This window comes from Pseudoalteromonas sp. 78C3, assembly GCF_002836695.1.
GTDB lineage: Bacteria > Pseudomonadota > Gammaproteobacteria > Enterobacterales > Alteromonadaceae > Pseudoalteromonas > Pseudoalteromonas arctica.
On record NZ_PJAV01000144.1, the window covers coordinates 1 to 57,671 of the forward strand.

At 39.0% G+C, this 57,671-nt stretch carries 54 protein-coding genes and 1 pseudogene (1 of these 55 running past the window's edge); 30 read left to right on the forward strand and 25 right to left on the reverse strand.

What is annotated here, in order from left to right:
* The first annotated feature begins 81 nt into the window (after positions 1 to 81).
* Genes CXF76_RS10140 through CXF76_RS10165 form a run of 6 tightly spaced genes read left to right on the forward strand, consistent with a single transcriptional unit; the run spans position 82 to position 6,868 of the window.
* On the forward strand, positions 82 to 1,485 hold the full coding sequence (locus CXF76_RS10140; RefSeq protein WP_101163589.1) for an undecaprenyl-phosphate glucose phosphotransferase: 1,404 nt from the start codon (positions 82 to 84) through the stop codon (positions 1,483 to 1,485).
* Positions 1,469 to 2,683, forward strand: a complete 1,215-nt coding sequence (locus tag CXF76_RS10145) for an outer membrane beta-barrel protein (protein WP_101163590.1) — start codon at positions 1,469 to 1,471, stop codon at positions 2,681 to 2,683. Before CXF76_RS10140 ends, CXF76_RS10145 begins: the two co-directional genes overlap by 17 nt.
* Positions 2,683 to 3,201 (forward strand): polysaccharide biosynthesis/export family protein, encoded by a 519-nt coding sequence (locus CXF76_RS10150; RefSeq protein ID WP_010554202.1) that lies wholly within the window; start codon positions 2,683 to 2,685, stop codon positions 3,199 to 3,201. Before CXF76_RS10145 ends, CXF76_RS10150 begins: the two co-directional genes overlap by 1 nt.
* Before the next feature lie 22 nt (positions 3,202 to 3,223).
* A complete protein-coding gene (locus CXF76_RS10155) occupies positions 3,224 to 5,431 on the forward strand; it encodes a GumC family protein (RefSeq protein ID WP_010554203.1) in 2,208 nt (735 codons plus the stop codon).
* A 14-nt stretch (positions 5,432 to 5,445) separates the two neighbouring features.
* Positions 5,446 to 6,174 (forward strand): tyrosine-protein phosphatase, encoded by a 729-nt coding sequence (locus CXF76_RS10160; protein WP_101163591.1) that lies wholly within the window; start codon positions 5,446 to 5,448, stop codon positions 6,172 to 6,174.
* Positions 6,167 to 6,868: a VpsP family polysaccharide biosynthesis protein gene (locus tag CXF76_RS10165; protein ID WP_024590399.1), complete on the forward strand. Its 702-nt coding sequence runs from the start codon at positions 6,167 to 6,169 to the stop codon at positions 6,866 to 6,868. The genes CXF76_RS10160 and CXF76_RS10165 overlap by 8 nt, the downstream gene beginning before the upstream one ends.
* A 209-nt stretch (positions 6,869 to 7,077) precedes the next feature.
* On the opposite strand, the gene rsmF is transcribed toward CXF76_RS10165, so the two are convergent.
* Positions 7,078 to 8,529, reverse strand: coding sequence for a 16S rRNA (cytosine(1407)-C(5))-methyltransferase RsmF (rsmF, locus tag CXF76_RS10170; protein WP_101163592.1), 1,452 nt, complete (start codon positions 8,527 to 8,529; stop codon positions 7,078 to 7,080).
* 265 nt (positions 8,530 to 8,794) lie between these two features.
* Here rsmF and CXF76_RS10175 point away from each other — a divergent pair, with 265 nt between their 5' ends.
* The 8 genes from CXF76_RS10175 to CXF76_RS10210 all read left to right on the forward strand — a co-directional run bounded on the left by CXF76_RS10175 (position 8,795) and on the right by CXF76_RS10210 (position 22,153).
* A complete protein-coding gene (locus CXF76_RS10175) occupies positions 8,795 to 9,487 on the forward strand; it encodes a GntR family transcriptional regulator (RefSeq protein ID WP_002962362.1) in 693 nt (230 codons plus the stop codon).
* A gap of 139 nt (positions 9,488 to 9,626) precedes the next feature.
* Positions 9,627 to 10,505 (forward strand): methylisocitrate lyase, encoded by an 879-nt coding sequence (gene prpB / locus CXF76_RS10180; RefSeq protein ID WP_101163593.1) that lies wholly within the window; start codon positions 9,627 to 9,629, stop codon positions 10,503 to 10,505.
* 46 nt (positions 10,506 to 10,551) lie between these two features.
* Positions 10,552 to 11,676, forward strand: coding sequence for a bifunctional 2-methylcitrate synthase/citrate synthase (prpC, locus tag CXF76_RS10185; RefSeq protein WP_101163594.1), 1,125 nt, complete (start codon positions 10,552 to 10,554; stop codon positions 11,674 to 11,676).
* Between the two features lie 130 nt (positions 11,677 to 11,806).
* Positions 11,807 to 14,416 (forward strand): Fe/S-dependent 2-methylisocitrate dehydratase AcnD, encoded by a 2,610-nt coding sequence (acnD, locus tag CXF76_RS10190; RefSeq protein ID WP_101163595.1) that lies wholly within the window; start codon positions 11,807 to 11,809, stop codon positions 14,414 to 14,416.
* An 11-nt stretch (positions 14,417 to 14,427) separates the two neighbouring features.
* Positions 14,428 to 15,594 carry a 2-methylaconitate cis-trans isomerase PrpF gene (gene prpF, locus CXF76_RS10195; RefSeq protein ID WP_101163596.1) on the forward strand — a complete coding sequence of 389 codons (1,167 nt, stop codon included), beginning with the start codon at positions 14,428 to 14,430 and terminating at the stop codon, positions 15,592 to 15,594.
* A 482-nt stretch (positions 15,595 to 16,076) separates the two neighbouring features.
* Entirely contained in the window at positions 16,077 to 19,109 is a 3,033-nt protein-coding gene (locus CXF76_RS10200; protein ID WP_101163597.1) for a hypothetical protein, read from the forward strand.
* Between the two features lie 62 nt (positions 19,110 to 19,171).
* Complete coding sequence (locus CXF76_RS10205) at positions 19,172 to 20,263, forward strand: hypothetical protein (protein ID WP_101163598.1); 1,092 nt, start codon at positions 19,172 to 19,174, stop codon at positions 20,261 to 20,263.
* Positions 20,264 to 20,272: 9 nt separating this feature from the next.
* Entirely contained in the window at positions 20,273 to 22,153 is a 1,881-nt protein-coding gene (locus CXF76_RS10210) for a hypothetical protein (RefSeq protein ID WP_101163599.1), read from the forward strand.
* 77 nt (positions 22,154 to 22,230) lie between these two features.
* Here the strand turns inward: CXF76_RS10210 and CXF76_RS10215 are convergent, their stop codons facing one another.
* Both CXF76_RS10215 and CXF76_RS10220 read right to left on the reverse strand, forming a co-directional pair.
* On the reverse strand, positions 22,231 to 22,872 hold the full coding sequence (locus tag CXF76_RS10215) for a CPBP family intramembrane glutamic endopeptidase (RefSeq protein WP_101163600.1): 642 nt from the start codon (positions 22,870 to 22,872) through the stop codon (positions 22,231 to 22,233).
* Between the two features lie 65 nt (positions 22,873 to 22,937).
* Positions 22,938 to 23,513 (reverse strand): inner membrane-spanning protein YciB, encoded by a 576-nt coding sequence (locus CXF76_RS10220; RefSeq protein WP_007582487.1) that lies wholly within the window; start codon positions 23,511 to 23,513, stop codon positions 22,938 to 22,940.
* Between the two features lie 191 nt (positions 23,514 to 23,704).
* Between CXF76_RS10220 and CXF76_RS10225 the strand changes: the two genes are divergently transcribed.
* Positions 23,705 to 23,974: an HU family DNA-binding protein gene (locus CXF76_RS10225; protein ID WP_101163601.1), complete on the forward strand. Its 270-nt coding sequence runs from the start codon at positions 23,705 to 23,707 to the stop codon at positions 23,972 to 23,974.
* Positions 23,975 to 24,438: 464 nt separating this feature from the next.
* Positions 24,439 to 25,017 (forward strand): type 1 glutamine amidotransferase domain-containing protein, encoded by a 579-nt coding sequence (locus tag CXF76_RS10230; RefSeq protein ID WP_101163602.1) that lies wholly within the window; start codon positions 24,439 to 24,441, stop codon positions 25,015 to 25,017.
* Positions 25,018 to 25,125: 108 nt separating this feature from the next.
* On the opposite strand, the gene trpA is transcribed toward CXF76_RS10230, so the two are convergent.
* The 6 genes from trpA to CXF76_RS10260 are packed head-to-tail and all read right to left on the reverse strand — an operon-like array spanning position 25,126 to position 31,714.
* On the reverse strand, positions 25,126 to 25,947 hold the full coding sequence (gene trpA, locus CXF76_RS10235; protein WP_024590411.1) for a tryptophan synthase subunit alpha: 822 nt from the start codon (positions 25,945 to 25,947) through the stop codon (positions 25,126 to 25,128).
* Positions 25,944 to 27,128: a tryptophan synthase subunit beta gene (gene trpB, locus CXF76_RS10240; protein ID WP_024590412.1), complete on the reverse strand. Its 1,185-nt coding sequence runs from the start codon at positions 27,126 to 27,128 to the stop codon at positions 25,944 to 25,946. The genes trpA and trpB overlap by 4 nt, the downstream gene beginning before the upstream one ends.
* Before the next feature lie 7 nt (positions 27,129 to 27,135).
* Complete coding sequence (trpCF, locus tag CXF76_RS10245; protein WP_101163603.1) at positions 27,136 to 28,500, reverse strand: bifunctional indole-3-glycerol-phosphate synthase TrpC/phosphoribosylanthranilate isomerase TrpF; 1,365 nt, start codon at positions 28,498 to 28,500, stop codon at positions 27,136 to 27,138.
* Positions 28,493 to 29,530, reverse strand: coding sequence for an anthranilate phosphoribosyltransferase (gene trpD, locus CXF76_RS10250; RefSeq protein ID WP_101163604.1), 1,038 nt, complete (start codon positions 29,528 to 29,530; stop codon positions 28,493 to 28,495). The genes trpCF and trpD overlap by 8 nt, the downstream gene beginning before the upstream one ends.
* Positions 29,531 to 29,541: 11 nt before the next feature.
* On the reverse strand, positions 29,542 to 30,144 hold the full coding sequence (locus tag CXF76_RS10255) for an aminodeoxychorismate/anthranilate synthase component II (protein ID WP_007582498.1): 603 nt from the start codon (positions 30,142 to 30,144) through the stop codon (positions 29,542 to 29,544).
* A 1-nt stretch (position 30,145) separates the two neighbouring features.
* Positions 30,146 to 31,714, reverse strand: coding sequence for an anthranilate synthase component 1 (locus CXF76_RS10260; protein WP_101163605.1), 1,569 nt, complete (start codon positions 31,712 to 31,714; stop codon positions 30,146 to 30,148).
* Between the two features lie 463 nt (positions 31,715 to 32,177).
* Here CXF76_RS10260 and rnm point away from each other — a divergent pair, with 463 nt between their 5' ends.
* From rnm to CXF76_RS10285, 5 genes are all read left to right on the forward strand, one after another.
* Positions 32,178 to 33,032: an RNase RNM gene (gene rnm / locus CXF76_RS10265; RefSeq protein WP_101163606.1), complete on the forward strand. Its 855-nt coding sequence runs from the start codon at positions 32,178 to 32,180 to the stop codon at positions 33,030 to 33,032.
* Positions 33,029 to 33,649, forward strand: coding sequence for an L-threonylcarbamoyladenylate synthase (locus CXF76_RS10270; RefSeq protein WP_024590418.1), 621 nt, complete (start codon positions 33,029 to 33,031; stop codon positions 33,647 to 33,649). Before rnm ends, CXF76_RS10270 begins: the two co-directional genes overlap by 4 nt.
* Before the next feature lie 6 nt (positions 33,650 to 33,655).
* Complete coding sequence (locus CXF76_RS10275; RefSeq protein ID WP_101163607.1) at positions 33,656 to 34,492, forward strand: segregation and condensation protein A; 837 nt, start codon at positions 33,656 to 33,658, stop codon at positions 34,490 to 34,492.
* 145 nt (positions 34,493 to 34,637) lie between these two features.
* Positions 34,638 to 35,189: a cytochrome b gene (locus CXF76_RS10280; RefSeq protein WP_101163608.1), complete on the forward strand. Its 552-nt coding sequence runs from the start codon at positions 34,638 to 34,640 to the stop codon at positions 35,187 to 35,189.
* Between the two features lies 1 nt (position 35,190).
* A complete protein-coding gene (locus CXF76_RS10285; protein ID WP_007582505.1) occupies positions 35,191 to 35,772 on the forward strand; it encodes a YceI family protein in 582 nt (193 codons plus the stop codon).
* An 84-nt stretch (positions 35,773 to 35,856) separates the two neighbouring features.
* Here CXF76_RS10285 and CXF76_RS10290 read toward each other — a convergent pair whose 3' ends face one another.
* Positions 35,857 to 36,699 (reverse strand): transporter substrate-binding domain-containing protein, encoded by an 843-nt coding sequence (locus CXF76_RS10290; protein ID WP_101163609.1) that lies wholly within the window; start codon positions 36,697 to 36,699, stop codon positions 35,857 to 35,859.
* A gap of 139 nt (positions 36,700 to 36,838) precedes the next feature.
* Positions 36,839 to 37,006, reverse strand: a complete 168-nt coding sequence (locus CXF76_RS20715) for a hypothetical protein (protein ID WP_002961566.1) — start codon at positions 37,004 to 37,006, stop codon at positions 36,839 to 36,841.
* A 370-nt stretch (positions 37,007 to 37,376) separates the two neighbouring features.
* On the opposite strand from CXF76_RS20715, the gene CXF76_RS10295 reads away from it, so the two are divergent.
* On the forward strand, positions 37,377 to 37,928 hold the full coding sequence (locus CXF76_RS10295) for a hypothetical protein (protein WP_101163610.1): 552 nt from the start codon (positions 37,377 to 37,379) through the stop codon (positions 37,926 to 37,928).
* On the opposite strand, the gene CXF76_RS10300 is transcribed toward CXF76_RS10295, so the two are convergent.
* Positions 37,925 to 38,728, reverse strand: a complete 804-nt coding sequence (locus CXF76_RS10300) for a M61 family metallopeptidase (RefSeq protein WP_101163625.1) — start codon at positions 38,726 to 38,728, stop codon at positions 37,925 to 37,927. The two genes, CXF76_RS10295 and CXF76_RS10300, sit on opposite strands and share 4 nt — an antisense overlap.
* Positions 38,729 to 38,915: 187 nt before the next feature.
* Here CXF76_RS10300 and icd point away from each other — a divergent pair, with 187 nt between their 5' ends.
* Positions 38,916 to 40,184 (forward strand): NADP-dependent isocitrate dehydrogenase, encoded by a 1,269-nt coding sequence (gene icd, locus CXF76_RS10305; RefSeq protein WP_101163611.1) that lies wholly within the window; start codon positions 38,916 to 38,918, stop codon positions 40,182 to 40,184.
* A gap of 12 nt (positions 40,185 to 40,196) precedes the next feature.
* Here icd and CXF76_RS10310 read toward each other — a convergent pair whose 3' ends face one another.
* From CXF76_RS10310 to CXF76_RS10335, 6 genes are all read right to left on the reverse strand, one after another.
* Positions 40,197 to 40,628 (reverse strand): hypothetical protein, encoded by a 432-nt coding sequence (locus CXF76_RS10310; RefSeq protein ID WP_007582519.1) that lies wholly within the window; start codon positions 40,626 to 40,628, stop codon positions 40,197 to 40,199.
* 424 nt (positions 40,629 to 41,052) lie between these two features.
* On the reverse strand, positions 41,053 to 41,259 hold the full coding sequence (locus tag CXF76_RS10315) for a hypothetical protein (protein WP_008169332.1): 207 nt from the start codon (positions 41,257 to 41,259) through the stop codon (positions 41,053 to 41,055).
* Positions 41,260 to 41,288: 29 nt separating this feature from the next.
* Positions 41,289 to 41,738 carry a GNAT family N-acetyltransferase gene (locus tag CXF76_RS10320; RefSeq protein ID WP_101163612.1) on the reverse strand — a complete coding sequence of 150 codons (450 nt, stop codon included), beginning with the start codon at positions 41,736 to 41,738 and terminating at the stop codon, positions 41,289 to 41,291.
* On the reverse strand, positions 41,722 to 42,171 hold the full coding sequence (locus CXF76_RS10325) for a hypothetical protein (RefSeq protein WP_101163613.1): 450 nt from the start codon (positions 42,169 to 42,171) through the stop codon (positions 41,722 to 41,724). The genes CXF76_RS10320 and CXF76_RS10325 overlap by 17 nt, the downstream gene beginning before the upstream one ends.
* An 87-nt stretch (positions 42,172 to 42,258) precedes the next feature.
* Entirely contained in the window at positions 42,259 to 42,591 is a 333-nt protein-coding gene (locus CXF76_RS10330) for a hypothetical protein (protein ID WP_139016249.1), read from the reverse strand.
* A 316-nt stretch (positions 42,592 to 42,907) separates the two neighbouring features.
* Positions 42,908 to 43,855 (reverse strand): LysR family transcriptional regulator, encoded by a 948-nt coding sequence (locus CXF76_RS10335; protein ID WP_010554227.1) that lies wholly within the window; start codon positions 43,853 to 43,855, stop codon positions 42,908 to 42,910.
* 381 nt (positions 43,856 to 44,236) lie between these two features.
* On the opposite strand from CXF76_RS10335, the gene aceK reads away from it, so the two are divergent.
* The 3 genes from aceK (at position 44,237) to CXF76_RS10350 (ending at position 47,350) form a co-directional block, all read left to right on the forward strand.
* Complete coding sequence (gene aceK / locus CXF76_RS10340; RefSeq protein ID WP_101163614.1) at positions 44,237 to 46,009, forward strand: bifunctional isocitrate dehydrogenase kinase/phosphatase; 1,773 nt, start codon at positions 44,237 to 44,239, stop codon at positions 46,007 to 46,009.
* A 64-nt stretch (positions 46,010 to 46,073) separates the two neighbouring features.
* Positions 46,074 to 47,036: a zinc-binding dehydrogenase gene (locus CXF76_RS10345; protein WP_101163615.1), complete on the forward strand. Its 963-nt coding sequence runs from the start codon at positions 46,074 to 46,076 to the stop codon at positions 47,034 to 47,036.
* A 62-nt stretch (positions 47,037 to 47,098) separates the two neighbouring features.
* Positions 47,099 to 47,350 carry a DUF2999 family protein gene (locus CXF76_RS10350; protein ID WP_007582532.1) on the forward strand — a complete coding sequence of 84 codons (252 nt, stop codon included), beginning with the start codon at positions 47,099 to 47,101 and terminating at the stop codon, positions 47,348 to 47,350.
* A gap of 81 nt (positions 47,351 to 47,431) precedes the next feature.
* Here CXF76_RS10350 and CXF76_RS10355 read toward each other — a convergent pair whose 3' ends face one another.
* Positions 47,432 to 47,932: a fasciclin domain-containing protein gene (locus CXF76_RS10355; RefSeq protein ID WP_007582534.1), complete on the reverse strand. Its 501-nt coding sequence runs from the start codon at positions 47,930 to 47,932 to the stop codon at positions 47,432 to 47,434.
* Positions 47,933 to 48,115: 183 nt separating this feature from the next.
* Here CXF76_RS10355 and lepB point away from each other — a divergent pair, with 183 nt between their 5' ends.
* Positions 48,116 to 48,766 carry a signal peptidase I gene (lepB, locus tag CXF76_RS10360; RefSeq protein ID WP_007582535.1) on the forward strand — a complete coding sequence of 217 codons (651 nt, stop codon included), beginning with the start codon at positions 48,116 to 48,118 and terminating at the stop codon, positions 48,764 to 48,766.
* 81 nt (positions 48,767 to 48,847) lie between these two features.
* Here lepB and CXF76_RS10365 read toward each other — a convergent pair whose 3' ends face one another.
* Positions 48,848 to 49,495 carry a bifunctional 4-hydroxy-2-oxoglutarate aldolase/2-dehydro-3-deoxy-phosphogluconate aldolase gene (locus CXF76_RS10365; protein WP_101163616.1) on the reverse strand — a complete coding sequence of 216 codons (648 nt, stop codon included), beginning with the start codon at positions 49,493 to 49,495 and terminating at the stop codon, positions 48,848 to 48,850.
* Positions 49,496 to 49,616: 121 nt separating this feature from the next.
* Positions 49,617 to 51,638 (reverse strand): methionine--tRNA ligase, encoded by a 2,022-nt coding sequence (metG, locus tag CXF76_RS10370; protein ID WP_007582537.1) that lies wholly within the window; start codon positions 51,636 to 51,638, stop codon positions 49,617 to 49,619.
* A 187-nt stretch (positions 51,639 to 51,825) separates the two neighbouring features.
* Between metG and apbC the strand changes: the two genes are divergently transcribed.
* Together apbC and dcd are read left to right on the forward strand one after the other, a co-directional pair.
* A complete protein-coding gene (apbC, locus tag CXF76_RS10375) occupies positions 51,826 to 52,902 on the forward strand; it encodes an iron-sulfur cluster carrier protein ApbC (protein WP_101163617.1) in 1,077 nt (358 codons plus the stop codon).
* Positions 52,903 to 52,908: 6 nt separating this feature from the next.
* Positions 52,909 to 53,493 (forward strand): dCTP deaminase, encoded by a 585-nt coding sequence (gene dcd / locus CXF76_RS10380; protein ID WP_007582539.1) that lies wholly within the window; start codon positions 52,909 to 52,911, stop codon positions 53,491 to 53,493.
* A 16-nt stretch (positions 53,494 to 53,509) separates the two neighbouring features.
* Here dcd and CXF76_RS10385 read toward each other — a convergent pair.
* The 3 genes and pseudogenes from CXF76_RS10385 to CXF76_RS10395 all read right to left on the reverse strand — a co-directional run.
* A pseudogene (locus tag CXF76_RS10385) lies at positions 53,510 to 53,938 on the reverse strand (LPD1 domain-containing protein); the annotation flags it as partial.
* A 650-nt stretch (positions 53,939 to 54,588) separates the two neighbouring features.
* Complete coding sequence (locus tag CXF76_RS10390) at positions 54,589 to 56,055, reverse strand: DEAD/DEAH box helicase (RefSeq protein ID WP_101163618.1); 1,467 nt, start codon at positions 56,053 to 56,055, stop codon at positions 54,589 to 54,591.
* Positions 56,056 to 56,058: 3 nt separating this feature from the next.
* Positions 56,059 to 56,589 carry a hypothetical protein gene (locus tag CXF76_RS10395; RefSeq protein WP_101163619.1) on the reverse strand — a complete coding sequence of 177 codons (531 nt, stop codon included), beginning with the start codon at positions 56,587 to 56,589 and terminating at the stop codon, positions 56,059 to 56,061.
* 165 nt (positions 56,590 to 56,754) lie between these two features.
* On the opposite strand from CXF76_RS10395, the gene CXF76_RS10400 reads away from it, so the two are divergent.
* On the forward strand, positions 56,755 to 56,946 hold the full coding sequence (locus tag CXF76_RS10400; RefSeq protein WP_157823347.1) for a helix-turn-helix domain-containing protein: 192 nt from the start codon (positions 56,755 to 56,757) through the stop codon (positions 56,944 to 56,946).
* 319 nt (positions 56,947 to 57,265) lie between these two features.
* Here the strand turns inward: CXF76_RS10400 and CXF76_RS10405 are convergent, their stop codons facing one another.
* Positions 57,266 to 57,671: the 3' end of a Y-family DNA polymerase gene (locus CXF76_RS10405; protein WP_101163621.1), read on the reverse strand. The gene runs 854 nt beyond the window's last position; 406 of the gene's 1,260 nt are visible here — the last part of the coding sequence; the start codon falls outside the window, past its right edge; the stop codon is at positions 57,266 to 57,268.

Sequence of the window (57,671 nt, forward strand, 5' to 3'; positions counted from 1 at the left end):
CTTTAGTATGATACTGTAACATTTGCCGCACAGTTTTGTGGAGCTTATTTCACTTTTAAGATATCTATAGGGATACATAGTATGACATCTTCAAGGACGTTTAAGCCTAATGGCTCGTCTGATGCGAATTTTTATCGATTATTCGATATTTTTGCATTGTTTTTAGCCTTTCAGTGCTCGGCTTTGTTCTATAGCTTTGAGCTCACTCCTATTTATATGGTTTCGGTTTTAACCGTTGCTTTAAGCTTTTTATACTGTGCTGAAATATTCTCCGCTTATCGCTCTTGGCGTGCTGGTAAATTTAGAACTATGGTGCTTTGTGCTTGGGGCTCCTTATTTGCTGCATTTTCTGTTTTATTAGTTATATCGTTTGCATTTAAGTTTACTGAGTCGCTTTCGCGTATTGGTCTGGGTTTGTGGTTTTTGTTAAGCGTAACTTTTTTATATGCTTGGCGCCTTGCTGCATACTTATTTAAAAGAAGTAGACGTAAACTAGGGTTAAATTTACGCAATGTTGCCATTGTTGGGGCTACCGAGTCAGCAGTACATTTATATAACGAGATTACTAAAAATGACGAACTTGGCTTTAAGTTTTTAGGTTTTTATGATGACAGGCAACCAGAGCGACTTTTTGAAAACTCAACAAAACACGATGTTGCAGGACGAATTCAAAATGCAGTAGATGCAGCCCGTGATGGTGAAATTAGCGTTTTATATATTGCTTTACCTATGAAAGCTGATAAGCGTATAGCTGATATTTTGCGTCAACTGGGTGATACAACGGTTGATGTGCATATAATTCCTGACTTTTTAATATCTAACTTAATACATGCTCGTATTGAGCATGTGGGGGATGTTGACACATTAAGTGTGTTTGAATCACCGTTTATAGGTGCTCGTGAATTTATAAAGCGTACTGAAGATATAGTTGTTGCCTCTATTATTTTAATGCTGATTTCTCCTGTACTTGTTGCAATTGCGTTTGCTGTTAAATTTACCTCAAAAGGCCCTGTGATTTTTAAGCAAGACCGGTACGGGCTTGATGGACGTAAAATTAAAGTATGGAAGTTTCGTTCAATGAGTGTTACCGAAAACAGTGCAGTGGTAACGCAAGCCACAAAAAATGATGTGCGTATTACACCTTTAGGTGGCTTTTTACGCCGCACAAGCCTTGACGAATTACCGCAATTTATAAATGTTTTAAAAGGCGATATGTCGATAGTTGGGCCAAGGCCTCATGCGGTTGCCCATAATGAGGAATACCGTAAAAAAGTAGAGTTTTATATGTTTAGGCATAAAGCAAAGCCAGGTATAACAGGCTGGGCTCAAATTAACGGATGGCGCGGCGAAACTGATACGCTGAACAAAATGGAAAAACGTGTTGAATTTGACTTACATTATATTAAGCACTGGTCGTTATGGTTTGATATAAAAATTATTTTTATGACAATTTTTAAAGGATTTAAGAATGCGAATGCATACTAAAACACTTGCACCTATATTTGCTTTGTTAAGTGTAGGGGTCGCAGCACCTGCGGCTGCTAATTTAAAACCAGGTAGTTATATAACTAAAGATGGCGCCGAAATTACGCCAACGTTACAAACGGGTATAAGCAGTAATAATAACTTTTTTAGTACGCCAGAAAATGAAGAGTCACGTACAATTTGGACCATTACCCCTAATATAAAGGCAGCTATTGAAGACGGCCCCGATAGTTACAACCTTGATTTAGGCACAAGTAGCTCTTTGCATAATAAGGAGAGCGTTGATAATTTTACCCAAGTAAATATTGGTGTTGGTGTACATAAAGAGTTTACCAGCCAGCATCGCCTAGATGTTAATGGTAAAGCCGACTGGCTTTATGAGCCGCGTGGCAGTGGTTTAACTGAGGGCCTTGGGGATGCAGTAAATGAGCTTGTAAAATACCAGCAGCAAAATATTACAGCACGCTATGAATATGGTGCGCAAAGCTCAAAAGCACAAGTTGCTTTAAACGCGGGTTTTTATAGTAAAAAATATCAAAATTTTAGAGCCGTGTCACAGTTTCGTGATTATGATAAATCGTTAGTTGGTATTACCGGTTATTACAATACTCAAGCTGCTACACGTACATTTTTAGAAGTTAAGCAAGAAAATTACCGTTACGATTTTTTAGCAAGTAGCGGCATATCACGTGACTCAGACGACGTAAAGGTGCTGCTTGGTATGGAGTGGGAAGCAACCGCGCTTACCTCAGGCTCATTTAAATTGGGTTATCAAAATAAAGATTTTAGTGCCAATGAACGTGAGAGTTTTAGCGGTTTAAGTTGGGAAGCTGGGGTTAACTGGCAGCCACTTAGTTATTCTACAGTGCAATTAACAACAAGTCGCTCAGCTAAAGATCCGCTAGTACAAGGCGATTATATTAAAGAAAGTTTTTACGGTATTAATTGGACACATAGCTGGAGCGATTATTTAAGTTCGCTTGTAGGAGTTACTTATATTGACGAGCAATACACAGGTGATATTGGCCGAAAAGATAAAACTAAAAGTGCACGCTTAGGTTTAAATTATATTGCGAGTAGATTTGGTATGGTTTCTACTTATGTCGATTTTATTGATAAAAATTCTACACAAAATGCAATTGAGTTCGATCGAGTAGTTGTAGGTGTTAATTTTACGTTTGCTTTAAAGGCTAACTAATGAAGTTTATTTTTAGTTTAACACTACTAATATTTAGTAGTGTTAGCTTTGCGCAAACAGCGCAAAGTTATGTAATTGGTGCTGGTGATAAGGTAGAAATAAAAGTATTTGGCCAACCCGATTTAGAGGTTACTGCACTTTTAGGTAATAGTGGGGAAGTTAATTATCCTTTTTTAGGTAAAGTTAAATTAGCTGGTCTTAACACTTCTGAAGTTGAACAAGTTATAACACAAGGTTTAAAACCTGATTATTTAGTAAATCCAAATATATATGTGCAGGTAATTGAATACCGACCTTTTTATATTCATGGTGAAGTTAAAGAGCCAGGCGCTTATCCTTATCAACCCGCAATGACAGTTAATCAAGCGATTGCGCTTGCCGGTGGTTTAACTGAGCGCGCCTCTATTGATAAAATATACATATTTAAAGAGCAAACTAAACAGCAGCAACAAAAAGGTAGTTTAAATAGCCAAATTGCAGCGGGCGATACCATAAAAATTGAACAACGGTTGTTTTAAGCAGTTTACAGGGCAGTATTTAATGAACCAAACAAATGAAAACCTAAGTAATAATGAAGAAATTATTGATTTAGGATCTTACCTTAATGTAATTAAACTCGCTAAATGGCGTATTTTAGGGTTTGCTATTGTAGTTACTTTGTTAACTATTATGGTGGCTTTGACCTTAGTGCCAAAATACATTGCAACTGCTACTTTACTTATAGAAGCTGAGCAAACTAAGGCAGTAAGCTTTGAAGAGATATACGGTCTTGATTCGACAAAAAAAGAATATTATCTGACGCAGTTTGAGGTGATTAAATCGGACAGTATTGCCCGCGAAGTAATCACTAAGCTTAATTTAAAAGCGCATACAGACTTTATAGCTAAGCCGTCTGCGTTGGGTGAACTTAAAACAGCGATAAAAGAGCAACTCCCTTTTTTAAATAAAAAGGAAGAAACGGTATATGATGCACAAGAACAAGCAGAACGAGAAATGCTTGGTTTATTAGCTGTATTTAAGTCACGTCTTTCAGTCTCGCCTATTATTAAAACTCAACTCGTTAGAGTTAGCTTTGAATCGAGCGATTCTAAACTAGCAGCGCTTGTAGCGAATACCGTTGGTGAAGTTTATATAGATAGCCAAATGCGTGCAAAAATGGGGATTACTCAACAAGCCTCTAACTGGTTAAATACGCGTTTATCGCAATTACGAATTCAACTCGATGACTCAGAAGTGCGCTTACAAAACTACAGAGAGAAGCAAAAACTAGTTGATATTGAAGGTATAGCTGGGCTCGCCACACAAGAGCTTGAGCAAATATCACAACAGTTAATTGTAGCGCGCAATGAAAAAAATAATCTTGAGAGTATAAATCGCGTAATAACTGAGTACGGCAATAATAACTTGGAGTTATTAGGGAGTATGCCTGAAATTACATCCCACAAAGTAATACAGGACGTAAAGCGCGAAGTTATATTAGTAGAGCGTAAACTCAGTGATTTAGGCGAAGTGTACGGCCCTAAACATCCGCGTATGATCTCAGCTAAAGCAGAGTTAGCAACGGTAAAAAATAATTTAAACAAACAAATTAAAGGCCTTATTACGGGTATTGAAAAAGAGCTAAACCGGATAACACGTACCGTTAGCGCGCTTGAACGTGACTTAGTTAAAATTCGTGCCGAATATCAAGATATTACCCGCAAAGAAACTCAATACAACCAATTAAAACGTGAAGTAGAAACAAATCGCAGTATATTTAACACGTTTTTATCTCGCTCAAAAGAAACAGAAGTAACGAGTGATTTTAGCTCTGCTGCTGCACGTTTTACTGATAGAGCTTATGCCCCAAATGATCCAGCAAAACCAAATAAAAAATTAATTGTTATTTTAGCTTTTGTGGCAAGTTTTGGTTTTGCAGTAGTCATGAGCTTTATATTTGACGCGCTTAACGATACCGTTAAAACTAAAAGTGATGTCGAAAGTAAGTTAGCACAGCGTATGCTTGGGCTTTTACCGCATGTACAAACACCCAAAAATAGCGTGTTTCCGATACATGCTTATCTGGATGATAACTATAGGCGTTTTGCAGAGTCGGTACGAACGTTCAGAACTAGTTTGCTATTAACTCAGTTAGAGCGCGATCATAAAGTAATAGCCGTAACATCAAGTGCTCCGGGTGAGGGTAAAACAACGACCTCAGCTAATTTAGCTATGTCGCTTGCTCAAATGGGTAAAGTATTGCTAATTGACGCCGATTTGCGCAAACCAAGTATAGCTAAGCGCTTCGATATACCGGTATTTCATCCGGGGTTAAGTAATTTAATCGTAGGTACTGAGCAGTTAAGTGAGTGTGTTCATGTAGATGGGCAGTCGGGTGTTGCTATTATGCCAAGCGGGCAGATCCCAGGTAATCCATTAGAGCTTTTATCTAACACGCGCTTTAGTGAAGTACTCGATATATTAAAAACTAAGTATGACCATATAATTATAGATACACCACCAACACAGGCTGTGAGTGACGCTTTAGTTATTGCACAGAGTGTAGACTCGGTAATTTATGTTGTTAAGTCGGATATTACACGAATTAAACCGATTAAAGCGGGTATTGAACGTCTGTTTGAATCTAAAGCTCATGTTGCAGGTATTGTGCTTAACCAAGTAGATATGAGTAAAAGTAAAGACGAGCATAGCCATGGTTATTACGACTATTATGATTACTCGCAAAAACCTGAACAACCTAATGCATAGTTAAATGCAAATCTATGATTGATATTCATTCTCATATTTTGCCAGGAATAGATGATGGCGCTAAAGATTTAAGTGATTCTTTAGCGCTATTGAATATTGCACAAAATGATGGAATAACCCATATGGTTGCCACGCCACATATACATATTGGGCGATTTAATAACTCGGCCTCGCAATTGTATAGCAAACTTGCTAATTTAAAAGCACAGGCATTAGTAAATAATATTGGTATTAAACTAGCTGTGGCCGCTGAAGTTAGGCTTGATGTAGAGCTAATGAGTTTAGTGCTTAGTAATAAACTCCCGTTTATTGGTACACTTAATTCAGTAAATTATTTATTATTAGAACTCCCGCACTCGCATGTACCGCAAGGTTACGATAAGTTTATAAATTGGCTAGCTAAACAAAATATAAAGGTGATTATTCCTCACCCTGAGCGTAATCGCGATATTCAAGCAAATCCTTTTTATATTGAGCGTTTAAAGCAATTAGGATGTGAGTTTCAATTAACGGCTTCAAGCATTGAAGGTGCATGGGGCGAAACTGCAAAAAATATTAGTATAGATATGCTAGAAAAGGGTTTAGTAACTTATGTTGCATCTGATGCTCATTCAGTTAAGCGTAGGCCTCCTATTTTAAGTAAAGCTAAAAAAATAGTCGAGGAGTTGATAGGTCAAAATGATGCACATCATTTGTTTTTTACTAATCCTAAGCGTTTAACTGAGTCGTTGTTTAATGAGTAATTTAAATACAAACCGCCTCACACAAATTGCTATACTTGCAGTTATTACATTAGCTATAGGTTATCAAAGCTTACAAAGTATGCGTGCAAATACATGGTATTTTAATGCCCTCAATATTTTAAAGCAGCCTGAAAGGACAATTACTCCTGAAGAGCTAGAGCTTGTAGATAGGGCAATTACATTTGCAACAAGCCAGGACCCTTCACAGCCACATTACTGGCAACTTAGTGCATATATAAAAATGCTAAACCTAGCTGTGAATAGCGAGCAAAATAACAATAAGCTTTTGGTTTATCAACAAGCAGAGAAAGATCTATTAAAGTCATTAGGGTTAAGGCAAACATGGTCAGAAACGTGGATTGCACTAGCACAAGTAGTTAGTTATCAAGAAGGGCCTACAGAACGAGTATATGAGTATATTCAGCAGGCTAAAAAATTTGGGCCGTACAAGTTTGATGTGCAGCTTGGTATTATTCAAATAGCTCTAATGAACTGGCAGAAACTATCTCCAAAGTATAAAGCATTGTATGTTGCTGAACTAAATTTAGCCGTTAAATATGGTTATAAATTTTATCAAGTTTTTGATGTGGCTAAGCAAGTTGATGCTTTGCCAATTCTTTGTTTATCTTTACAATTTGGTAAGGCGTTTGAAAAAGTAAGAAGTAGTACTGTTTACAGAAGAAACTGCAAATAAAAACGCCCAAAGGCTTGTAAAAACCTCTGGGCTATAAAGTGACTCTAAATTGAGCCTAGCGTTAACTAAAAACTTTCTGGTTCGTTAGGGAGAAGAAGAAAGTACTTAAAACTATAGTAAAGCTACTCAATAAAGCATAACTAATTTTGCCACCTAGTTACATTTGATAACAAAGGATTAGATTAATTATGCGTAATTTGTACTTTAGTTTAACCCCAGCTTATTAACTGCGTATTTTGCACTAGATCGCGTGGTAGTGAGTTTTTGATCTTATTTTTTTGCCATTTACCCAGCCCGATAGGGCAACCACACAGCGTTAAAACTACTTCACCTATTGTTTGAGTTGCTTCAGCTAAGCGTATATCTTTACCTTGAAAATAATCATTGGCTTGCTCGTTATTTAGCGCGTAAATATTCGTTTTGCACTTGTTACCAAACACTGTAGCAAATTCGTGCGTTAGTCTTACGCCGTTTTTATGGATGATGCCAATTTGAATACCTAAACGTGCGTACTTAATTTTATTTTGCACGGCTTCAAACCCTTGTGGAAATAACCACAGTTCTTTATCACGCTGCATTAAATTACCTGGCAAGGTGGTTATCCCAAAATGTTTTTTAAGCGATTGCATAAACGCGGCACTTTGCTTTTTATCAAACTCGTTGAACGGAAACGCGCCTTTTTTAACAGTTTGATTTGAGTTATCGCAACTTGCGTACTTTTTAAATTTAGCAATAAAAAAGCCTTCGCTATCGAATGTTTGCGGCCATACATGTAAATAGCCTTCACTTGTTGTTGCTTTACTTGCACCTTCAAATAAATCACTGAGTGACTCAGGCGCTATATAGTCGCTAAATTCACTGAGTAAATAATCGCACACATGTTGGTTTTCGAGTGGGGTAAGTGTGCAGGTTGAATACACTAATGTGCCACCTGGTTTTAATGCATAAAAAGCGCTTTTAATTAAGTCTTTTTGTACTTGGGCTATTTTGATATTTGATTCTATTGACCAATTTTTTAGTGCGTCGGCGTCTTTACGTACTGTGCCTTCGCCAGAGCATGGCGCGTCTAGGAGTATGCTATCAAAGCATTCAAACATGTAGTTGCCAAATATAACGCCATCAAAGTGCGAAAGTGCACAGTTACCAACCCCCATGCGTTTTAATGTAGCGCTGAGTACCTTTAAACGAGATGACGAAAGCTCGTTTGCAACAAGCACGCCTTGGTTATCCATAAGAGCTGCTAGCTGCGATGTTTTAGAACCTGGCGCTGATGCCATATCAAGCACGGTGTTATTTTGCGAGTTAGCGAGTTTAATACTTTGCTTTAATGCGATAGGCGGCAGCATTGAACTTGCTTCTTGTACGTACATCGCACCGCTTAGGTGTAAGTCGGTATTACCAAGGGCTAGGTTTTGCTCTTCATCTTCGGGACGTTCTAACCAAAAACCTTCACTGCACCAAGGTATGGGGGTTAGCAGCCAATTTTTTTCAGTTGCACGTTCTACAAATTTTTCAATGCTAATTTTTAATGTATTAACGCGGATAGATTTTCTGAGGGGCCTACGACACGCATTTAAAAAGTCATCTAAGTTTAGATGCGCTGGTAAATAGGTTTTTACGTCATCAATAAAGTGCTCAGGAATAAAGGTGTTGGCGTTCACGCGTTAGCTCATACTATAAAAATAAAGCGCGATAATAGCATTTATGCGAGGTGTTTTCAGCGCTAAAAAGCGTAACATCTGATTTATTACGCTGTCGACACTTCACTGTTTTAGTCCATTTTAAACCCATTTTTATGCGACTTTAGGTTAATAGTGTCGACAATAAGCGTGTTTTTTAGTCATTGTGATGTGTTTAAGGGTTGACATGATTTTTTAATAAGCCCATAGTAACCACATTAATTGTCGACAATCTAAAAAATAACTTATGACACACACATTTTTAAACGAAGCGCCTATAACTACCGCATCAGATCAAGTATTTGTAGATATGCGCCGTGAGATTGTTGAAGGCAGTATAGTTCAAGGCAGTAAAATATCAGAGCCTGAGCTTGCCAAACGTTATGGTGTAAGCCGTGCAACGCTTAGAGAGGCGTTAAATCGCCTAGAAAGTTGCTACCTTGTTGAGCGCAAAGCTAACGTAGGTTGCCGAGTAGTTGCCCTTACTGCTGAGCGTTTGATTGAAGTTTATCAAGTTCGTAGTTCGCTTGAAGGCTTGGCATGTAGACTTGCTGCCGACAATATGGAACCCGAAGAAGTAAAAGGCTTAAAGCAATTACTTAATCAGCACCTACAAACACAACGTGTTAAAGAGGGCGAATCTTATTATCAAGAAGCCGGCGATTTAGATTTTCATTACCGTATTATTCAAGGCAGTAAAAACGCGCATTTAATTCATTTACTGTGTAATGAGCTCTATCAATTAATACGGATGTACCGTGTGCAAATGGGCATGGTAGGGCCGCGTGTATCAAAAGCGTTTGATGAGCATTTAGCGATTATTAACGCCATTGAAAACCACGATGGCGAGCTGGCCGAAATGCTTATGAAGCGCCATATAAGCGCATCGCAAGCAAATATCCAAACCAAATTTGATTTATTAGCTAAGCAAAAAGCATAAGCTGTTAAAAGTTAAAAGTTAAAAGTTAAAAGTTAAAAGTTAAAAGTTAAAAGCTAGCAAAAGCAGTTAAACAGTCATAATTACAGATTAAAACTATAAGTTACTCCACGTAGCAACCGTTCAAAGTGAGGATAAAGTAATGTCAGCAGGATTAAAATTTAAACACGCTATTGCCAATAACCGCCCGCTACAAGTGGTAGGTACTATTAACGCATACACCGCGATGATGGCTGAAAAAATGGGCCACCAAGCTATTTACCTATCAGGTGCCGGTGTTGCAAACGCCTCGTTTGGTATGCCTGACTTAGGTATGACAAGCCTTGATAACGTGCTTGAAGATATTCGTCGTATTACGGGTGCGAGCGATTTACCACTACTTGTTGATGCCGATACCGGTTGGGGTGGGGCATTTAATATTGCACGCACAGTAAAAGAAATGACTAAAGCGGGTGCAGCTGGTTTTCATATAGAAGATCAAGTAGCCCAAAAGCGCTGTGGCCATCGTCCTAATAAAGAAATTGTAAGCCAAGGTGAAATGGTTGACCGCATTAAATCGGCGGTTGATGCAAAAACCGACAGCGATTTTTATATTATGGCCCGTACCGATGCATTTCAAAAAGAAGGTTTAAATGCTGCTATTGACCGTGCAGCTGCCTGTGTTGAAGCCGGTGCTGACGCTATTTTTGCAGAAGCCGTACACGACCTTGCTGATTACCAAGCATTTGCAAAAGCGATTAACGTTCCAATTTTGGCAAACATTACTGAGTTTGGCCAAACACCTATTTACACTAAAGAGCAGTTAAGCGATGTAGGCGTTGAAATGGTGCTTTACCCACTAAGTGCATTTAGAGCCATGAACAAAGCAGCATTAAACGTGTATTCAGCAATTTTAAATGAAGGCTCACAACAAAGCCAAATTGAAAATATGCAAACGCGTTCTGAGCTTTACGACTTTTTAGATTACCACACGTACGAGAACACACTCGACACCCTTTTTTCATCAAAATCTGACAAATAAAAACTATTAAAATAAATCACACACAAATTTAAGATAGGAGAAGATCATGGTAGATAAAGCATTAGGCGGCGCAGGTTTACGCGGACAAGTGGCTGGTCAAACAGCATTGTGTACTGTTGGACAAAGTGGTTCTGGTTTAACGTATTGTGGTTACGATATTAGCGAACTTGCCGAAAAAGCGCAGTTTGAAGAAGTGTCTTTTTTACTTTCACGCGGTGAGTTACCAATAACTAGCGAATTGGCTGAATATAAAGCTAAACTTAAAAGCTTACGCGGCTTACCAGATGCACTTAAAACTGTGCTTGAAAATATTCCTAAAGATGCGCATCCAATGGATGTAATGCGCACGGGCTGTTCAATGTTGGGTAACCTTGAGATGGAGTTTGATTTTAACCAAGCCAATGATGCAATCGACCGTATGGTTGCTGTGTTCCCAAGTATTATTTGTTACTGGTACCGCTTTACACATGATGGCGTACGCATTGAAACACAAACAGATGACGACTCTGTTGGCGCACATTTTTTAACACTGTTACATGACAAAGCACCTAGCGAGTTATTTGCACAAGTGATGAATGTATCACTAATTTTATACGCAGAGCATGAGTTTAATGCTTCTACATTTGCGGGTCGTGTGTGTGCATCAACGCTTTCTGATATTCACTCTTGTGTAACAGGTGCGATTGGCACGCTGCGTGGTCCATTACATGGTGGTGCTAACGAAGCCGCTATGGATATGATTCAAGGTTTTACAAGTGCTGAGCATGCTGAGCAAGAAGTAATGGGTATGCTTGAACGTAAAGATAAAATTATGGGCTTTGGCCATGCTATTTATCGCGAATCTGATCCACGCAATGTAATTATTAAAAAATGGTCTGAAAAACTAGCGGCAGAGGTAGGCGATACCGTGCTTTACCCTGTGTCTGTTCGTTGTGAAGAGATTATGTGGCGCGAGAAAAAGCTGTTTTGTAATGCCGATTTTTTCCATGCATCTGCTTATCATTTTATGGATATTCCGACTAAATTATTTACGCCAATATTTGTAATGAGCCGTGTTACTGGTTGGACTGCGCATGTAAAAGAGCAACGCGCTAACAACCGTATTATCCGCCCAAGTGCCGATTACACAGGCCCTGATGCACGTAGTTACACACCAATAGAGTCACGTTAAAAAATGAGTGAGCACGCATGTGCTCACTTTTTTTATTGCACATAGCCACTAGCGAGCAGTTTTTCTCAAACTTTTCATTAAACACGCTAGCTGTGAGCAAACACCGTCACCAAATTAGCGAACCCTTACCATGACCATAATTAATAATACCCAATACCGAAAACCTCTACCGGGCTCAAATGTCGACTATTACGATACCCAAGAAGCCGTAGATGCAATTAAGCCAGGTGCATACGCCACGCTACCTTATTCATCACGTGTATTTGCCGAAAACCTAGTACGCCGATGCGACCCTGCCATGTTAACCGATGCACTTAATCAGCTAATTGAGCGCAAGCAAGATTTAGATTTCCCGTGGTATCCGGCGCGCGTAGTATGCCACGATATTTTAGGCCAAACAGCGCTTGTTGATTTAGCCGGTTTGCGTGATGCAATTGCAGCCAAAGGCGGTGACCCGGCAAAAGTGAATCCTGTGGTACCCACGCAGTTAATAGTGGATCATTCGTTAGCGGTAGAGCATGCCGGTTTTGATCCTGACGCATTTGAAAAAAACCGCGCGATTGAAGACAGACGAAATGATGACCGTTTTCACTTTATAAACTGGACAAAAACTGCGTTTAAAAATATTGACGTTATTCCACCGGGTAATGGCATTATGCATCAAATTAACCTTGAAAAAATGTCGCCGGTTATTCAAAACCGAGATGGCATTGCATTCCCAGATACCTTAGTTGGTACCGACAGCCACACGCCACATGTTGATGCGCTGGGCGTTATTGCTGTGGGCGTAGGTGGGCTTGAAGCTGAAAGCGTGATGCTTGGTCGTGCTTCTTATATTCGCTTGCCCGATATTGTCGGTGTTGAGCTAACAGGCAAGCGCCAACCCGGTATTACCGCAACCGATATTGTGTTGGCTATTACTGAATTTTTACGTGAGCAACGTGTTGTATCTACTTATTTAGAGTTTTACGGTGAAGGTGCCGATGCGCTTACACTTGGCGACAGAGCAACCATTTCAAACATGACACCTGAATTTGGCGCAACTGCAGCCATGTTTTATATCGATGATAAAACAATAGATTACTTGCGTTTAACAGGTCGCGAAGAAGAACAAATTGCCCTTGTAGAAAACTACGCAAAAACAGCAGGCCTTTGGAGCGATAGCTTAAAAACCGCAAAATATGAGCGTGTGCTTAAGTTTGATTTATCAAGCGTGGGGCGCAATATTGCGGGTCCATCTAATCCACACCGCCGCGTATCGACAAGCGATTTAGCTAAAGAAGGTATTTCGGGTGTTGTTGAAAATGAAGAAGGCTTAATGCCAGACGGCGCATGTATTATTGCCGCGATTACTAGCTGTACTAATACTAGTAATCCACGCAATGTAATTGCCGCAGCACTACTTGCCCGTAACGCAAATGCAAAAGGCTTAACGCGTAAACCTTGGGTTAAAACTTCATTAGCACCGGGCTCAAAAGCAGTGCAATCATACCTTGAAGATGCAAACTTACTAACAGAGCTTGAGCAACTTGGCTTTGGCATTGTTGGTTTTGCGTGTACTACCTGTAATGGGATGAGCGGGGCGCTTGACCCTGTTATTCAAAAAGAAGTAATTGATCGCGATTTATACACTACAGCGGTGCTTTCGGGCAATCGTAACTTTGATGGGCGCATTCATCCTTATGCTAAGCAAGCATTTTTAGCGTCACCTCCTTTAGTTGTTGCGTACGCCATTGCAGGTACTATTCGCTTTGATATTGAAAAAGGGATACTAGGGCAAGATCAACAAGGCAACGATATTACGCTTAAAGATTTATGGCCATCGGATGAAGAGATTGATGCAGTTATTAAGCAAAGCGTTAAGCCAGAGCAATTTAGAAAAGTATACGAGCCGATGTTTAATTTAACCGTAGATTACGGTGAAGATAACGACCCACTTTACGAATGGCGCCCAGAAAGTACGTACATTCGTCGCCCTCCTTATTGGGAAGGTGCACTTGCGGGTGAGCGCACAATGACTGGTATGCGTGCGCTTGCAGTTCTTGGCGATAACATTACAACGGATCATTTATCGCCATCAAACGCCATTATGGCAAGTAGTGCTGCTGGTGAATACCTGACCAAAATGAACGTCCCAGAGGAAGACTATAACTCGTACGCAACGCACCGGGGCGATCATTTAACAGCGCAGCGCGCAACATTTGCAAACCCAAAGCTGCTAAACGAAATGGTGCTAGACGAAAACGGCGACGTTAAACAAGGTTCTTATGCACGCTTAGAGCCACAAGGGACTAACACACGTATGTGGGAAGCAATCGAAGCCTACATGGAGCGTAAACAACCGCTTATTATCGTAGCCGGTGCCGATTACGGTCAAGGTTCGTCGCGCGATTGGGCTGCAAAAGGCGTAAGACTTGCAGGCGTTGAAGTAATAGCAGCTGAAGGTTTTGAGCGTATTCACCGTACTAACTTAATTGGTATGGGTGTTTTACCGCTTGAGTTTAAAGCGGGCACAACGCGTAAAACTCTAGAGCTGGATGGCAGCGAAACGTACGATGTAGCAGGCGATTTAAAACCAGGTGCGACCGTTAATTTAAGTATTACTCGTAAAGGCGGTGAAGTACTCACTGTGCCTATGAAGTGCCGTATCGATACCCAAGAAGAGCTTTCTATTTACGCGGCTGGTGGTGTGTTACAACGCTTTGCACAAGACTTTTTAGAAGCAGCACAATCTGCATAAGGGCAAGCATTATGTTTAAACCGCAAATTAAAGTGCCTGCAACCTATATGCGTGGCGGCACCAGTAAAGGTGTATTTTTTAATTTAACTGACTTGCCAAAGCCTGCTCAAGTAGCAGGCGAGGCGCGGGATAATTTATTACTGCGTGTTATTGGCAGCCCCGATCCGTATGCTAAGCAAACGGATGGTATGGGTGGTGCTACATCAAGTACTAGTAAAACTGTAATTTTAAGTAAAAGTGGGCAAGCTGACCACGATGTAGATTACTTGTTTGGTCAAGTGGCAATAGATAAACCTTTTGTAGATTGGAGCGGTAACTGCGGCAACTTAACCTCAGCAGTGGGTGCTTTTGCCATTAGTAATGGTTTGGTCGATAAAAACCGAGTGCCCGATAACGGTGTTGCTATTGTGCGTGTGTGGCAGGCTAATATTAAAAAAAGCATATTAGTGCATGTCCCCATGACAAATGGCGAAGTACAAGAAACCGGCGACTTTGAGCTCGATGGCGTTACTTTTGCTGCAGCTGAAGTAAAACTTGAATTTATTGACCCCGCTGATGGCGATGGCGCGTTATTTCCAACAGGTAATGTAGCTGATGATTTAGAAGTACCGGGTGTTGGTACTTTAAAAGCAACAATGATAAATGCAGGTATTCCTACCATATTTATTAACGCCACTGATATTGGTTATACCGGCACAGAGCTGCAAGACGATATAAATAACGATGTTGCAGCGCTTAAAAAGCTTGAAACCATTCGTGCTTATGGCGCTGTTAAAATGGGCTTAATCACTAACATTAGTGAAGCGCAAGCTCGCCAACATACGCCTAAAGTTGCGTTTGTTGCATCGCCTTTAGATTATAAAGCGTCTAGCGGAAAGCTTATTGAAGCTGCAAATATCAACTTGTTAGTACGCGCTATGTCGATGGGTAAACTGCACCATGCCATGATGGGCACAGCCGCTGTTGCTATTGGCACGGCTGCAGCAATCGAAGGCACACTCGTAAATATAGCCGCTGGTGGAGGCGCATTGAGTGAAGTTAACTTTGGTCATCCGTCGGGCACGCTAAAAGTAGGTGCTGAGGCTAAAAATAATGCTGGCAACTGGCTAGTTACCAAAGCAAGTATGAGCCGAAGTGCACGTGTATTAATGGAAGGGGTTGTAAGAGTCCCTCAGTAATTACTAAACATTTACTTTAGGTAAGTAAACAAGTTTTATAAACGTTTGCTTAGCTAAAGTAAAACCTACTAACATTCATTATAAACAATCCTTTTTCATTAATTTTTCGAATTATCCTCTTTTTTAGCTCTCATCCATCGCATTTACTTGAAGAATATAATTAACAAACTAGATTGTATGTAATATTCATTTAATAAAGTGAATATATTGTATCAATATGTGCTGGTTCTTTATGAGTGTCTATAGGTTATTGAATAATAGAGATGCTGATAAAGAAGTAGCTCATAGAATAAAGATAAATACTTCTATAAAACGTATAAATATGTAGCATAACTATATAGCTTAATGGTATTTTTAATGTTCTGGTAACAAAGGTTATGATTGTGTACTTTTTTAATGCTTTTTAAACATAAAAGCTTACACAAGCCACTATCAACTAAACTAATTTCTGATACTCATTCCAGGCTATCAAGGAGAAATAAATGATAAAGCGTACGATCAAATTTACACCTATTGCAGCTTCAGTTGCACTTACATTAGGCTTAACAGCATGTGGTTCGGACAATGACAGAAACATTCCTGTTACACCTGTAGAATCTTTTACTGCAACAGGTGATGCACAGTTCAACATTGAAGTAACTGGTAAAGCAGTTAAAGGTTCAATGAAAAGTGCAGTAGTAACTGTAATGACTTTAGATGCATCTGGTCAAAGCGTTCCTGTTGCGTTTCGCTCAGCTGCTTCAGCAGAAGCAGAGTCTTTTTCTGAAGAAGCACTATCACAAAATGCTGCTGATGCTGCAGTAGAAGCAAGTAAAATTGCTGCTAACCCTGAAGTATTAACTGATGAAAGCGGCCGTTACAGCATCTACTTAGATGATGACTTTACTGGACCAGTTTACATTACTGTTAAAACGTCTGCAGAAGGCGATGATAGCTTTTTACGTTGTGATGCTTACGTAGGTTGTGGCGATTACGATGTAGCGCCAGAAGAAGATGACGTAAATGATGGCGATACTGCGATTGAGTTTGGCGAATGGTACAAAACTGACCTAGAGCTTTCAGTTGTTAAATTTGTTCCAGCTGTTGAAGCAGATACATCTGGAGTAAGTGGTTCTGCAGGCGATGCTAATGTAGAAGCTTCTTATAAAGCTAATGTTACTTTCTTAACATCGTTAGTGGCGGCTCTTGTTCTTGACTCAGGTTCAAGTGTAGATGAAGACGCAATTGCTAAAGCAAGCTTAGATACTGTTGTACAAGTAATGGGTCAAGACGCTGCACTTTTACTTTCAGCTATTATTGGTGATTTATCTAACGGCGGCGCTGTAGATTTAAGTGATGTTGATGGCGAAGAAGAACTTACTGACGGTATTTTAGCAATTGCACAGCTTTCATCTTCAATTCAAGGTTTACCTTCAATTGGTGATGTAATGAGCAGCATTAAAGCTGGTATTAAATCAGGCCAGTTTAAAGGTAATGCTGATGCTAGCATTGCAGCAATAGCGACAATGTTACAAACAGCTATTACAAATACTGCAAATGTTTTTGTTGCCATTGCTACTGGTACTGAAGATGACATTAAAACTGCATTAGAAGCCGCTTTCGCAGCAAAAATTCCAGCTCCTACTGCTGGTGAGATAGTTGCATTTGCTGCTAACTCAGCTGATGTTGCTAAAAAAGCAAAAGCTGCTAAAGATAAAGCTGTTAAAAATGGTGCAGCAACTGATGCGAGCCTTGCAGCCGCTGCAGTAAAAGTTAAAAAAGCACTAGAAGTAATTGGTTGTACTGGTGCAGAATGTACAGTTGGAGATGATTTTTATACAGCTCTAGCAGCTGCTTTAACAGTAGAAGTTACTGCTTCTCAAACTGCACTTACTGCATTAGAAATGAGCATTGAAACAGCTCAAAGCTCACTTGCAGATGTTCAAGCAATGGGTGGCGATGCTCTTACAGCTGATAACGCAGCTGCATTTGTAAGCGCTGTTACATTACTGAAAAATGAAGCTACTACGGCTGATTTAACAGCTAAAGCAGACTCTATTTTTGTTAAATCACAAGGCTATGTAACTGCTGCAAAAGCGTTAGTTACTCAAAGCTCTGATTACCAACAAGTTCTTGATTCTGCAACATCGTTGCAAACAGATGCATCTGTTGCTGTAACTGACACAGTTGCATACGACGCGGCACTAGCTGCACTAGTAGCTGAAGCTGAAGCAGCGATTACAGAGTTTGATGTGGCTCTTGCTGCTGCAAAACTAGTTGCTGAAGACACTGCAGACGTTGCCGATGAGAAAAAATCACTAGCAGACACAGCTGAAGCGGCTTCTACTAGCGCACTTGCTAACGCAGAAAATGCAATGGTAGATACAGCTGCAAACGCTGCTGAAGCAAAAGAGCTTGCGATGACTGCAGTTACTGCTGCGTCTGATTTTGCTGCTGCTGTAGATGCACTTGAAATTGCTATTGCACAAGCACTTGTTGCTGCGAATGAATACTTAGCTCTTGAAGGCGAAGGCGCACAAGCAATGATTGATGCGCTTACAGCTATGCAAACAGCTGCTGTAGCTCAAGGTGAACTAGCTAGCGAGCAATTTGTAACAGCTTATAATCTTCAGCTTGCTGCTGAAACTGCAGTTGCAAAACTTGAAGTACTAACTTCTGTTAAAGCTACATCAGAGTCATTATCGACTATGACTGTGCTTACAGGCACTGGTGCTGATGCAGTTGCTGATGCAGCAGATATTCTTGCAGACGTAATTGATGAATTAGCTGAAATGGGTAATAACTCAGGTACAGGCACATCAACTCGCAATGCTGATTGGGACTATGCTTACAGCTTAGATGATCTTACGCTAATGCTTAGCAATGCTACTACAGGTGAGATGATTAATGCAGCGGCTTCTTATGAAGGCGACAAGCTTGTTGTTGCTTGGGGCGCTACATTAAAAGGTGAGAATGACGTATCTGTTGAGCTTGTTACTGCTGCTACACAAACACAAGCACTTACAGATTGTGTTGATTTTGCAGCCGGTACAATTGATGCTACTCAAATCGATTCATGTTTAGTATTTACTTTTGATGGCGCAGTAACTGCTGACAATGTAGATGATGCAGAAATCATAATGACTGAAACGGCTAACCATGTTGAAATCATGGATGGTGATTCTGGCTTCACTGGTATGTTAAGTATTACAGCTGATGATGCAACAGATTCAGGCTCTATTACATTAGAGGGTGTTTCTGGTGATGTAGACTTTAAAGTAATGACTACATACCTTGACAGCGACATGGAAGAAGCAAGTGCTTTAGATATTACAGTAAATAATGCAATGGGTTACACGTTGTCTATTACTGGTAATGAAAGTGCAGGTTACACTGGTGACGTTATGGCTATGTACAATGAGATGATGATGTCTTTTGGTACTGCAGCTAAAACAACAAACGGTCTTTCAATTACTTACATTGATGGTGACGTAGTTGATTACACTGATGTTGATTTAATTGATTCATCTAAGTAATATTTAAACTATAAAAGGGGAAAGCAGCGCTTTTCCCTTTTTTTATAGAAAGCGATTAAATTATGAAAAAAAAAATTCTCTTGTTAGGATTTTCAACAGCTTTTATTTCTCCTCTTGCTTCCGCAGATAACCAATTTCAAATTTTTACCAACTTTGACGCAGAAATTTATACAGAAGCACAACCAGTACAAGCTTTTGTAGATGATTTTGATGCTCCATTAAAATCGGGTGACAGTGCATTTACCTATAATATATTTGAAGTAGGTGTTGGCTACGGTAATTTTAAGGTAGGTTTACAAAGTCGTTACGACTATGTTCTTAACTTTGATCCTGATACAGCTAAATACACTCATACTGAAAAAAATGATTTAGAGTTTGAAGATAGATTTTATACATATTACCTTGATGCTAAACAAGCAACGTCTAATGGTGTATTCGTATCTTATGATTTTAAATTTTTAGATAAAAATGCATTAACAATAACACCTAAACTTTCTGTTTTTGCCAGCTCACACTATCAAGATGCCACTGTAAATGGTGAAATTTATAGTGATGAAGTTGAAGGCGCTGTAACTGTCGATTACAACTTTTCAAAAGACATATTATTTAAAAAGTTTTCACCTTCACAAAAACCTGAAGGACTTGGATATAGCCTAGATATTTTTGCTGATTGGCAAGTAAATGATGAGCTTCAAGTTGGTTTTAGCGTAAAAGATTTGCTCTATAAAACAGAGTACGAAGACAGCGGCTCTGTAAAGGGTCAAACTACTGAAATTCCATTTAGCGAAGATGACAACGGCGATATTATTACTCAGCCAACAGTTTCATTAAAAACATCTGCATTTGGAAATACGGTATCTCATGATTTCGAAATGGAAATGCGACTACAAGCATTTGCCGATTACAGAATAAACGACCGATTTTCGACTCAGTTAACTTTAAAACGTTACGACAAAGACACGTTCAGCCAATTAAAAGGCCGTATACACTTTTGGGATCATTGGAAAGTACAGGCAGGCTACGAGACAAAAAGTGAAGCATTTTTAGTTGGTATAGAAAACGAGTATTTTGGTCTTAATTTACAAACTGATAGCCTAGATTTAGATAAAGCCTATTATGCTAATGTGAATTGGTACGTGAACATTAAGTTTTAAGGAATGAAGATGTTAAAACAAATTATACCCTTAGGGGTAGCTATTGCATTAGTAGGTTGTGGTTCTTCATCAGACAGTGACAGTTCAGAATCTGTTGCAGTGAGTGAGATTGCTACATCTTCTTCTGTGAGTTTTTATGTATCTAATTGGCAATCACCACAGGGCACGCTTAATGTTTTAGATAGCGATGGTGTGGTGCAAGAATCAATTGAAGTCGAAAACATCAATACTGCGAGTGTAAGTGTAACTCCACTTACTTTTAATAGTTTTGAGTTTATACCGAGTGATACTGCTCTACCTTGTCCGCGCTTTACAGGTTGTGGCAGAACAGTTCGTGGTGATGTTAATGACTTAAACGCAAACCGTTTAATAGACTACCAAGAATTGACAGCCGTTACTCTTAATTACAAAGCAGATGCATTTAGTGCACCGGGTGTAAATACGGTTTATTTATCGCCATTGAGTAAAGCAATTACAGATGAAGGCTTTAGTGCTACGCAAGCTAGTTTATCAGCCACGCCTTTTTATCATTTAACGCACAGCAATTTAAATGCAAGTGTTGAAGCAGAAATGGTTACTAATGCATTTACTTACGCGGCAATTTTAGCTGGTGTTGCTGATAGTTCGTTTAGTGTTGAAAGTGCTTTTAATGCATTTACTAACTTAGAGACTGACCAACAGGCATGGCAAGATTATAGCGATTTAGCAGCGCAGTATGTTACAGATAACTTATTTAGCGACCAAGGTAATGCTTTACTGCAAAATGTAGCTGGTCAAGTTAAGCAAACAATTGCAAGTGTAACTACATTTACAAATTGGCAGGCTCGCTCAACAGAAGTTCAAAGCTTAGATTCAAGAGAGTTACTTGTTGATACACGAAATATTATAGGTGCTGCAAGACTTCAAGAAAAAAGCTATTCAGATGAATTAGACGTAAAATTTGCTGAGCTTGAAAGTGCGTTTGATGAAGACACACAAAGAACCCTTGATGCACTTACTAATGCTTTAAACGAAGTTATTACAAATTATTCACCACTAGCTGATGGCTCTACACCATCAGGACAATATAAACTTCGTGACTTAGATATTGATTACAGCCAATCACCTTATACTTGGGCTATAACTGGCACATATGATGATTTACCTATAACAATTGATTTATCAATTCCAACATTTAGAGTAAGTGGTGTATTAGGTAATAAAATTGAAGGTGTAATGAGCGCAACGATCACAAATGGTGCTACGGTTTTAAGTGTAGATGTAAGTGAGTTGCTAATTCAGTTTGATGGCATAGATGCTCAAAGTGAATTAAATCCAGAAGCCGACACAGGTATTACACAGGTAACTACCAATGTAATTATCAATAAAGCCGCTGGTAAACTTGAAGGTGACTTATCACTAAACTTAAATCGCTTTGTTAATTCATTAGGTGAAGAGTCTACGACGTTATCTACTTTTGATTTTAATGGTGATTACGTAAGTGACATTCAAGACACTGCATTTCATATCACTGCAGTAGAGGCTTCGCCTTTTATTGGTGAAGATAATGACGATTTAGCATTTACTTTTGAATTAGATTTTCCGTTGAGTGGTGCAAGCGATTTTAAGTTTGCTTACGTGGGCGATGTTGAAAACTTATCAGAACTTACCTCTACAGATATATTTGTTAGCATAAAAAACCGTGCGTTAGATTTACGTATTCGTGATGTTAGTGGCAACATTAATCTAATAGCGAAAGGCGAAAATGGACGTTGGTTAGATGTAAAGCAAAAGGGCCGTAATTACAGTGGCGGTTTATATTTTGGTGATACTAAACTAGCTGATGTTACTGCAGTACGTGGTATTCCTGGTGTTTTATTTCCAAATGGTGAGTTTGAATCGTTATTTTAACCATTAGTTAAGTGGTTTTAGAAATATTCAAAATCCGATATTAGTTTTCTAGTATCGGATTTTTAATGCTTGTTATATTAGTTAAATGCGCCTGAATCAAGGTAGCTGCCGATCCCGAGTGTAAACATCCATATCCCCCATAAACTATGCTCAATAACACACACGACGGTTGAGCGGCTTTGTGCGTAGGTATAGGAAAACAGTAAGCCACCTAAAAATGCTAAGGCTACTGCAATCCAATTTGCATATACAATATGCGCCAACGCAAATACACTCGCACTAACTACAATACGCACTGCTTTTTTGGGCATGATGCGTTTATAACGATGAAAAAAATACGTTCTGAATATTAATTCTTGAGGAATAACCGACAGTATTGGGTAGAGTAGCAACAGTAAAAGCCAATCATTAAACGAGTTACGGGGAAGGGTAAACCAGTTGCCCTGATGAATAATCCCGTAAAACATACCTGAGAACAGTGCACCTAAAAAAAAGAAGCTAAACACACGTTTTTTAACAGCAGAAAATTGCCCAAGGCTTGTAAGCCTAAAACGTTTAAAATGCGGATCGCCCAGTAGCAACATACAACACACGCTCATTAAAATAATAAGCGCAGGAATAAGCCAGTTAGCTAAATACTCGCGTAATACCAAACCCAACAAGGGTAGTAACACAAAAATGAGGGTAAATTCAAACCAGCGATATTGATTGGCGTTCAAGGTCGTCTCAACTTATTTTTTTAATAAACTATCAAGCTAAGACGACATTTTTATGACGAGGGGGCTTACTTTGCTGGTTCTTCTTCACTAGGGAGGTATTTGTACAAGGCAATAATAGTGGCAAAAATACTTACAAAGGTAATACCCATTAAACCAAACACTTTAAAATTAACCCAAAAGTCGAGCGAAAAATTATATGCAATATAAATGTTTAGTGCTGCGATGCCAGCAGTTATAGCAACCCACATTAGGTTAAGCTTATCCCATAATGGTTCTGGGACAACAATGGCTTGTTTTGTATCATTAGCATTTTCGAGGATTGAGCTAAGCGCTTTTTTAACGAGATTTTTCTTAAGTACATAACGGCTAACAAGTAACGTTAAGCTTAAACCTGCGTATATGAGTGTTGCTTTCCATTTTATGTATTGCTCATCATGAAGTACCAGCGTTAACGTACCAAACACAGCAGCAATGCCAAAAAATATCCACTGACGAGTAGGCACAGTTCCATGTTTAAAGTAGCTATAAGCAACTTGAATGAGCGTAGTGGCCATTAATAAACCGGTAGCCCAGTAAATATCGACTAGCTTGAAAACTGCAAAAAACAGTATGAGTGGAATGTATTCAATTAATGCGTGCATATACTACCTAAATTATACAAAAAAGAGTCAAAGGCTTTTTACCACATAAAGCTTAGCAACTACAAGGTTGACTTGTTGCCCTGTAACCCTTAGCCTGCGTGGCTTTATTGCCAATTTGGTTTGGTATTTTTTATATCATCATATTCCCACGCTTAACCAACACTGATTTGGCGTGTATTTAGGAGCCTAAAATGAATAAAGCAGAACTCGTTGCTGCCATTGCACACAAAAGTGAATTAACAAAAAAAGATTCTCAAGCGGCGCTTTCAAGCTTGCAAAAAGTAATTACTAAATCGCTTTCTGAGGGCGATCAGGTTCAAATTAATGGCTTTGGTACGTTTGCACTAAGTTATTACCCAGCGCGCGCTGGGCGTAACCCGCAAACAGGCGCAGCAATTGAAATAGAAGGCGCTAATAAAGCGGTTTTTAAACCGGCTAAGGCGTTAAAAGATCTGTTTTAAATTTATTTAAGGTTTTAAACCCCGTATTGATAGATAAGTTACATGAGCGCGAAGTAAATTCGCACCTACGGGTATATGTTGTAGGTGAGGTTTTATACCTCGCGTTTGGTGGCTTTAAATTATATGAGCTGGAAATAAATTCGCACCTATGTAGATTATTCATAATCTCTAAATGATTTACATGGCATTATAAATCCCACTTACATTAAATCCTTTATTTTCAATTGCTTGTTATCGGCATGCATTATGCTGTTTAACTGTGTGTTTCGAACATATTTTTAAACAATACCAGTCTGCTGATATATGGGGTCTATTGAACGTTAAGAAAATCACGCTAGAACTAGGCAAAAATTTTTCGTATTTAGTTGTTCTAAATGAAAGATTTTTAACAACGTTATAGTGCGATTTAATTCGTTAAATTGCTCAAAGATTTATGCAGGTTGGTATAACATAAGGAGATCTCAATGAGTACATTACAAACAAGCACGCGTTTACAAGGCAAAAAAATTGCAATTTTAGCCACTGATGGGTTTGAGCAAAGTGAGCTTTTATCTCCACGCAGCGCATTACTTGATGCCGGTGCAAACATCGAAATAGTATCAATTAAAGAAGGCCAAATTACGGGCTGGGATGAAGACAAGTGGGGCGATAAAGTAACAGTAGATAAACTAGTTACAAACGCGGATCCTTCTGATTACGACGCGCTTATGCTCCCTGGTGGTTTATTTAACCCAGACAGTTTACGCCAAGATAAAGATGCTAAAGCCTTTATTGATGGCTTTTTTGGGGCAGAAAAAAATAAACCCGTTGCTGCAATTTGTCATGCTCCGTGGCTGTTAGCTGAAATTAATAAACTGCGCGACCGTACCATTACCTCTTTTCCAAGTATTAAAAGCGATTTAATTAATGCAGGTGCTAATTGGGTTGACCAAGAAGTATGTGTAGATAAAGGCTTAGTAACGAGCCGAAGCCCCGCTGATTTAGAAGCATTCAATGCTAAATTTATTGAAGAGATTTTAGAGGGTAAACACCAAGCTCACTAATTTTCTTTTTAAAACGTTTGGATATTGCTATAGCGTTTGATTTTAAAAAACAAAAAAGGGCATTTTAAATGCCCTTTTTTAATGCGTATAAAACACGCCTTAGTTAGCTTAAAGCGATGTAGCTGCTTTCATATCAGCTACAAATGCTTTTAGTTGCGCGGTCATTGTTGGTAAATCATTAAGGTTAGCTTCAATAATTTTAACCACTGCAGAGCCTGAAATAGCACCGGCTGCTCCTGCATTAAGAGCCGCTTTTACATCATCTGGCGTTGAAATACCAAACCCTAAAAGAGCAGGGGCTGCATGGTATTCTTTTAATTTGGTGACAATGTTACCCGCTGGCATTTGTGCCTTAGTATCGGTACCGGTAACACCTGCGCGCGATAGTAAATACGTGTAACCACGACCGTAAGAGGCACACTGGCGAAGTGTGTCGTCATCTGCATTTGGTGTTGCAATAAAAATTGGGTCTACACCGTTATCCATTGCTGACTTTCTAAACATTTTAGATTCATGCAGAGGCACATCAGCCACTAAAATTGAGTCTACGCCTACTGCTTTTGCATCTTTATAAAATGCTTCTATACCGCGTTTAAACACAAGGTTTGAATACAATAATAAGCCAATTGGAATATCAGCATTATACTCACGTATTTCTTTAATAATATCAAAGCAATCTTGTGTGTTAATGTGCACATCGAGGGCGCGAATATTAGCTTTTTGAATTACTGGACCATCTGCAATTGGGTCAGAAAACGGAATACCAAGCTCAAGCGCATCAGCGCCGCCGTCAATTAGACTTTTAATAATCGCAATACTTTGCTCTTTACCTGGGTCGCCAATCGTTACAAATGGTACGAACGCACCTTGTTTTTGCTCGTTAAGCGCTGCAAACATTTTTCCGTAACGATCCGTTTTTACTTGGCTCATAGCTGACCTCTTTCAGTTAGTACATTGTGAACGTGTGCTAAATCTTTATCGCCACGACCACTTAAATTAATAACTATAACACTTTCCTCGGTTAGCTCCTCTGCGTACTTAAGCGCATAAGCTAACGCATGGCTTGATTCAAGCGCCGGAATAATCCCTTCATTTTTAGCAAGCGACTGAAACGCATCAAGCGCTTCTGTGTCGGTAATACCAACGTATTGAGCGCGACCAGTTTCGTGTAAAAATGCATGTTGAGGACCAACAGCTGGGTAATCAAGACCCGCTGATACAGAGTAAGACTCTTCAATTTGGCCATCATCATTTTGCATAATGTACGTATAAGTACCGTGCAATATGCCTTTTGTGCCTTTACAAATTGTTGCACCGTGCTCATTTGTATCAAGCCCTTTACCAGCAGGCTCAACACCAATTAATTTAACGCCTGGCTCGTCAATAAAGTCAGTAAACATACCAATTGCGTTTGAACCACCACCAACACAGGCAATAACAGCGTCAGGTAAACGACCTTCTGCTTTAAGTACTTGTTGCTTAGCTTCTTCACCAATAATTTTTTGATACTCGCGTACAATTGTTGGGAATGGGTGAGGACCCGCAGCTGTACCTAGTAGGTAATGTGCGTCTTGGTAATTTGCTGACCAGTCACGCAGCGCTTCATTTACTGCATCTTTTAATGTGCCAGAACCCGCTGTTACCGGAATAACCTCTGCGCCCATTAACTTCATTCTAAATACGTTAGGTTGCTGACGATCAACGTCTTTTGCACCCATATAAATACGACATTTTAAACCCAGTAAGGCACACGCTAGCGCTGTTGCAACGCCGTGTTGACCGGCACCTGTTTCAGCAATAACTTGTTTTTTACCCATACGCTTAGTAAGTAACGCCTGACCAAGTACTTGGTTCGTTTTATGTGCGCCGCCGTGTAGTAAGTCTTCACGCTTTAGGTACAGTTTTACTTTTGGATTTTTAACTAAATTGCGCGTTAAAGTAAGTGGGGTAGGACGACCCGCATACTCGTTTAATAATTTACTTAGCTCTGCCTGAAACTCAGGATCTTTTTGTGCTTTGTTAAATTCGTTTTCTAACTGCTTAAGCGCAGGGACAAGTAACTCGGGTACAAACATACCGCCAAACTCGCCAAAATAAGCTGGATTTTGCATTTTAACCTCAATAATTTCTGATGCTTGTAAAAGCATTATGTAATTTGTTAGGGCACTTTTTACCCGCAGATTCTTCAACGCCTGAGTTTAAATCAAGGCCTAAGGCACCTTTAAAAAGCGCATCTTTAATATTATCTGGATTTAAGCCTCCAGCGAGCATAAATGGTGTAGTTGCGCCGCTAAGCACCGACCAATCAAATGCTTTACCAGTACCGCCAGCTTGAGTGTCGCTGTGTGTATCGTAAAGGTGTCGATCAACCCCATTTACTGGAGTTGGTAATGTATTTTTAACTGCCTGGGCTTTCCAAATTTCGCAATTAGTTGGTAACTGTGTACGCAAGTCAGCAATGTAACCGTCACTTTCTTGGCCATGTAATTGAACTGCCGCTAATTTTAGCACACTTGCGTATTGAGCAACTTGCTCAATGGGAGCATCTACAAATACACCAACAAAGTTAAGTGGTGCGCTTTGGCTCAGCTCTCTTGCACAATCTAAATCGACATAGCGAGGCGATTTAGGATGAAAAATTAAACCACCATAAACAGCACCGTTTTGATATGCCGCTTGTGCATCTTGGCTACGTGTTAAACCACATACTTTATTGTCGCCTAAAATAACACGGCGACATGCTTGCTCTAAATCACGCTCGCCCATAAGTGAGCTGCCAATTAAAAAGCCATCGCATAATGGAGCTAAACGTTTTACGTCTTGATGGGTGTAAATACCCGATTCCGAAATAACCACTTTATCAGCCGGAATAAGCTTTCGTAGTTTTTCAGTAGTGGCTAAATCGGTGCTTAAATCGCGTAAATCGCGGTTATTAATACCAATAATTTGTGCATCAAGTGCAAGTGCGCGGTGTACTTCTTCTTCATTACTTACTTCGGTTAACACCGACATATTAAGTGAATCGGCAACAGCATGCAGTGCTTTATAGCTTTCGTCATCGAGTACCGAAAGCATCAGTAATATAGCGTCACCACCATAAATACGTGCCATATACACTTGGTACTCGTCTATAAAAAAGTCTTTACAGATAAGCGGTTGTTCTACTTGGCTGCGCACAAATTCGAGGTAGTCAAAGCTGCCTTGAAAATATTTAGCATCAGTTAACACACTCATGCAGGTAGCATATTTTTTATAAACTGAAGTAATTTCAGTTAAATCAAAAGGCTCTCTAATTAACCCTTTTGAAGGCGATGCTTTTTTACACTCTAAAATAAACTGTGTGCCAGGTGCTGCAAGTGCTTTATAAAAGCTACGGCTTGTAGGCACCGCAAGGTGTTTAAAGCTTTCAAGCGGGCGCGCAGCTTTTCTTTCAATTAGTTCTAATTTTTTATCAGCAACAATTTTGTCTAATACATTAGCCATTACTTACCTCAATAATTGCACTTAGTGTGTTCATGGCTTGCCCTGAACTTAATAATGTTTGTACTTGTTTTGCCCCTTCTTTTAACGTTTCTGCTTTACCTGTTAGGTATAAAAGAGCAGCTACGTTAACCACAATAGCAGCATTATGTGCATCTGTGCCTTTGCCTTGCAAGATGGCGAGGCTAGCATTTGCGTTGTATTGTGGGCCTTCACCAGCGAGTTGTTCAAGTGAATAGTTTGCAAGGTCGAAGTCGCTTGGGTTTAGTGTGTACTGCGTAATCTCGCCATTATTTAGCTCAACTACCGTTGTTGGGCCGTGTAGGGCTATTTCGTCAGTGCCCGAGCCGTGAACAATCATAGCGCGCTTTGTGCCAAGGGTTTTAAGTGTTTGTGCCATTGGCATACACAACGCTTCGTTATACACACCTAACAATTGCACTTCAGGTGCTGCTGGGTTAGCAAGCGGACCTAAAATATTAAAAATAGTGCGTGTTTTAAGCGATGTTCGTACGCCCATCGCATGGCGTACGCCACTGTGATAGTGCGGTGCAAACAAAAAGGTAAAATTGGTTTGCTCAAGACATCTTGCAGCTTGCTCTGGGCTCATATCTATATTAATGCCCAGGGCTTTGAGTAAATCGGCTGAGCCTGAATTACTCGATACACTGCGATTACCATGTTTTACCATGTTAATACCGGCAGCAGCGGCAACAATTGCAGCCGTTGTACTTATATTAATTGTGTTTGAACCATCGCCACCAGTGCCACAGCTATCGGCAAGTTGCGTACTGCTGGTAGTAAAAGCAACGGCGTTTTCGCGCATAGAGGCTGCAGCGCCTGCAATTTCGTCGCTTACTTCGCCTTTAATTTTAAGGCTTATAAGTAGGGCGGTTAGCTCAATTTCACTCATATTACCTTGCATTATTTCATCAAAAAGTGCTTTGGCGTCTGCGTAGCTTAATGATTGCCCAGTAATTAGTTGCTCAATAGCGTGTTGAACATTTATGGGTTGTTCTGGTTGTGTACTCATAATGTCCTCTTTTATTTAGCGCGTGTTAAGTAAGCGACACTTTGCTGAAGTAGCATTGCGCCGTTTGGCGTTAGTATTGATTCTGGATGAAACTGGTAACCTAACGCATTGTCATCATGATGATAAATAGCCATAGGGATATCTTCGTACTGGGCAATAACCTCAATATTATCAGGTACTTTTGTTGCCATTAATGAATGGTAACGTGCCACAGGCATTGTATTTCCCATACCATCAAATACAGGGTGCTCGCCTAAATTAATAATTGAAGACTTACCATGTACGGTTTCACCCGCGTGACCGATTACTCCGCCGTAGCTTTGTGTTAACGCTTGTTGGCCTAAACAAATGCCTAGCATTGGGAAGTGGCCTTTAGAGAGCTCAATAAGCTCCATTAAACAGCCCGCATCGCTTGGTGTGCCAGGACCTGGCGAAAGTACTAATAGCACTTGGCCTTGCTCTTGGCGCATTTTGTTAAAAATAACCTCAGCGCTAATGTTGTTTCTGTAAACAACCAGTTCGCAGCCAAGCATCGTAAGCTCATCAACAAGGTTATATGTAAATGAGTCAAAGTTATCTAAAAAATAGATTTTAATAGGATTCGCTTTACTCATTTTATACCGCCTTATACGTAGATTTTATGGCGGTGATAACCGCTTGTGCTTTAGCGCGAGTTTCGTTTGCTTCTGAAATAGGATCTGAGTCAAACACCACACCGGCACCTGCTTGCACATACGCTTTGTTATTTTTAACAAAAGCTGAGCGAATAACAATACAGCTATCCATTGCGCCATCACCGGTTAAGTAACCTACTGCGCCGCCATAGCTGCCACGGCGCTTACCTTCAGTTTGACGAACAAGCTCAGCAGCACGAACCTTTGGTGCACCAACAAGCGTGCCCATGTTCATACACGCTTGGTAAGCATGCAGTGCATCAAGCTCGGGTTTTAGTGTGCCAACAACGCGTGACACTAAATGCATTACTTGTGAATAGCGGTCTACTTTTAATAGCTCTTTGGCAAAACGAGTACCTGCAACACTAATGCGGGCTACGTCGTTACGGGCTAAATCGACAAGCATTAAATGCTCGGCGCGCTCTTTTTGATCGTTTCTAAGTTCAAGCTCAATGCGGCTGTCTAGGTCTGGATTTATTTGCCCATTAGCAAATTTGCCACGTGGGCGAGTGCCAGCAATTGGGTATACTTCAACTTGCTGAGATTGCACTGTGTATTTAAGTGCTGATTCAGGCGATGCGCCAAATAAAGCAAAGTCTTCATCGCGCATATAAAACATATACGGACTTGGATTTTGCTTTTTAAGCTGGCTATAAGCGTGCAGAGGATCAGGACAAGGTAGTGAAAATGTACGCGACGGCACTACCTGAAAAATATCACCATCTACAATATTCTTTTTAAGCTTAACCACTTGCTCGCAGTAAGTGTCATCGTCTATATCAACGCTTACCTCACATTGTCCACTTTGCATATCCGCACTAAATTCTGAGGCGTTATCGCACAGTGTATTTAATCGCTCTAGCTCTTTACCTACTTCAAAGCAGTTAGCGTGTACGTCTGGGCCGTTAAATACATTACCAATGAGTTCGGTTGTTTGTTTTTGATGATCAATAACAACTAAGGTTTCGGCTAAATAAAATACGTAATCTGGGCAGGTGTTTTCGCCATCAGGTACATCACTTAACTGCTCAAAGTTTGCTACCATATCGTAGGCAAATACACCGCCTAAAAATAACGAAAATGGATTGTTAGTTGTACTTTTAATACTGTTAATACAAGTTCTCAGAGCGCTAAATGCATTATCTGCAACTAGTTTACTCGCTTCGTCAGTATCGCCGCTAGTGTCTAAATAACACAGGGTAAGCGTTGCGCCGTCTAAAGTGGCATCACAGCTTTTAACATTTGCCTGCAAGTAGCTTAGAAGCTGTTGCCCATTATTAGATTGAGCAGTAATAGTGACTGTTTTACCTTGGCATACAATGCGCAATGCACAGTCGACTAAAATTAAACTTTTTACACTGTCTTTAGAATCAATCTCAGCCGATTCAAGCAGTAGTGAGTTAGGCTTATCAAGTGCCGCGTATAATGCAAGTGGACTACTAATATAGTCGCGTACTTGCGTAATGCTTGTTACTTCGCCTGGTGTGGTAGTTATATGACTAAAAATCAAACCTCATTCCTCAAAAAATTAAACCCCGCAATGCTTTAGCAATGCGGGGTTTGAATAACGATATCTAAATTACAAACAGATCATTACCGTCCCGCTATATCAGGCGCCACCACCAACGATGTGTAAGAGTAAGACCGTTATTCATGTTTTTCTGCCTCAAAATTTATTAAATATTTTTAACGTATACGTTTCGTAAAATTTAGTTATAAAAAAACCCGCATAGTTGCGGGTTTTGAATTTTTGTTAGACACGACAATTCACCACCCGATAATTACGAGTGCCACCACCAAATAGTGTTTAAGTTTGAATTGATCATTATTGTTAATTCTTAATGTGTCTGAAAGTGGCTACAGTAAAACGTATCTTATGCTTTTGTGTCAAGTGTTTATTTAAAACAATTTAGTCAAAAAAGTTGTTATACTTACATAAACACCAGTAACCCTTAATTTTAAGCAGTTTTCTTTTGATAAAATATGATTTACATAGCCATACCACACATTCAGACGGGCGTTTAACGGTTGAAGAATTATTGCATCGCGCTGTTGATAAAAATATTGATGTGTTTGCTATTACCGATCATGACACTGTGGCGGCTATTAAGCCTGCGCAGCAATTTATTAAAACCGAAAACTTACCGCTTTCATTAATAACGGGTACCGAAGTGTCTACCAAATGGGAAAGCTTCGAAATTCATATTGTAGGTTTAAATATTGATATTAATAATATTGACCTTACCTCTTTATTATCAGCTCAGCAGCAAAAGCGAGAAGAGCGTGCACTAGAGATTGGTGTTCGCCTTGCAAAAAATGGCTTTGATGGCATTTACGAGCAAGCTAAAGAGCTGGCAAAAGACGCGCAAATAACGCGTGCACATTTTGCACGCGCCCTTATTGAGCGCGGTGTTGCTAAAAATTTCCCGGGTGTTTTTAAAAAGTACTTAGGGCGTGGCAAAACAGGCTACGTACCAAGTTGCTGGTGCACCATGCAAGCCGCTATTGAGGCCATACATGCCGCTGGTGGTGTTGCTGTACTTGCGCATCCAAGTAGCTATCAAATGTCAAACAAGTGGCTACGCAAATTATTAGTAGAATTTAAAAGTGTAGGAGGGGACGCAATGGAAGTTGCACAACCTCAACAGGCGCCAAGCGAACGTCAATTTTTAGGTGAACTCAGCCGTGAGTACGAACTACTTTGCTCGCAAGGGTCTGATTTTCATTTTCCGACAAGCTATTTAGAGCTTGGCAAAAATTTATACCTACCAAAAGACTGCCAAGGTGTTTGGCAAGCTTGGGAAGGAGAAGAAGGGGCATTAACATGAGTCAATTATTTCATATTCATCCTGATAACCCGCAACCGAGACTAATTAGTCAAGCCGTTGATATTATTAAACAAGGCGGCGTTGTTGTTTACCCAACAGATTCGGGTTACGCCATCGGTTGTAACATTGGTAATAAGCAAGCCAAAGAGCGCATAGAGCGTATTCGTGGTATTGAAAAAAACGATAATTTTACGCTAGTTTGTCGTGATTTATCGGAGCTATCTACTTACGCACGTGTAGATAATCAGCTATTTAGGTTAATAAAAAATAATACGCCAGGGCCATATACCTTTATTTTTAAAGGCACAAAAGAAGTCCCTAAACGTTTATTAAACGACAAGAAAAAAACCATTGGCATGCGTGTAATTGAGCACCCAATAGCCTGTGCGTTACTTGCCGAGCTTGGTGAGCCGTTAATGTCGTGTTCTTTAATTTTACCAGGTGAGCAGTTTACAGAATCAGATCCTGATGAAATATTAGAGCGATTAGATAAACACGTTGATTTAATTATTCACGGTGGCCACTTAGCCGAGCAAGCAACCACGGTAATCGATTTGTCGGAAGATGAAGTCAAGATTTTGCGTGTTGGCTGTGGTGATACAAGCCCGTTTGAGTAATAGCGAGTGAGCGAAAGCACTGCGAATACAAAAAATAGTGAAAAGCCAGTGCAGCAAAAGCTGCCACTGGCTTTTTTGCATGGTAAAGCGGTTGTAGACAAACCAGAAGATTTATACATTCCACCTGACGCGCTCGAAATAATATTAGAAACCTTTGAAGGCCCGCTCGATTTACTGCTCTATTTAATTAAAAAGCATAAGCTTGATGTACTCGAGCTTTCTATTTTTAGTATTACAGAGCAGTACGTAAGTTATGTAGAAATGATGACCGAGTTTCAACTCGAACTTGCTGGCGAATATTTAGTAATGGCTGCGTTACTTGCGCAAATTAAGTCGCGCTTATTATTACCTGTACACGAAGAGCTTGAAGAGGAAGAAGATCCTCGCGCTGAGCTTATTAAACGCCTGCAAGAGTATGAGCTGTTTAAACAAGCCGCCGAAAACCTCGACGATATTCCCCGTGTTGGTCGTGATATTTTTATAGCGCATGCCGCTATGCCAATAAGTGAAGATACAAGTCAAAATCTCCCCGATATTGAACTTAAAGACTTAATGCTGGCGTTGAGTGATGTAATGGCGCGAGCAAAAACGTTTGAGCATCATCAAATTACTGCCGAAGTACTCTCAACCCGAGAGAGAATGAGCCAAATATTACAGCAACTATCGCAAGCAAACTCGGCATTGGTATTTAATGCGCTTTTTACCCCAAATGAAGGGCGAAGTGGTGTAGTGGTTAGTTTTATAGCTATGCTTGAGCTCATTAAAGAAGGGCTTGTTACCTGTTTGCAAGTGAGCCCTGAGAGCTTAATTTATGTCAGCTTAAGCGAACAATCCACCCTATAAACTTATCTGTTTAATCCTCAACTTCTAAAACTAACTTTAATTATCAAAGTTCTGTGCGTATACGCACGTAAAGTGTTTGTAAATGTTATTTTCATTTATGGCTGTGCACTATATTGTAACGTCATAGCATTATAGGAAGTTACACATGTTTAAAAATACACCTTCATCTTACGGACTTGTCGCTATTATTTTACATTGGCTCATGGCGGTGACTATTTTTGGCCTGTTTGGTTTAGGTTTATATATGGTTGAGCTTACTTATTACGATAGCTGGTATAAAGGTTCACTCGATTTACATAAGAGTATTGGTATTACGCTTGTGGCCGTATTTTTATTTAGAATTTTATGGCGTGCTTTATCTACACAACCTAAACCATTAGGTGAGAGTAAAGGCATGAACCAATTAGCGCATACGGCGCATATTGCTATGTATATTATTTTGGCTGTTATTGTTGTTGCTGGGTATTTAATATCAACCGCAGACGGGCGTCCAATAGAAGTATTTACTTTATTTAATGTATCAGCGCTTGATTTTGCCTTTGATGACCAAGCCGATATTGCAGGAAAAGTACATTATTACGGCGCGTGCACATTAATCGGGTTTGCAGTATTGCATGCACTAGGGGCGTTAAAACATCACTTTATCGATAAAGATAAAACCTTAATTAGAATGATCAAACCATTAAAGGATGATTAAAATGAAAAAATTATTAGTAAGCACAGCCGTTTCGGCTGCAATGATGTTATCGGCAACAGCCGCCAATGCAGCTGATTATGTAATTGATACAAAAGGCGGGCATGCATCTGTTAACTTTAAAATTAAACACTTAGGTTACAGCTGGTTATATGGTCGTTTTAATACTTTTGACGGCACATTTAGTTACGATGCTAAAAACCCTGATGCGTCAAAAATTATGGTAAACATTGATACCACAAGTCTTGACTCTAACCATGCAGAGCGCGATAAGCATTTACATGGTAAAGATTTTTTAAATGTAGATAAATACCCAAAAGCGACATTTAAAAGCACGAGTATTAAATTTGATGAAGACGGCGAAGAGGCTGATGTAACCGGTGAGTTTACGCTGCACGGCGTAACAAACACTATTACCTTTGAAATAGATAAAGTGGGCGAAGGTAAAGATCCGTGGGGCGGCTACCGCGTAGGTTTTGAGGGCGAAACCAGCCTTAAACTTACCGATTACGGTATTGATTACAACTTAGGACCTGCATCTACTCATGTTGATATTATTTTATCAATAGAAGGCGTTCGTCAGTAATACCATTATTAAATATAAAAACGCCACTTACTGTGGCGTTTTTTTTGCTTAACAGAAACTCAAATTAAGCGACTTCGAATTTGCTTATTTTGCGCTATTAATACGTGACTGTAATAGCGGCCTTAAATGCTCGGGCAACCAGCGCATGAGTAAATCATTATAAGCCTGCGTTTTTTTAATAACTTTAAGCTGCTCATTAAGAATAGCAATGTCTTCTGCGCCTTGCTTGTTTTTAGTACAGCCAATAAAACCATAACTTAACGCAGGTGATTCGGTTAATGGACGCTGCGTTAAGTTCTCTTCAAAGTGCATTGATTTAGCTAAATAGTAATGCTCGCTTGGGTAACCCAGCAAAATATCAATTCGTTTTAGGTTAAGCATATATGTGAGGCTCGCTAGGCTATCGCGAGTGGGTCTAATTACTAAATCTATATTAGGCGTACTGTTTATCAATGTATCTATCTCTTGGCCATAAGAGCGGCTCATAGAGATCCCAAGAGTTAGTTTTTTATCTTGTATTAAATCTAATAGTGATACTTCTTTTGATTCCGCTATATTTAGCGCTTTGGCGAGTCTTTTGTGCATTGCTATTGAAGGCGAGAGGCCCGTTGTTGAGCTCTCCTCTGTAAAATAAATATGCTCTTTTCTGTAATCATTTTTATAAAGCGATAACGCACAAACATTATTTGAAGTATTAGATAGCTCTTGGATTACTTTACCTGAAGGGATAAGCATGCGGTTAAAGGTAATATTAGGAAGTTGTTTTTCAAGTAATGAAATTATGCTTTCGTCACGGCCTTGGTGTTGATATTGACCATTTAAAATATAATAGGGTGCAAAGTCGTGCGCTAGCCAGTTTATGGTTCTAGCATTGCCTATTGAGGTCAGACAGAAAAAAAGTAAGAAAGTTAAAAATATACGGAGCATTACAACAGCTGCCAGTAATTATTATTGTAAAACTATTGTAACCAATAAAGAGCTAAAAAGTAAAATGCCAGCAACGAGGCTGGCATAATATCTTATCAATAATTGCAATAATAAAAGGGCAATTAAAGTTATGTGTTGCTTAGTTAGCTTTTAGCCACTTAACAAACTGGCGTGCATCACTCGCTTTTTGAAACAATGCATTTTTTAAACCTTGTGTATCACTAAAGATTACACGATGTTTGTTTACTGAAATTGATTGCACTGGATGTGCGATTTGGATCATAGACCCATTATATTTATAAGACATAATAAAACTCACTTTATTCTTGTTATTTATTCTGCGCTATATTTTTATAGCAAATTGCAGTTAATAAATTAACGATGTTGTGTTTAGCTTCATTACAGTGTTGACGATCTTTATGACACTTTTGCGATGATAGTAAAAAATCATCTCGGTATTATTCAAGGGGTTCTCGCCGTACAATAACTTAGCTTTCAAATATACGTTTTGCGGGGCTTACTGGATCAGGGTAAATGGTTAACCGCGGCGGTTTCTTTAAACCAGAGAGGGAAGGTAACTTATATATAAATTGTGTGCAAGCTATTTTTGTAAAAATATTTATAATAAATCTTATCAACTGCTTACAAAGCCCATTTTTAGTTACCAAAGGATAAGTATGAATTACCTAATAGTGAGTGATATTTATGGTTTAACCCCTGCTTTAAGGAAGTTATCACAGGCAATTAGTTCAAATTTAGTGATTATTGACCCTTACAATAACAAGTTTCAAGCTATTGAAAGTGAACAAGATAGTTACAATAATTTCATACAGCACTGTGGCCATGATAAATACACCGACAAACTTCAAAAATGCTTTGAGAGTTTAAAATTGCCAACGACGTGTATTGCTTTTAGTGCAGGGGCAAGTGCAGCATGGCGGGCACAGTTATTAACAGGCAATACACACCTTAAAAAGTTAATTGGCTTTTACCCGTCGCAAATTAGACATAATTTAAATTTAAGCGCAAAAGTACCCTGTGAGTTCATATTTCCAGCAAGTGAGAGTCACTTTAATGTTGATGAAGTTATTAAAGCTTTAAGCACCAAAGTGGATGTTAAGTGCTATAAAACCAATTTTTTGCATGGTTTTATGAACGAGTACTCAACCAATTTTGATGCGCAAGGGCTGGTTGAATATAGTAACTATATAAAGCAGAGCAGCCGTTAAAGCGTGTTTAGCTGCTCTTTACTAATATCAGGAAAATCGGTGCGGGTATTATATTTTGCATACAGCGTTGTAAAAACGCTACTACCGGATAGCTTATCTAACTCTTTTATAAAGGTTTTCGCACTAGAACGAGCGGGTCTACAGCATACTTGATATTGTTTTATTATACCCGCGACAGATAAACCTTGTTTTTGTAGCTCCAAATCGGCCTGTGCAAAAAAAGCTGCGCCCGTCCAATAAACACGTTGCTGGGCTCGTTGTTTCCACATATCGGCAGAGAGCTTATTAAGTGGCTGTGTTTTAGTTTTAGTTTGCAGGCGGGCACGATCAAATCCTGCATTTAAACGTTGTACAAATTGCGGCTGGGTAATTATACCGCTGTTACGCATTATTACGTTTTGCATATAACTGGCAAAACCCTCGCTAAGCCAAAAACCGGAGTAGGGAAGTAGTGGCAAATATAAATGCGAAAGTTCATGGTATAGCGTCCAATCTTTAGTGAATGCATTTAAACTGGCATAGCGATCTATATGTAGTTCAAGCCCATCGGGGTTATTGCGCTTAACTGTAGCCCAAGGTACAGGCTCAAAAGCAAAGTATTGCGGTTTTAAATAAATAGGCAATGTGGTTTGTTTTAAAGGTCCCAGTGTATTTTGTGTTTTTTCAACACTTTGATTAACCCATGTAGACACCGTATTTTGAGCATTACTTGAGAGCGAGCTAAGGTTATGTATGACTACTTCAACGGCTAATACGTTAAAAGAGCTGATTGATAGTAGCAGTACAAAAAAGAATTTCATTAAAATGCTCCACTGTAATTTAATAACTGGTACGCCAGGCTTAATATACAAGACCAACTAAATGGATAAATAATCACGCCTAATTCTTTATTTTTTAAAATGATAGTAACTATAAAAGTACAAATACAGACACTCCTAGCTAAGCATGGTTTAATCAATTAATCGTTATTTTAAGTTAGGTTTAGCCATGACGTATCAGCATATTCAAGTTCCTGAGCACGGCCAAAATATCACTATTGATGCACAAGGACACTGGCAAATACCGTTAGAACCTATCATTGCTTTTATTGATGGCGATGGCGTGGGTCTAGATGTTATGCCGGTAATGCGCCATGTTGTTGATAGTGCAATTGAGCATTGTTATAAAAGCGCACGGAAAATTCATTGGATGCAGGTTTATAATGGCGAGCAGGCCGCAAAGCTGTATGACGGTGATTGGTTTCCACAAGAAACAATTAACGCGGTACGTGCCTGTAAAATTGCCATAAAAGGGCCGTTAACCACACCACTAGGTGGTGGTTTTCGATCTCTTAATGTCGCACTCAGGCAAGAAATGGATTTGTTTGTAAATATGCGCACTATAAAAGGTTTTAGTGCACTCCCTTCTCCTTTAAAAAACCCTTTTTTAACAAGCATAACAGTGCTTCGTGATAGTAGCGAAGACGTGTACTCAGGTATTGAGTGGCAAGCAGGCAGTGTAGAGAGCGAAAAAATGCTCGATTTTTTATGTGAGGAAATGGGCGTAACCCGCCTAAGGTTTTCACAAGAGTGCGGAATTGGTATTAAAAATATATCTAAAGAAGGCTCTGAGCGACTAATGCGCTTTGCAATTAACTATGCACTTAAAAACGATAGTGAATCATTAACGCTAGTACACAAAGGTAATGTACTTAAATTTACCGATGGTGCATTTAAGCGTTGGGGGTTTGCACTTGCACAAAACGAGTTTAATGCCACCGCACATGAAAATGGGCGTTGGTTGCAAATAGAGCGAGCACACCAAGCGCCCTTAATTATTAAAGAAGTCATAGCCGATAACATGCTGCAACAATGTTTAATGCATCCAGAGCAATTTGATGTAGTGGTCACGACTAACCAAAATGGTGACTTTTTAGCTGATATGCTCAGTGCACAAGTTGGTGGTGTTGGTATAATGCCTGCTGCAAATTTAAATAACGATGTCGCATTTTTTGAGCCTACACACGGCACGTTTGAACGTATAGCAGGGCAAAATAAAGCAAACCCCAGCAGTAGTATTTTAAGTGCGGTATTAATGCTTAAATTTATGGGGTGGGACGAAGCCGCATCACTCATAGAAAATGCGTTAGAGCAAACATTTAAAAGCGGTGAAGTAACCTTTGATTTAGCGCAAGAGCAGAGCGATAACTCAAGTATTCATAACTCGACAACCTTAACTTGTACTGGCTTTGCAAAGAAGGTTATCGAGCACTTTTAAATACATCCATTATTAAGCTGCTGAGGCAGTTTTTACTCTGTGCATACAAGGGCGGTTGGTTAACTGCGCTGCACGATGGTAAATCTCATGTGCTTGGGGTTCATCGCACTGTGTACCACTAAGCGTATCCATTAACGCAACAACAATAATTGCAGGAACCTGGCAGCAATACTCGTCTAAAACGGCTTCCGTAGTTTGTGCATCAACATGGCAAAGTGGATGATTTTTAAGTTGGTATGCATTTAATAATGTATCAACTTCTAATACATCATCTGGTTGATGCTTTGTTTTACGGCATTTACAACCAAACTCGTCAACTAAAGTAGCTAACGCTTGGTAAGTTTCAGTAGTGTTAGCCTTAGTGCATAACTGCTCTTCAATGAACTGATGCAAGTTAGCATCGATGAATAATCCGTCTTGGCGTGTGAAAGAAGTTGTTGTCATAATAATTACTCTTAGTTTGTTGGCTTAACTTCACTCTAGCGCTAAGTGTATTATTAATAAAATTGTTGTTTTCAATAACTGATATTGATTTTATCAATAGTAAGATTTAATGGTTAATAGAACGCAGAAAACAATCTTAAATAATACTAATTAATTTGGTGCAATGCGGTGAAAGTGTGCACAAAACTGGAACAAGGGGAGGAGTTGAGGAATAAAGAAGGAATCTTAGTTAATTGTTTTTATTGAATTTTAATTATTTTATGAAGTTGGTACTAAGCTTGCTAATAATACGCTGTAGGTAGATTCCTATATCGACGATTTCCAAAAGCGCCACGGTATTTTCCCAAAGTTGAATACCGTGGCGCTTTTTTATTTTTCGCGTGTATTTTATTTATCCGTCACAATAGCAATAACAATAGTAATGTTAAATTTTAATAAAGTAGGGAATAGCCACTAAAATAGCGCCTACAATCAGTAGCATGCTAACACTGGTCATAAAGTACGGAAAAACCAATAATGACAAACCAATACAAAGTGGCACTACGGCTTTTTTTCTTCGCCCGTAAGTAAGGTAGCCAATACCTATGCCGCCAAACAAAACACTCCACGCAATTATTGATGCACTATCCATTTATAAATTACCTATTTTGAAATACTGATTTAAATTACGACCGACATAGCCAGTTTTTCAATACCATGTGAAGGAGTCCATCTTTTGAATTCCACGAAACCATGCTTTTTATATAAATTTATTGCAGGAGTATTAGCAACTGCAGTCTCAACTCTTGCATGAGATAAATCACCGATTGCTAGAACATAATTTATTAGCTTACTTGCGATACCTTTTTTAAAATAGCTAGGATCAACGGTTAAACTACAAATATCTAAACACTCGTTGTTTGTATCTACTTCAATAACAGCTACTAAACATTCATTTTCGCTGTAGCCATAAAAGGTTGTTTCTGATTTTTTAATATCTTTAGTATTACGTGTTAAAGGAGGGAAGTTATGCGCGCCGATCAGTTTAGCCTCAATAGCATAGGATTTTTGAAAGACAGCAAAAATTTTATTTGCAGTATCGTTATTCTTATTATTAAGTTTGTTTATCATTGTCTTCTTTTTTAGAAAATAAAGCATGAATACCATATGCCGTAATAAAACCTCCGGCACTAATTGTGAAAAAAAGAAATAAATAAAACTTTTTCGGGTTATTTTCTAAAGATGCCACTGCCGGCTCATTGTATCTCTTATAAATGACACCACTTTCGTAATTAAAATAGCTGCGCAAAAGAATAAACAAACCTAAAACAATACACAGGAGCGCTTTACTTGTTTTCTTAGTGTTCTTTTTAGCTATTACTATTTGTTGCGCAGCTTTTGGCTCAGTTCGACTTGGTTTAGCTAATTCATCTTTAAGGCGTTTGTAGTTCTCTGGATATTTATGTGAGTCAATACTTTCAATTGCTTCGTTTAATTCACTAAGTGAATAAGCAGAGTAATCAATATTTATAATAATCTTCCTTAAAAGGCTCTTAAATAACACTTACACAGCAAGGTTTTTAAATTGTTGTTATTTAATGGTATTTTTATAATCCGATTAAGTTTATTTTAATGTAGCAAAGACTTGAGGTTAGTCACTTTTACTTTCATATTTAAACTCGAATGAAACTATTGCAGCCAATATACCCCCAGTCGCTAATATAGCAGCGCTAAATAACATCTCCCATAATAATTTTTTCAATAGTAGAGTCTGATGAATATTTGTAAATATTACGCTCCAAGTTTGTTCAAAGTTGTATAAATTAACAACTTCATGAACATCATATAAAAAAGTACCTAACCCATTCAAAAAGTATGCAAGAGCTATATAAACAAAAAGTCGTGCAGTAAATAAGAGGGTTTTTAAATTATCAGTTTCAACTTTAGAGAAAGGAAGAAAGCTAATTTTGGTGACCTTGCTCATTATAAGTGAACACTTCAAATATAGGTATTGGTACATAAAATTCCATTTTTTAATATGTCTTAGGTTATTGATAACGAGTATCTAAAGTTATTGACTTTATATTACTAATTAAGAATAACGCAGTACCTATTTTGATTCAATTCTTCAGCGAACATTGTATTTGAGTTCTAGCTTTTTCATTAGGTAGTTTTTAACTCAATGTATTTAAAATGCTAACCAAGCTATTAGCTCAAATTACCTCATGAATCAGTGCATATCAAAGAGTTAAGAGTTAGGTTCTTGAATCCTTATCAAAGATTTTAAGGTTTGATCTTATTTACCTATCTGCAATCGTTTTAGCAAACGCTAATAACTCACGTCTTAACCATTGGTGTGCAGGGGCATGGTGTAGTAGCGGGCTCCATATCATTTTTACCTCAATAGGCACTATTTGAAATGGTACAGGGCTGATTACTAAATCAGTATGAGAGGTTAACAATTTAGCCTGCCTGCGCGGTAGGGTGGCAATAAGTTGCTCTGATTGGCAAAGCAGGCTTGCGACCATGTAGTGGCGAGTAAAAACACGTATTTTACGGGTTTGTTCTAGTTGCCAAAGGGCTTCGTCTACCCAGCCTAATTTTTGCTTACCTGATTTATTAGTAACAGCGGCCTCTGGTCCCCAGCCTGCACGGTTTACCCAAATATGTTCTTTTTGTAAGTAGTCGTCTAACCCTGAATGTTGTAAAAATGTATTTTTAGGATGCGTTAAACAACAGTAGTTATCTCGCCATACACTGGCTTGATGAAACGAGCGTGGTAGGCCATTAAAGCGGTTTATTGCTAAATCAATAGTGCCTTTTTCCATGTCTTGCAGGTTTACGTCGCTTGGGCTTAATACATCAAAATTAATACCTGGATTTTTACTAAGCTGCGCAGTTATAAAAGGGGCTATTAAGGTCGACTCTATGTAGTCGTTTGCCATTATTCTAAACGTAACTTCAGCAGTTGCTGGGTTAAACTGCTCACTAGGCTGCGTAATAGCTTCAGCCATTTTTAATAGGGCCTCAACTTCAGGCTTTAATGCAAGTGCCTTTGCCGTTGGCGTCATAGAGCCTGCGGCACGCACAAGTAGCGGGTCGTCAAATAAATCGCGCAAACGTTTTAATGCGTTACTCATAGCCGGTTGAGTAAGCGCGAGTTTATTTGCAGCTTTTGAAACACTTTTTTCATCGATGAGTACATTTAAGTAAACTAACAAGTTGAGGTCGACGTTTCTTATATTCATATGGGCGTGTTGGCCTTTCAGGGTTGAAATTTGTTCAATCTAGGGGCGATTTAATCGCGGCGCGAGGTTTGCCACCTAGTGGGCTAAGTAAAAATCGAGCAACAAAGAGTTAATTGTCCCTAGAAAGAACCCTATGGGCAGTGTGTATTTGGCCTTTATGCAGCGGTAAAGTACATTTATGGGGAGTCACCACACTACATGTACTTTGCCTTGCTTAAAAACCAAATACACGGCTGCAAAATTAACCTCGAAAGGTCAATACGCCCAATAAATTCTATTTATATGCTTTATTAATTATCTAAATTAAAGCCTGCTTGCTAAGGTGTAAACCATTAATAAAAAATAACCGCCATAACTGGCATCAATATAAGTGCTGTATTTATGCAAAATAGGCTAACAAATCAATCTAATAATGCGCTACAACACGTTGTAGCCAGTAAGCTTGCACGATCTGTTTTTGCTGGATTTGAGGCGATGTTTTCGCAATTTTTAAATATTACACTGGGTGCACAAAGCCGTTTTGAACAACGACAGTATCACAGTGTACAAAGTGCTATGCGTGAACGTTTACAAGTGTATGAGCGCGAAGTAAAAAACGTGAGTGAAGCCGTCAGAGTTATTGCTTACGCTGAACTTACTTGCCCGCAAACGTGGCAGTTAGCTAAAAATATTTACGGCGATATGGTAGAAAATCACGAAAATAAACCCATTGCGCATACATTTTTTAACTCAACGTTTGGGGCAATTTGGGACGATAAAAAAATTCGTACTGTGCATTTGTTTGTATTAAAAGCAAAGTATCGTAGTGAGCCACGCTCTTATGAAAGCTTAGTGAGCAGGGTATCGCTACATAATGGGTTTAATAACGCCGTTAAAACGCTTATTACTAATCAAGTATTTAGAGTGCCGTTTAGTCATTTAGAACGCGATGTAGCCACATTACAAAGTACGTTAATGCAAGGCGCTAAGCAGCAATGCAAACAGGTGTACGAACTTATAAATTTAAACGATGGGTATATTGAATACGCCAACTCATTATTTTTTAGAAACAAAGCCTGTTATTTAATTGGGCGCTGTATTGCTAAAAATGGCGACAATATGCCTTTTGCCATTGCTATTCTAAATACCGATGAGGGACTAAAGCTTGATGCTGTAATGATGGGCGCCGATCAATTAAGTTTATTATTTGGTTTTGCACGCACCTATTTTATGGTTGATACCGATAAGCCCGCTCGTTATGTAGATTACTTAAGTGTGTTAATGCCACATAAACAGCGCTTTGAGTTATTTAACGCCATTGGTTTTATAAAGCACGCCAAAACTGAGTTTTATCGGCACAAGGTTGATACGACTAAAAATAGTCCAGCCAACTTTAAGTATGTTACAGCACCAGGGACGCCAGGTATGGTAATGCTAGTATTTACTATTGAAGGGCTAGATTACGTTTATAAAGTAATTAAAGACAAATTTAGTGCGCCAAAAACAGCCACCAAAGCACAAGTGAAAGAAAAGTATAACTTTGTAAAACAAGCCGATAGGGTTGGTCGTTTGGTAGACACACACGAATTTAGATATTTAGCGTTTGATTTAAGCCGTTTTAGCGACGAGCTGCTTGAGCAGATGAAAAGCCAAATTGGTAGCAGCATGGTTATATCTGGCAAGGCACTTATTTTAAAGCACGTTTATGTTGAGCGTAAAATGACCCCGCTTAATTTATATATTACCCAATGCGATAACAAAACCTTAGAGAGAGTGATGCATGACTACGGTAAAGCAATTAAAGAATTAGCGGGTGCTAATATATTTCCGGGCGACATGCTAATGAAAAACTTTGGAGTAACGCGATGGGGGCGAGTGGTGTTTTACGACTTTGACGAAATTTGCCCACTAACTGATTGCAACTTTAGAGAGGTGCCACAAACCCAAAATGCACTTGAAGAGCTAAGTAGTAACTCGTATTTTGATATAGCTGAAAACGATATATTTCCGAGCCAATTTAAGGTGTTTTTTAGCGCCAACGAGATTGCGTTTAATTATTTTAATAATGAGCACAGTAACTTGTTTTTAGCGACGTTTTGGCAAGGTTGTCAGCAACAAGTACACAATGGTTTTCTACCCGATGTTTATCCTTACAAACAAAGTTGGCGCTTTTGAGGTTGTTTGAATCTGTGTTCATCCCCATCTATATGTTATTACAGTTTTTAAACTTGGAGCAACAATGAAATATATTTCTCATGAAGATGGTAATCTTGCATTTAGTGAAACCGAAAAACCGGTTTTAAAGAGCCATGAAGTACTCGTTAAAGTTGCAGCAATAGGTGTAAACCGTGCAGACAGTATGCAGCGCCAAGGTAAATACCCGGCCCCCGCGGGAGATAGCCCTATTTTAGGTTTAGAATGTGCCGGTGTTATTAGCGATATTGGCGGTAAAGTTGATAGAGTTTGGCTTAATAAACGTGTTTTTGCTTTGTGTTCTGGTGGCGCTTACAGTGAATATGTAGCCGTTGATGCAAAGCAGCTTATGGAATTACCCGATGATGTAACAATGGCTGAAGGCGCTGCAATAAGCGAAGTGTACCTAACAGCATTTGGCGCATTATTTGAGCTTGGTAAATTGCAAAAAGGGCAAACAGCGCTTATTCATGCAGGTGCTAGTGGTGTGGGCGGTGCAGCAATTCAAATGGCTAAAAGTGCAGGTGCTACCGTGGTTATTACTGCCGGTACGGATGAAAAATGCCAACACGCAAAAGAACTCGGTGCCGATCATGTCATTAACTACAAAACCACTGACTTTGTAGAATATATGAAAGCAAATGAGTTAACAGCTAATGCAATTGTAGATCCTGTTTCGGGTAGTTACTTAAATAAAAATGCCGCTATTGCAGCGATGGATTGCCAAATTGTAATGCTTGCATTTTTAGATGGACGTTTTGCAGAAGTTGATTTTGCAGCGCTTTTACGCAAACGTATTTCGTTTCATGCCTCAACGCTTAGAAATCGTAGTATTGAGTTTAAACGCCAAGTACGCGACGACTTTGTAGCACGCTTTTACAATGATATTGCCACTAAAAAGTACGACTTTAACTTGTATAAAACATTGCCTTGGAGCGACGCAAACGAAGCTCATGCTATTTTAGAGCGTAATGAAAATGCTGGTAAAGTTGTTTTACTTGTAGAGTAACTCTTTAATTTTAGGGTTTAGCCCATATACTAAGCCCTACAAAAAACACTTAAGGTTTAATAATGAATCCAATACTAGCAATACTTAAAGAGCACAATGTAAGCGACGAAAAAGTAAAAGCATTGTTTGAAGCGTTTACTCAAAACCCAATGATGGCAATGGCGCTTGTTCAAGAGCTTGGTATTCCGCCAGAAAAGCTACAGCAACTAATGGCAGTCGTAATGACTCAACCGCACCTTATTAAAGAAGCGACTGACGAACTTGGTTTAGATTTTGAAAAAGTAAAAGAAGCGAAAGAAAAACTAAATCAATAATTTGTTATGTCATGAAACAAAAATAAATAAAAAAGCATAAGTATTTACTTATGCTTTTTTAGTTGGCTTATTCTTTTATGACTACTCTTTTGGAAGTAGTACTGTGTCGATAACATGAATTACGCCGTTGCTTGCTTTTACATCAGCTTTTACAACTTTAGCGTCATTTATCATTACGCCCATGCTGTCGGCTTTAACCATAACTGATTGGCCTTGTAGTGTTTTCGCACTGTCTACCTTCATTACATCGGCTGCCATCACTTTTCCAGACACTACGTGATAAGTTAATACCGCCGTTAGCTTATCTTTGTTTTCAGGCTTGAGTAACATTTCTACAGTGCCTTCAGGTAATTTAGAAAATGCAGCATCTGTTGGTGCAAAAATAGTAAAGGGTCCTTTACCTTGCAGTGTTTCAACTAAACCTGCGGCTTTAACAGCAGCAACAAGAGTAGTGAACGAACCATTTTCAACGGCTACTTCAACAACGTCTTTTTTCATACCATGATGATCAGCATAAGCCATTGTAGTAAATCCAAGGCTTGCAGTTGTAAACAATAATGCAGTAGTAATTTTCTTAAACATTTTATTTTCCTTTAAGTTAATACCCGTTGGTTTCGTTAAATGTTACGACGCTCTAAATTTAATCGATCAATTAAAATTAGTAGTCAACATGTTTTGTTACATCATTGATTGAACTGCAGCTAATTAGCAAAGTCATATAAACAGTTACTTAATTAAAGACTTGTTCAATTGAAGGGAATAGGCATGAAATTAGTTTATAAGTTTTGGAAAAATAACCGCTCTCTTATCGTATTTATTGCACTGATGAGCGTATTTAGAAGCGCTGTTGCCGATTGGTACGAAGTACCAACAGGCTCAATGAAACCGACCATTCAAGAAGGTGACAGAATACTTACCGATAAAATGGCCTACGATATTCGCGTCCCATTTACGCACATAAAATTACTTAAATTAGCGGATCCACAAGCTGGTGATATTATTGTTTTTGACTCACAAGCTGCCGATAACCGTTTAATTAAGCGTGTAATTGGTGTGCCAGGAGACACCGTTGCGCTTGAAAATAATGAGCTCATTATTAATGGTAAAAAACTTAATTATGCAGATCAGCGAAGCAACATAGACTCGCTTGATAAAATTGAAGATTTAAACGGATTAGAGCATTCGATAAGAGTGGCAAATATTCCTTCACGTTTATCGGGGTTTGATGCAATTACAATTCCTGATGATTATTACTTAGCAATGGGCGATAACCGCGACAATAGCGCTGACTCGCGTGTCATAGGTTTAATTCCGCGTAACGAGTTATTAGGAAAAGCAGAGCGCGTTATAGTGTCACTTGATTACGATAATTATTACCTACCAAGAAAAGATCGCGTATTGAAAAAGCTGAATTAATTAGTAGTAATTAATTTTGTATAGCGCCCAATCAAATTTTATGAGCGCACATTTGGCTATTTTATAAATAAAATAAACTGCCTATTTAGGCAGTTTACTTATATATTTTTTTACAAGCTTGGTAAGGTGGCTACGCTCTTGTTCGGTATTTAATACCTTACAAAAATCGCCACTTACTGCCGCGCCACAAGCACCTGCTTCAAACCATTGTGATAAATTATCTAAATTCACACCACCAACAGGTATTAATTGTGCTTCTGAAAATGGACCTGTTAATGCTTTAAAGTAACCAACGCCCATACTGCCTGCAGGAAATACCTTAATAATGTCTGCCTTATATTCAATTGCATTTGCTACATCGGTAGGTGTTAGCGCGCCCATTAATACTGGCAACCCGTGCTGGTGGGCAAGTTCGACAACCGATTTGTTGGTATTTGGCGTTACAATAAACTGCGCGCCTGCATCAATTGCTTGCTGAGCAAGGGTGGTGTTAATTATTGTGCCTGCACCAATAAGTGCGTTTTTATGAGCTGCGCGTGCTTTTGCTATTTCTTGCTCAAAGCCCGGTGTATTTGAGGTGATCTCGAGTGCGTTTATGCCCGCATTAACTAAACAATCAATTAATGGTGCTACGTCGCTTTGTTGTTTTAAGCGTAAGATTGCGAGTAACTTATATTGCTTGATTAGCGCACTGGTATTTAGTCTTTGGGTATCAAGGTTGCTGGTCATGGTTGTTGATCTAAAAAATATTTTAATACACTGATATTATTTAAATAATGCTTATAAAGCAAATAGGGAAGCCCATAAAAAAACCGCTGATGTATCAGCGGTTTTTATTGTATGAGTAATATTACATTACGCGCATACCAGGCTCTGAGCCGTCATCTGGGTTAAGAATATAAATTTCTTTTCCGCCAGGACCTGCTGCTAATACCATGCCCTCAGACATACCAAAGCGCATTTTACGAGGCTTAAGGTTAGCGACCATAACGGTTAACTTACCTTCAAGATCCTCTGGTGCGTAAGCCGATTTAATACCCGCAAACACTTGGCGAGTTTCGCCGCCTAAATCAAGTGTTAGCTTAAGTAGTTTATCTGCGCCTTCTACGTGCTCTGCTTTAGCAATTTTAGCTACGCGCAAGTCTACTTTTGCAAAGTCATCAAATTCTATCTCGTCGCTAATCGGCTCTTTTGCAAGTGGGCTGTTAGGGTCAATAGTTACTTTTGGCGCTAAGCTTTCTTTAGATTCTTCAACCATTTTATTTACTTTATCCATTTCAACACGTTGCATTAACGGCTTAAATTTATTGATAGGGTGGCTTACGAGTGCATTTTGAACGCCGTCCCATGCAAGGTCGTCATTTAAAAATGCTTGTACGTTGTCGGCCATTTCTGGTAGCACAGGTTTTAAGTAAGTAATTAAAACGCGGAACAAGTTAAGACCAAGAGAACACACTTCGTGTGCTTCTTGTTGCTTAGTTTCGTCTTTAATTAATACCCAAGGTGCTGCGCCATCAATAAATTGGTTTGCTTTGTCGGCAAGCGCCATTATTTCGCGAATTGCACGGCTGTAATCGCGGTTTTCGTAGTGTGTTGTAATGCTAGGTGCAGCCGCTTGAAACTCTGCTAACAGCTCTGGTTGCATAATTGTGCTGCTTAGCTTGCCATCAAACTTTTTAGTAATAAAGCCAGCACAACGGCTCGCTATGTTGACTACTTTACCTACTAGGTCTGAATTTACGCGTTGTGCAAAGTCTTCTAGGTTTAAATCAAGGTCAACAATACCGCTGCTTAATTTTGCTGCGTAGTAGTAACGTAAGTACTCTGGGTTTAAGTTATCTAAATAAGTACGCGCTTTAATAAACGTACCCTTTGATTTAGACATTTTTTCGCCATTTACAGTAACAAAACCATGAGCGAATACGTTAGTTGGCTTTCTAAAGTTAGCGCCTTCTAACATTGCTGGCCAAAATAAGCTGTGGAAGTAGATAATGTCTTTACCAATAAAGTGATAAAGCTCAGCGTCTGAACCTTCAGCCCAAAACTCATCAAAGTTGATGCCTTTTTTGTCACACAGGTTTTTAAAGCTCGCCATGTAACCAATAGGTGCATCTAACCAAACGTAAAAATATTTGCCTGGTGCATTTGGAATTTCAAAACCAAAGTAAGGCGCATCACGGCTAATATCCCACTGCTGCAGGCCATCGGTAAACCATTCGTCTAGCTTGTTAGCCATTTCTTGTTGAATAGTGCCCGAGTGTAACCACTCTTTTAGCATGCCTTCAAATGCTGGCAGGTCAAAAAAGTAATGTTCAGAATCTTTAAGTACAGGCTCTGCACCTGACATTACAGAACGCGGATTAATGAGTTCGGTAGGGCTGTATGTAGCACCACACGAATCACAACTGTCGCCGTTTTGGTTTTCAGATTTACACGTTGGGCAAGTACCAGTTACAAAACGATCGGGTAAGAAAATACCTTTTTCTGGATCGAATAATTGCGAAATAGTGTGCTTTTTAATATGACCGGCATCGTTTAGGCGGTTATAAATAAGTTCGCTTAATTCTTTGTTTTCTTGGCTATGCGTACTGTGGTAGTTATCAAATTTGATATTAAAGTCAGCGAAGTCGCGTTGGCGCTCTATGCTCACTTGTTTTACCATTTCTTCAGGCGTGATCCCTTGCTTTTGCGCATTAAGCATAATTGGCGTGCCGTGGGCATCGTCTGCGCAAACATAATAAGCTTCGTGGCCCTGTAGTTTTTGAAAACGTGACCAAATATCAGTTTGAATATATTCCAATAAATGACCTAAGTGAGTAGGGCCATTTGCATAAGGTAATGCGCTGGTAATCAGGATCTTTCGCTGCGTCATAATCATTCCGAATTGAGGATAAAACGCCGTTTTTATTATACAAACGGCAATTATCATTAATTTATCTACAAGCTATCTGCTTAGAGTGCGCACAGCTTATGGATTTTTATTAATTGACTGGTGTTAATGCCCTGAATGTTACATAATTCCGTGGCACTTTTCATCAAAGAAACGCTATTTAATTGCTATGTTTGGACTGTCGAAACTATTCTCTTCTAAATCGGTGCAAAAACAACCGATTATTACTGCCTTAGCGGCATATCGTAGTGCGGCTTTTGCCGTCGGTATTGACGAAAGCTTCATTAATACTATTACTCAAAATGACGATAAATCACTACATATTAAATTAACCCTGCCATTTGCTGGGCAATCAGAAATGCCTTTAGTTGAGCAACACGTAAGTGAATGCTTAAATGTGCCTGTAACAATTAGCGCCAAGGTTATCATTAAAGAGGCAGCTAAGTTTAAGGCGATTAAACATATTGTGCTTATTGCCTCAGGCAAAGGCGGAGTAGGTAAGTCGACTACTGCCGTTAACTTGGCGGGCGCGCTTAAAAACGAAGGCGCAAAGGTGGGTATTTTAGACGCTGATATTTATGGCCCATCTATTCCAATGCTTTTAGGCTTGGTAGGCGCAGAGCCCGTCACTAAAGATAATAAACAGCTACAGCCTTTTGATGCAAACGGCATTAAAGCGCAGTCAATTGGCTTTTTAGTCCCAAGCGATGACGCCACTGTATGGCGCGGACCAATGGCGTCAGGCGCACTTAGCCAATTGCTTAACGAGACTGATTGGGGTGAGCTTGATTACTTAATTGTGGATATGCCACCGGGCACCGGTGATATTCAACTAACAATGAGCCAAAAAGTACCAGCGAGCGGCACTGTTATTGTCACTACGCCGCAAGACTTAGCTCTAGCCGATGCGCAAAAAGGCATTGCTATGTTTAATAAAGTAAACGTGCCAGTACTGGGCTTAATTGAAAACATGAGTTATTACATTTGCAGCCACTGCGGTGAAGCTAACCACGTATTTGGTAAAGACGGTGCACAAAAACTGGCGCACAAGCACGGCGTGCCCGTACTTAGCCATATTCCGCTTGCAATAGATATACGTGAGTATTCTGAGCAAGGAAAACTTATTGCCAACGATAACGACGCGGCGATAAGCAAAACATACAGCGCAGCAGCGAGGCTTATAGCCAGCACGCTCTATTATCAACAGCATCACAATGCAATTGAAATTGTGATTACAGAAGATTAATAAATAATGAGACTTTCAGACACACATATTAATGAATACCTAAGCGATGGTCGCATTGTTATTGAGCCTGCGCCAACAAGTGACATGATTTCAGGCGTAACTGCCGATTTGCGATTAGGTAATAAATTTAGAACTTTTAATGCGCATAATGCAGCATACGTGGATTTAAGTGGTCCAAAAGATCAGTTAAATAAAGCCATGGAATCAATCATGAGTGAAGAAATAGTGCTTGATGAAGGTGAAGCATTCTTTTTACACCCAGGTGAACTTGCACTTGCTATAACACACGAAAAAGTAACTCTGCCAGCAGACATAGTAGGGTGGTTAGATGGGCGCTCATCGCTAGCACGTTTAGGTTTAATGGTGCATGTAACAGCGCACCGAATAGACCCAGGCTGGAGCGGTAATATTGTTTTAGAGTTTTACAACTCAGGTAAATTACCACTGGCGCTTCGCCCACTGATGAAAATTGGGGCTATGAGCTTTGAAATGCTATCGGGCCCGTGTGAAAACCCATACAACATCCGTAAAGATGCAAAATATAAAGATCAAAACAGTGCAGTAGCAAGTCGTATTAGTGACGATAAGTAATCACCAAATATAGACATTACTCGTCTATTTTATGAAGCGCATAGCCCAGTAATTCAAAATACTGGTTAAGCGCTTCATTTGCTTTATTAATATGCTCAACATTTGGGTATATTAAATTACTGCTTTTTAAGCCTCCCACTAAAAAACTATTTTTTATATTTGAATGCTGCTCAATACAGGCTTCAAAACAACGTGCGGCAAGCTCCTCTGGCATACTCATATAATTCATATTGTGAGCTTTATCGTGTTCTATGCATGTTTGTACAAAGTTATTAGCATCAACGCCGTGCTCATCTAAAAATACATTTTTATAAAAACTGTTCAAAGCATTATTAAGTGGATGCGATAAATTAGGCGTGTTTGAAAGCCATAATTTTGAGGCAAAACCAAATCGTGGTTTTGCTGCAAATAAATGCTCGCTTATATGATGGTCAAACGCATGGAAAGAATATAAGGTTATAAATCAGTACATGAAATTTATTACTATAATTCAGTAGTTAATGATTTATTTTGTATTCAGAAAAAAATAGTGTTAATTAGCTAGTCTGAATACGGATCTGTATTAAATCAAAAAGCTTTTTCCCTAAAAAAATTTTCACTTAAATTTGTTTATCAACATAAAAAACTGGAAATGGTTGAATCGAACTATTTCATTTTTGGGGGGGAGTTACAGATGGTTTTAAATATTCAGTAATCATCTCATGTTGATGACTGAATATTAGTTAGTAATGTGGATCAATTAATACGCTCGATAACATGTTTGCCAACACCAGATTGGGCTAATATATTATTAAGCATATGTTCTGAGTAAAAAGAACATCCGCCTTCTCCATCTATAGGAAACATGTAGCACGAACCGATCTTTTGCGGCCATACCCGAAAATCACCGCAAGTAGATAATTTAGGGAAGTTGCTGTACCTGAACTTAACCACCATATATCATGTAGTTAGCTAATGTTTTTATAATAATATGATGATAGGGCTAAATTTTTAAATGACCCAACCTTGTGGTGTATAACTCATTTCCTACCCCAAATTTTATATTAAAACTAATAATCAATGGTTTGCATAATTATATTTATTTGAATAAAAATTTTAAAACATCTTTGTACCGTATTGATTAAGTTTAGCCAAAGATTTGTCAGAAATGATCAATTGGTTGAAGCCATCAATTTCAATCTCTGTATGATTATATTGACCAAAGATTCTCATTATCTTGTCGGTGGCTAAGGTTATTTTGCTCTCTAGTGTTTCATCGGTTTTGTCTTTTTTATTTCCGATACTAATAACTGGTTCGTCAATAAAAATATCTTCAGGATATCCGTCAGTACTAACCCCCTCACTCCCTTTAGTCGTTCTAACTTCAGTCGTTATATCTTCGTCCATTAAAGCGAATTTTACTTTTGCTAATTCATCTGGGATGTCTAGAACCAAGCGGTAGGCATACTCAACAAGGTTTGGCTCTGCAGGCATAAATAGAAACGCCTGTTGGTCTGGCGCATCAGTAATACGCAATATACGCCCCATTACTTGGCGGTAATACATCTCTGTTTTCACGTTTGAAAGGTAGCAGCACACCTGAAGGCGCGGGATATTGGTGCCCTCAGATATCATTCCCACACTGATGATCCACTTTTGGTGGCTATATCTAAAAGATTTAATAAGGTCATTTCCGTTGCCTTCATCACTCGTTACAACAACAGCGCTATCTCCAATAGTCTGGTGCAGAATTAGCTTTATTTGCCAAGCATGGGTAATAGATGAAGCAACGATTAGTCCGCCTGCATTTTTATTTATTGTTCGAAGCTCATTTAGCTTATAATTAGAGTGGATTAATAGTTGCTCTATGACGCTTATGTAAGTCACAATCTCAGAATATGGGATAATTGATTGTGAAAGCAGGTCAATAAAGCTTGTGAAGTGACTTGTTTCATCACCCTCAACAACAGTAATCTGATCATTATCTAAGGCAACGATTTGCGGAATTCGGCATACATTGTCAGAAGTTGCTTGTTTTAAACCATATATGTAATCACATTGTATTTGCCCAGTCTCATTACAGTAATCAGCCAGTGCGATAGGCAGCGCATCGGTTCGCCACGGTGTGCCAGTTAGTGCGATTGTGTGAGTAGCTTTTTCTTTCATAGTTGTTATTATCTGCTTACCCCAAGCATTAGCATCTTTTATATTTGTTCCTGCGCAATGATGAATCTCATCGAAGATAACGAATACTCGATATTTATCAAATAAGCGCCATACCTTATTATCCAGTGTACTTAAAGCCTGATAGGTAAATGAATTACCCAGTGCACCAATAGTTCCATCAAAATGCGCTTCGAATTGTTCACTCAACGCTTCACTAAAATCATGCGCTACTATTGAGGAAGGAGAGAAACACAGTACTAGATCAATATCACCTTGGTCATACAGTAATTTAGCTAAAACTGAGGACATCACGGTTTTACCTGCACCTGGCGTTGCAAGGGCTAAAAAGTGTTTACTTGTTTCATATTTAGAAATCGCAGAGCGAATGCACTCTGACTGCCAATTTCTTAGTCTCATATATTAATCCTCTTTTTTTGATTCAATAAGTTCGTTTAGAACTGAAATCTTTCCTTTTAGAATATAATTCTTTTCCTGAACTGCCATGTAACGATCTTTTAAATTGTCATGTTGGTCAGGGTAAATTTCTTTCAATGCAACATACTCTTTTACCGCGCCTAAGCCCTCTAGTAATGCTGAGTTATATTGATTTAAACGTTGAAAAAGCATTTGGGAGTAGCTGATAGGTGAACATTCGTGTGCCTCCTCTGACTCCTTTGCCGCTACCATTCCTTTTAAAGTTGCGTGATCAAACAAGTCACTTTTGGTGTAATGAGTAAGCCCTTTTTTTTTGGTTGTGCTTCTTATTAACCAACCCCTTCTGGTTAATTTTAAAAGCTCCTCATAAACGAAACGGCGGGAAGCCGTCGGATTAAGTTCTGCATCCTGCTTTATTGCTATAAATGCCGTTCTAATTTCAGTTGCAGTGAAGTGATTGACGTTGGGCATACACAAAATTTGGATGACAGTTTTGTCTAGTTCGAATTTTTCCATGTAAAAACCTTAATAAATATAATAAAACTACATCAAATATGCATATGTGCATTAATTATGATTATATGCAATCGTTTAAATCAACGCAATGTGGGATATTTAGTCTTTTGTGCCTGAGACATACCAATGGATAATTTTTCAAAAAAATTAGGTAAAAATATCAAGATGATGAGAGTTTTGAAAGACAAAAATCAGGCTGAGTTATCTTTTAAGTCTGGCTTAGATCAAAGCTATCTAAGTCGAGTTGAAAACGGTACCGTGAACATTACAGTCATTAAATTATGCCGTATAGCTAAAGTACTTGAGTGCAATTTGATTGAGTTAGTGCCTGAAACTGACTACACCAGCACACTTTAAATGTCTTATATATGCCACCCCAAAGTCAATATATCCATTTTTATTATTGTAGATGTGGGTAAATGAGGTAGTAAAAAGTAGGACTACTTTTTACTACCTGCTCTCTATTTTTGCAAAAGGATACACTGCTCTAGAGCTGACCTTTCAGAAATTTCCAGCATATGAAAAGGAACTAAAAAAGTAATATTCCAATCTATGCTTTGTACCATAGTAAAAGTATGAACTAGTACAAATAGGTTTTTATCATATTTAATTCTTGATAAAGGTGACCCAATCACAATTTATGACTGAAATGCTAGCTCCTATACTATTCATCATCCTAATCACATTTTATTACAGGTATATCTGTCCAGCGAGTCGTATAACGTGGCGATAAGAAAGTCCGCTTCATATTCCACGTCTGTGTTAGTTTTTCACTCCCTATTGATAAAGTCCCCACACCATAGCGTTTATTTATCGCATCTAAGCATTCCATCATTTTAGGTTTATCCTCACTCACAGAGAACATATCGGCTTGCTGAAATAACTCACTTTCTAATTCTATTGCGCCAATACCGCAGCGATAAAAGCGCGTGTTAGCCTTAAAAATATCATCAATAACATCTGAAACAGCATTGGCTATAACACTGGTATCTGATGTAGGTATAGGAAAATCATAGAGCAAAGATTTCTTATAATACACGTCTTTGTGTGGCGAGCTTGCAGCGAATATAACAAGTCGTTTT

Bases quoted from the DNA above. Each gene is read 5' to 3' on its own strand.
- CXF76_RS10295 (WP_101163610.1), top strand. From the start codon at position 37,377: ATGAATTACCTAATAGTGAGTGATATTTATGGTTTAACCCCTGCTTTA.
- CXF76_RS10350 (WP_007582532.1), top strand. From the start codon at position 47,099: ATGAATCCAATACTAGCAATACTTAAAGAGCACAATGTAAGCGACGAA.
- prpC (WP_101163594.1), top strand. From the start codon at position 10,552: ATGGTAGATAAAGCATTAGGCGGCGCAGGTTTACGCGGACAAGTGGCT.
- CXF76_RS10255 (WP_007582498.1), bottom strand. From the start codon at position 30,144: ATGAGTAAAGCGAATCCTATTAAAATCTATTTTTTAGATAACTTTGAC.
- trpA (WP_024590411.1), bottom strand. From the start codon at position 25,947: ATGAGCCAAGTAAAAACGGATCGTTACGGAAAAATGTTTGCAGCGCTT.
- apbC (WP_101163617.1), top strand. From the start codon at position 51,826: ATGTTTGGACTGTCGAAACTATTCTCTTCTAAATCGGTGCAAAAACAA.
- acnD (WP_101163595.1), top strand. From the start codon at position 11,807: ATGACCATAATTAATAATACCCAATACCGAAAACCTCTACCGGGCTCA.
- lepB (WP_007582535.1), top strand. From the start codon at position 48,116: ATGAAATTAGTTTATAAGTTTTGGAAAAATAACCGCTCTCTTATCGTA.
- CXF76_RS10280 (WP_101163608.1), top strand. From the start codon at position 34,638: ATGTTTAAAAATACACCTTCATCTTACGGACTTGTCGCTATTATTTTA.
- CXF76_RS10290 (WP_101163609.1), bottom strand. From the start codon at position 36,699: ATGCTCCGTATATTTTTAACTTTCTTACTTTTTTTCTGTCTGACCTCA.
- CXF76_RS10165 (WP_024590399.1), top strand. From the start codon at position 6,167: ATGAGTAATTTAAATACAAACCGCCTCACACAAATTGCTATACTTGCA.
- CXF76_RS10175 (WP_002962362.1), top strand. From the start codon at position 8,795: ATGACACACACATTTTTAAACGAAGCGCCTATAACTACCGCATCAGAT.
- dcd (WP_007582539.1), top strand. From the start codon at position 52,909: ATGAGACTTTCAGACACACATATTAATGAATACCTAAGCGATGGTCGC.
- CXF76_RS10330 (WP_139016249.1), bottom strand. From the start codon at position 42,591: ATGAGCAAGGTCACCAAAATTAGCTTTCTTCCTTTCTCTAAAGTTGAA.
- CXF76_RS10220 (WP_007582487.1), bottom strand. From the start codon at position 23,513: ATGCACGCATTAATTGAATACATTCCACTCATACTGTTTTTTGCAGTT.
- CXF76_RS10285 (WP_007582505.1), top strand. From the start codon at position 35,191: ATGAAAAAATTATTAGTAAGCACAGCCGTTTCGGCTGCAATGATGTTA.
- metG (WP_007582537.1), bottom strand. From the start codon at position 51,638: ATGACGCAGCGAAAGATCCTGATTACCAGCGCATTACCTTATGCAAAT.
- aceK (WP_101163614.1), top strand. From the start codon at position 44,237: ATGCAAAATAGGCTAACAAATCAATCTAATAATGCGCTACAACACGTT.
- CXF76_RS10145 (WP_101163590.1), top strand. From the start codon at position 1,469: ATGCGAATGCATACTAAAACACTTGCACCTATATTTGCTTTGTTAAGT.
- CXF76_RS10150 (WP_010554202.1), top strand. From the start codon at position 2,683: ATGAAGTTTATTTTTAGTTTAACACTACTAATATTTAGTAGTGTTAGC.
- CXF76_RS10140 (WP_101163589.1), top strand. From the start codon at position 82: ATGACATCTTCAAGGACGTTTAAGCCTAATGGCTCGTCTGATGCGAAT.
- CXF76_RS10365 (WP_101163616.1), bottom strand. From the start codon at position 49,495: ATGACCAGCAACCTTGATACCCAAAGACTAAATACCAGTGCGCTAATC.
- CXF76_RS10160 (WP_101163591.1), top strand. From the start codon at position 5,446: ATGATTGATATTCATTCTCATATTTTGCCAGGAATAGATGATGGCGCT.
- CXF76_RS10335 (WP_010554227.1), bottom strand. From the start codon at position 43,855: ATGAATATAAGAAACGTCGACCTCAACTTGTTAGTTTACTTAAATGTA.
- CXF76_RS10390 (WP_101163618.1), bottom strand. From the start codon at position 56,055: ATGAGACTAAGAAATTGGCAGTCAGAGTGCATTCGCTCTGCGATTTCT.
- CXF76_RS10225 (WP_101163601.1), top strand. From the start codon at position 23,705: ATGAATAAAGCAGAACTCGTTGCTGCCATTGCACACAAAAGTGAATTA.
- CXF76_RS10205 (WP_101163598.1), top strand. From the start codon at position 19,172: ATGAAAAAAAAAATTCTCTTGTTAGGATTTTCAACAGCTTTTATTTCT.
- prpB (WP_101163593.1), top strand. From the start codon at position 9,627: ATGTCAGCAGGATTAAAATTTAAACACGCTATTGCCAATAACCGCCCG.
- CXF76_RS10320 (WP_101163612.1), bottom strand. From the start codon at position 41,738: ATGATAAACAAACTTAATAATAAGAATAACGATACTGCAAATAAAATT.
- prpF (WP_101163596.1), top strand. From the start codon at position 14,428: ATGTTTAAACCGCAAATTAAAGTGCCTGCAACCTATATGCGTGGCGGC.
- icd (WP_101163611.1), top strand. From the start codon at position 38,916: ATGACGTATCAGCATATTCAAGTTCCTGAGCACGGCCAAAATATCACT.
- CXF76_RS10345 (WP_101163615.1), top strand. From the start codon at position 46,074: ATGAAATATATTTCTCATGAAGATGGTAATCTTGCATTTAGTGAAACC.
- CXF76_RS10200 (WP_101163597.1), top strand. From the start codon at position 16,077: ATGATAAAGCGTACGATCAAATTTACACCTATTGCAGCTTCAGTTGCA.
- CXF76_RS10270 (WP_024590418.1), top strand. From the start codon at position 33,029: ATGAGTCAATTATTTCATATTCATCCTGATAACCCGCAACCGAGACTA.
- CXF76_RS10155 (WP_010554203.1), top strand. From the start codon at position 3,224: ATGAACCAAACAAATGAAAACCTAAGTAATAATGAAGAAATTATTGAT.
- trpB (WP_024590412.1), bottom strand. From the start codon at position 27,128: ATGCAAAATCCAGCTTATTTTGGCGAGTTTGGCGGTATGTTTGTACCC.
- CXF76_RS10300 (WP_101163625.1), bottom strand. From the start codon at position 38,728: ATGAAATTCTTTTTTGTACTGCTACTATCAATCAGCTCTTTTAACGTA.
- CXF76_RS10400 (WP_157823347.1), top strand. From the start codon at position 56,755: ATGATGAGAGTTTTGAAAGACAAAAATCAGGCTGAGTTATCTTTTAAG.
- CXF76_RS20715 (WP_002961566.1), bottom strand. From the start codon at position 37,006: ATGTCTTATAAATATAATGGGTCTATGATCCAAATCGCACATCCAGTG.
- CXF76_RS10355 (WP_007582534.1), bottom strand. From the start codon at position 47,932: ATGTTTAAGAAAATTACTACTGCATTATTGTTTACAACTGCAAGCCTT.
- CXF76_RS10210 (WP_101163599.1), top strand. From the start codon at position 20,273: ATGTTAAAACAAATTATACCCTTAGGGGTAGCTATTGCATTAGTAGGT.
- CXF76_RS10315 (WP_008169332.1), bottom strand. From the start codon at position 41,259: ATGGATAGTGCATCAATAATTGCGTGGAGTGTTTTGTTTGGCGGCATA.
- CXF76_RS10310 (WP_007582519.1), bottom strand. From the start codon at position 40,628: ATGACAACAACTTCTTTCACACGCCAAGACGGATTATTCATCGATGCT.
- trpCF (WP_101163603.1), bottom strand. From the start codon at position 28,500: ATGGCTAATGTATTAGACAAAATTGTTGCTGATAAAAAATTAGAACTA.
- CXF76_RS10230 (WP_101163602.1), top strand. From the start codon at position 24,439: ATGAGTACATTACAAACAAGCACGCGTTTACAAGGCAAAAAAATTGCA.
- trpD (WP_101163604.1), bottom strand. From the start codon at position 29,530: ATGAGTACACAACCAGAACAACCCATAAATGTTCAACACGCTATTGAG.
- CXF76_RS10395 (WP_101163619.1), bottom strand. From the start codon at position 56,589: ATGGAAAAATTCGAACTAGACAAAACTGTCATCCAAATTTTGTGTATG.